56 protein-coding genes, 4 tRNA genes and 2 pseudogenes (1 of these 62 cut by a window edge) are annotated in these 55948 nt (G+C 66.4%); 27 read left to right on the top strand and 35 right to left on the bottom strand.

All coding sequences use genetic code 11. The features are described from left to right. Window positions 1-1207, top strand: the 3' portion of a protein-coding gene (locus ABZU75_RS19410) for an alpha/beta fold hydrolase (protein WP_355555760.1). 14 nt of this gene lie to the left of the window's left edge; only the last 1207 of its 1221 coding nucleotides appear in the window; the start codon falls outside the window, past its left edge; its stop codon occupies window positions 1205-1207. Next, on the top strand, window positions 1204-1884 hold the full coding sequence (locus tag ABZU75_RS19405; protein WP_355555758.1) for a VC0807 family protein: 681 nt from the start codon (window positions 1204-1206) through the stop codon (window positions 1882-1884). The genes ABZU75_RS19410 and ABZU75_RS19405 overlap by 4 nt, the downstream gene beginning before the upstream one ends. 654 nt (window positions 1885-2538) lie before the next feature. Here ABZU75_RS19405 and ABZU75_RS19400 read toward each other — a convergent pair. The 4 genes from ABZU75_RS19400 to ABZU75_RS19385 form a co-directional block, all read right to left on the bottom strand. Next, window positions 2539-2612, bottom strand: a tRNA-Phe gene (locus ABZU75_RS19400). A gap of 28 nt (window positions 2613-2640) precedes the next feature. Continuing rightward, a tRNA-Asp gene (locus tag ABZU75_RS19395) sits at window positions 2641-2715 on the bottom strand. 106 nt (window positions 2716-2821) lie between these two features. Next, window positions 2822-2894, bottom strand: a tRNA-Glu gene (locus tag ABZU75_RS19390). 92 nt (window positions 2895-2986) lie between these two features. After that, complete coding sequence (locus tag ABZU75_RS19385; RefSeq protein ID WP_355555756.1) at window positions 2987-4501, bottom strand: metallophosphoesterase; 1515 nt, start codon at window positions 4499-4501, stop codon at window positions 2987-2989. Window positions 4502-4536: 35 nt separating this feature from the next. On the opposite strand from ABZU75_RS19385, the gene ABZU75_RS19380 reads away from it, so the two are divergent. Both ABZU75_RS19380 and ABZU75_RS19375 read left to right on the top strand, forming a co-directional pair. Next, entirely contained in the window at window positions 4537-4887 is a 351-nt protein-coding gene (locus tag ABZU75_RS19380; RefSeq protein WP_355555754.1) for a metallopeptidase family protein, read from the top strand. 168 nt (window positions 4888-5055) lie between these two features. Further along, complete coding sequence (locus ABZU75_RS19375; RefSeq protein ID WP_355555752.1) at window positions 5056-6351, top strand: MFS transporter; 1296 nt, start codon at window positions 5056-5058, stop codon at window positions 6349-6351. 1 nt (window position 6352) lies between these two features. Here the strand turns inward: ABZU75_RS19375 and ABZU75_RS19370 are convergent, their stop codons facing one another. Beyond that, window positions 6353-6781: a PspC domain-containing protein gene (locus ABZU75_RS19370; RefSeq protein WP_350927700.1), complete on the bottom strand. Its 429-nt coding sequence runs from the start codon at window positions 6779-6781 to the stop codon at window positions 6353-6355. 119 nt (window positions 6782-6900) lie between these two features. On the opposite strand from ABZU75_RS19370, the gene ABZU75_RS19365 reads away from it, so the two are divergent. Next, window positions 6901-8058, top strand: coding sequence for an acyl-CoA dehydrogenase family protein (locus tag ABZU75_RS19365; protein ID WP_350927698.1), 1158 nt, complete (start codon window positions 6901-6903; stop codon window positions 8056-8058). Between the two features lie 70 nt (window positions 8059-8128). On the opposite strand, the gene ABZU75_RS19360 is transcribed toward ABZU75_RS19365, so the two are convergent. Beyond that, window positions 8129-8752 (bottom strand): 3'-5' exonuclease, encoded by a 624-nt coding sequence (locus ABZU75_RS19360; RefSeq protein WP_355555748.1) that lies wholly within the window; start codon window positions 8750-8752, stop codon window positions 8129-8131. A gap of 116 nt (window positions 8753-8868) precedes the next feature. Here ABZU75_RS19360 and ABZU75_RS19355 point away from each other — a divergent pair. Continuing rightward, a tRNA-Lys gene (locus tag ABZU75_RS19355) sits at window positions 8869-8941 on the top strand. Window positions 8942-9032: 91 nt separating this feature from the next. Here ABZU75_RS19355 and ABZU75_RS19350 read toward each other — a convergent pair. The 10 genes from ABZU75_RS19350 to ABZU75_RS19305 all read right to left on the bottom strand — a co-directional run bounded on the left by ABZU75_RS19350 (window position 9033) and on the right by ABZU75_RS19305 (window position 16442). Continuing rightward, window positions 9033-10391: a site-specific integrase gene (locus ABZU75_RS19350; protein ID WP_355555746.1), complete on the bottom strand. Its 1359-nt coding sequence runs from the start codon at window positions 10389-10391 to the stop codon at window positions 9033-9035. Beyond that, window positions 10388-10588, bottom strand: a complete 201-nt coding sequence (locus ABZU75_RS19345) for a helix-turn-helix domain-containing protein (RefSeq protein ID WP_355555744.1) — start codon at window positions 10586-10588, stop codon at window positions 10388-10390. The genes ABZU75_RS19350 and ABZU75_RS19345 overlap by 4 nt, the downstream gene beginning before the upstream one ends. Window position 10589: 1 nt before the next feature. Beyond that, window positions 10590-12326: a replication initiator gene (locus tag ABZU75_RS19340; protein ID WP_355555742.1), complete on the bottom strand. Its 1737-nt coding sequence runs from the start codon at window positions 12324-12326 to the stop codon at window positions 10590-10592. Continuing rightward, window positions 12323-12517: a hypothetical protein gene (locus ABZU75_RS19335; RefSeq protein WP_355555740.1), complete on the bottom strand. Its 195-nt coding sequence runs from the start codon at window positions 12515-12517 to the stop codon at window positions 12323-12325. The genes ABZU75_RS19340 and ABZU75_RS19335 overlap by 4 nt, the downstream gene beginning before the upstream one ends. Next, entirely contained in the window at window positions 12517-13962 is a 1446-nt protein-coding gene (locus tag ABZU75_RS19330; RefSeq protein WP_355555738.1) for an FtsK/SpoIIIE domain-containing protein, read from the bottom strand. The genes ABZU75_RS19335 and ABZU75_RS19330 overlap by 1 nt, the downstream gene beginning before the upstream one ends. An 83-nt stretch (window positions 13963-14045) precedes the next feature. Then, complete coding sequence (locus ABZU75_RS19325) at window positions 14046-14363, bottom strand: hypothetical protein (RefSeq protein WP_355555736.1); 318 nt, start codon at window positions 14361-14363, stop codon at window positions 14046-14048. Beyond that, window positions 14360-14785 (bottom strand): plasmid replication, integration and excision activator, encoded by a 426-nt coding sequence (locus ABZU75_RS19320; RefSeq protein ID WP_355555734.1) that lies wholly within the window; start codon window positions 14783-14785, stop codon window positions 14360-14362. The genes ABZU75_RS19325 and ABZU75_RS19320 overlap by 4 nt, the downstream gene beginning before the upstream one ends. Window positions 14786-14899: 114 nt before the next feature. Then, the gene (locus tag ABZU75_RS19315; protein ID WP_355555732.1) at window positions 14900-15703 is read right to left on the bottom strand and encodes a GntR family transcriptional regulator; all 804 of its coding nucleotides are present in this window, start codon (window positions 15701-15703) and stop codon (window positions 14900-14902) included. Window positions 15704-15814: 111 nt separating this feature from the next. Beyond that, complete coding sequence (locus ABZU75_RS19310) at window positions 15815-16093, bottom strand: hypothetical protein (protein ID WP_355555730.1); 279 nt, start codon at window positions 16091-16093, stop codon at window positions 15815-15817. A gap of 4 nt (window positions 16094-16097) precedes the next feature. Beyond that, entirely contained in the window at window positions 16098-16442 is a 345-nt protein-coding gene (locus ABZU75_RS19305) for a hypothetical protein (protein WP_355555728.1), read from the bottom strand. 263 nt (window positions 16443-16705) lie between these two features. On the opposite strand from ABZU75_RS19305, the gene ABZU75_RS19300 reads away from it, so the two are divergent. Continuing rightward, window positions 16706-18031: a helix-turn-helix transcriptional regulator gene (locus ABZU75_RS19300; protein WP_355555726.1), complete on the top strand. Its 1326-nt coding sequence runs from the start codon at window positions 16706-16708 to the stop codon at window positions 18029-18031. Window positions 18032-18072: 41 nt separating this feature from the next. Continuing rightward, the gene (locus tag ABZU75_RS19295; RefSeq protein WP_355555724.1) at window positions 18073-18546 is read left to right on the top strand and encodes an NUDIX hydrolase; all 474 of its coding nucleotides are present in this window, start codon (window positions 18073-18075) and stop codon (window positions 18544-18546) included. A gap of 281 nt (window positions 18547-18827) precedes the next feature. Here ABZU75_RS19295 and ABZU75_RS19290 read toward each other — a convergent pair whose 3' ends face one another. Next, a complete protein-coding gene (locus tag ABZU75_RS19290; RefSeq protein WP_355555722.1) occupies window positions 18828-20906 on the bottom strand; it encodes a PQQ-binding-like beta-propeller repeat protein in 2079 nt (692 codons plus the stop codon). 811 nt (window positions 20907-21717) lie between these two features. Here ABZU75_RS19290 and ABZU75_RS19285 point away from each other — a divergent pair. Next, window positions 21718-22074, top strand: a complete 357-nt coding sequence (locus ABZU75_RS19285; protein ID WP_355555720.1) for a hypothetical protein — start codon at window positions 21718-21720, stop codon at window positions 22072-22074. A gap of 42 nt (window positions 22075-22116) precedes the next feature. On the opposite strand, the gene ABZU75_RS19280 is transcribed toward ABZU75_RS19285, so the two are convergent. Next, window positions 22117-22719 carry a hypothetical protein gene (locus tag ABZU75_RS19280; protein ID WP_355555718.1) on the bottom strand — a complete coding sequence of 201 codons (603 nt, stop codon included), beginning with the start codon at window positions 22717-22719 and terminating at the stop codon, window positions 22117-22119. Window positions 22720-22945: 226 nt separating this feature from the next. On the opposite strand from ABZU75_RS19280, the gene ABZU75_RS19275 reads away from it, so the two are divergent. Together ABZU75_RS19275 and ABZU75_RS19270 are read left to right on the top strand one after the other, a co-directional pair. Further along, on the top strand, window positions 22946-24538 hold the full coding sequence (locus ABZU75_RS19275) for a hypothetical protein (protein WP_355555716.1): 1593 nt from the start codon (window positions 22946-22948) through the stop codon (window positions 24536-24538). 45 nt (window positions 24539-24583) lie between these two features. Beyond that, window positions 24584-25348, top strand: a complete 765-nt coding sequence (locus ABZU75_RS19270) for an abortive infection system antitoxin AbiGi family protein (RefSeq protein ID WP_355555714.1) — start codon at window positions 24584-24586, stop codon at window positions 25346-25348. Between the two features lie 152 nt (window positions 25349-25500). Here the strand turns inward: ABZU75_RS19270 and ABZU75_RS19265 are convergent, their stop codons facing one another. Continuing rightward, window positions 25501-25977 carry a hypothetical protein gene (locus ABZU75_RS19265; RefSeq protein WP_355555712.1) on the bottom strand — a complete coding sequence of 159 codons (477 nt, stop codon included), beginning with the start codon at window positions 25975-25977 and terminating at the stop codon, window positions 25501-25503. Window positions 25978-25996: 19 nt separating this feature from the next. Here ABZU75_RS19265 and ABZU75_RS19260 point away from each other — a divergent pair, with 19 nt between their 5' ends. The 3 genes from ABZU75_RS19260 (at window position 25997) to ABZU75_RS19250 (ending at window position 30473) form a co-directional block, all read left to right on the top strand. Continuing rightward, the gene (locus tag ABZU75_RS19260) at window positions 25997-26383 is read left to right on the top strand and encodes an abortive infection family protein (RefSeq protein ID WP_355555710.1); all 387 of its coding nucleotides are present in this window, start codon (window positions 25997-25999) and stop codon (window positions 26381-26383) included. Between the two features lie 809 nt (window positions 26384-27192). Continuing rightward, on the top strand, window positions 27193-27681 hold the full coding sequence (locus ABZU75_RS19255; protein ID WP_355555708.1) for a hypothetical protein: 489 nt from the start codon (window positions 27193-27195) through the stop codon (window positions 27679-27681). Beyond that, window positions 27681-30473 (top strand): tetratricopeptide repeat protein, encoded by a 2793-nt coding sequence (locus tag ABZU75_RS19250; protein WP_355555706.1) that lies wholly within the window; start codon window positions 27681-27683, stop codon window positions 30471-30473. The genes ABZU75_RS19255 and ABZU75_RS19250 overlap by 1 nt, the downstream gene beginning before the upstream one ends. Window positions 30474-30534: 61 nt before the next feature. Here the strand turns inward: ABZU75_RS19250 and ABZU75_RS19245 are convergent, their stop codons facing one another. Further along, window positions 30535-30807, bottom strand: a complete 273-nt coding sequence (locus ABZU75_RS19245) for a hypothetical protein (protein ID WP_355555704.1) — start codon at window positions 30805-30807, stop codon at window positions 30535-30537. A gap of 5 nt (window positions 30808-30812) precedes the next feature. Then, window positions 30813-31070: a hypothetical protein gene (locus ABZU75_RS19240; RefSeq protein ID WP_355555773.1), complete on the bottom strand. Its 258-nt coding sequence runs from the start codon at window positions 31068-31070 to the stop codon at window positions 30813-30815. A gap of 173 nt (window positions 31071-31243) precedes the next feature. On the opposite strand from ABZU75_RS19240, the gene ABZU75_RS19235 reads away from it, so the two are divergent. Both ABZU75_RS19235 and ABZU75_RS19230 read left to right on the top strand, forming a co-directional pair. Further along, complete coding sequence (locus ABZU75_RS19235) at window positions 31244-31630, top strand: hypothetical protein (RefSeq protein WP_355555702.1); 387 nt, start codon at window positions 31244-31246, stop codon at window positions 31628-31630. A 378-nt stretch (window positions 31631-32008) separates the two neighbouring features. Further along, on the top strand, window positions 32009-32293 hold the full coding sequence (locus ABZU75_RS19230) for a hypothetical protein (protein WP_355555700.1): 285 nt from the start codon (window positions 32009-32011) through the stop codon (window positions 32291-32293). A gap of 81 nt (window positions 32294-32374) precedes the next feature. Here ABZU75_RS19230 and ABZU75_RS19225 read toward each other — a convergent pair. From ABZU75_RS19225 to ABZU75_RS19205, 5 genes and pseudogenes are all read right to left on the bottom strand, one after another. After that, a pseudogene (locus ABZU75_RS19225) lies at window positions 32375-33416 on the bottom strand (LLM class F420-dependent oxidoreductase). Window positions 33417-33435: 19 nt separating this feature from the next. Then, window positions 33436-34839: an MFS transporter gene (locus ABZU75_RS19220; RefSeq protein ID WP_355555698.1), complete on the bottom strand. Its 1404-nt coding sequence runs from the start codon at window positions 34837-34839 to the stop codon at window positions 33436-33438. Between the two features lie 262 nt (window positions 34840-35101). Then, entirely contained in the window at window positions 35102-35986 is an 885-nt protein-coding gene (locus tag ABZU75_RS19215; RefSeq protein ID WP_355555771.1) for an SDR family oxidoreductase, read from the bottom strand. A 606-nt stretch (window positions 35987-36592) separates the two neighbouring features. After that, window positions 36593-37579 carry an integrase core domain-containing protein gene (locus tag ABZU75_RS19210; protein ID WP_355555769.1) on the bottom strand — a complete coding sequence of 329 codons (987 nt, stop codon included), beginning with the start codon at window positions 37577-37579 and terminating at the stop codon, window positions 36593-36595. A gap of 286 nt (window positions 37580-37865) precedes the next feature. Then, on the bottom strand, window positions 37866-38429 hold the full coding sequence (locus ABZU75_RS19205; protein WP_355555696.1) for a helix-turn-helix domain-containing protein: 564 nt from the start codon (window positions 38427-38429) through the stop codon (window positions 37866-37868). A 93-nt stretch (window positions 38430-38522) separates the two neighbouring features. Between ABZU75_RS19205 and ABZU75_RS19200 the strand changes: the two genes are divergently transcribed. Beyond that, window positions 38523-39467, top strand: coding sequence for an SDR family NAD(P)-dependent oxidoreductase (locus ABZU75_RS19200; protein ID WP_355555694.1), 945 nt, complete (start codon window positions 38523-38525; stop codon window positions 39465-39467). 146 nt (window positions 39468-39613) lie between these two features. After that, window positions 39614-39880: pseudogene (locus ABZU75_RS19195) on the top strand (LysE family transporter); the annotation flags it as partial. A 7-nt stretch (window positions 39881-39887) separates the two neighbouring features. Here ABZU75_RS19195 and ABZU75_RS19190 read toward each other — a convergent pair. Continuing rightward, a complete protein-coding gene (locus ABZU75_RS19190) occupies window positions 39888-40520 on the bottom strand; it encodes a 3-keto-5-aminohexanoate cleavage protein (RefSeq protein ID WP_355555692.1) in 633 nt (210 codons plus the stop codon). Here ABZU75_RS19190 and ABZU75_RS19185 point away from each other — a divergent pair. After that, window positions 40494-41339: a hypothetical protein gene (locus ABZU75_RS19185; RefSeq protein ID WP_355555690.1), complete on the top strand. Its 846-nt coding sequence runs from the start codon at window positions 40494-40496 to the stop codon at window positions 41337-41339. The two genes, ABZU75_RS19190 and ABZU75_RS19185, sit on opposite strands and share 27 nt — an antisense overlap. Then, window positions 41339-41662, top strand: a complete 324-nt coding sequence (locus ABZU75_RS19180; protein ID WP_355555688.1) for a DeoR family transcriptional regulator — start codon at window positions 41339-41341, stop codon at window positions 41660-41662. Before ABZU75_RS19185 ends, ABZU75_RS19180 begins: the two co-directional genes overlap by 1 nt. Before the next feature lie 124 nt (window positions 41663-41786). Here the strand turns inward: ABZU75_RS19180 and ABZU75_RS19175 are convergent, their stop codons facing one another. From ABZU75_RS19175 to ABZU75_RS19145, 7 genes are all read right to left on the bottom strand, one after another. Continuing rightward, entirely contained in the window at window positions 41787-42197 is a 411-nt protein-coding gene (locus ABZU75_RS19175) for a hypothetical protein (protein WP_355555686.1), read from the bottom strand. Beyond that, on the bottom strand, window positions 42149-42562 hold the full coding sequence (locus ABZU75_RS19170; protein ID WP_355555684.1) for a hypothetical protein: 414 nt from the start codon (window positions 42560-42562) through the stop codon (window positions 42149-42151). The genes ABZU75_RS19175 and ABZU75_RS19170 overlap by 49 nt, the downstream gene beginning before the upstream one ends. A 129-nt stretch (window positions 42563-42691) precedes the next feature. Then, window positions 42692-43843 (bottom strand): bifunctional 2-methylcitrate synthase/citrate synthase, encoded by a 1152-nt coding sequence (locus ABZU75_RS19165; RefSeq protein ID WP_355555682.1) that lies wholly within the window; start codon window positions 43841-43843, stop codon window positions 42692-42694. Next, window positions 43843-44766, bottom strand: a complete 924-nt coding sequence (gene prpB / locus ABZU75_RS19160) for a methylisocitrate lyase (protein ID WP_355555680.1) — start codon at window positions 44764-44766, stop codon at window positions 43843-43845. Before prpB ends, ABZU75_RS19165 begins: the two co-directional genes overlap by 1 nt. Continuing rightward, window positions 44766-46250: an MmgE/PrpD family protein gene (locus ABZU75_RS19155; RefSeq protein ID WP_355555678.1), complete on the bottom strand. Its 1485-nt coding sequence runs from the start codon at window positions 46248-46250 to the stop codon at window positions 44766-44768. Before ABZU75_RS19155 ends, prpB begins: the two co-directional genes overlap by 1 nt. A gap of 210 nt (window positions 46251-46460) precedes the next feature. Beyond that, on the bottom strand, window positions 46461-47618 hold the full coding sequence (locus ABZU75_RS19150) for a thiolase (RefSeq protein WP_355555676.1): 1158 nt from the start codon (window positions 47616-47618) through the stop codon (window positions 46461-46463). Continuing rightward, window positions 47618-47962, bottom strand: coding sequence for an OB-fold domain-containing protein (locus ABZU75_RS19145; RefSeq protein WP_355555674.1), 345 nt, complete (start codon window positions 47960-47962; stop codon window positions 47618-47620). Before ABZU75_RS19145 ends, ABZU75_RS19150 begins: the two co-directional genes overlap by 1 nt. A 263-nt stretch (window positions 47963-48225) precedes the next feature. Between ABZU75_RS19145 and ABZU75_RS19140 the strand changes: the two genes are divergently transcribed. The 7 genes from ABZU75_RS19140 (at window position 48226) to ABZU75_RS19110 (ending at window position 55877) form a co-directional block, all read left to right on the top strand. Continuing rightward, a complete protein-coding gene (locus ABZU75_RS19140) occupies window positions 48226-49149 on the top strand; it encodes an SDR family NAD(P)-dependent oxidoreductase (protein WP_355555672.1) in 924 nt (307 codons plus the stop codon). A 3-nt stretch (window positions 49150-49152) separates the two neighbouring features. Continuing rightward, a complete protein-coding gene (locus ABZU75_RS19135) occupies window positions 49153-49347 on the top strand; it encodes a ferredoxin (RefSeq protein WP_355555670.1) in 195 nt (64 codons plus the stop codon). Continuing rightward, window positions 49340-49858 (top strand): HtaA domain-containing protein, encoded by a 519-nt coding sequence (locus tag ABZU75_RS19130; protein ID WP_355555668.1) that lies wholly within the window; start codon window positions 49340-49342, stop codon window positions 49856-49858. Before ABZU75_RS19135 ends, ABZU75_RS19130 begins: the two co-directional genes overlap by 8 nt. A 14-nt stretch (window positions 49859-49872) precedes the next feature. Beyond that, on the top strand, window positions 49873-50733 hold the full coding sequence (locus ABZU75_RS19125; RefSeq protein ID WP_355555666.1) for a MaoC/PaaZ C-terminal domain-containing protein: 861 nt from the start codon (window positions 49873-49875) through the stop codon (window positions 50731-50733). Continuing rightward, complete coding sequence (locus tag ABZU75_RS19120; RefSeq protein WP_355555664.1) at window positions 50730-53024, top strand: CoA transferase; 2295 nt, start codon at window positions 50730-50732, stop codon at window positions 53022-53024. The genes ABZU75_RS19125 and ABZU75_RS19120 overlap by 4 nt, the downstream gene beginning before the upstream one ends. Before the next feature lie 164 nt (window positions 53025-53188). After that, window positions 53189-54421, top strand: a complete 1233-nt coding sequence (locus ABZU75_RS19115; RefSeq protein WP_355555662.1) for an FAD-dependent oxidoreductase — start codon at window positions 53189-53191, stop codon at window positions 54419-54421. Window positions 54422-54872: 451 nt separating this feature from the next. Beyond that, complete coding sequence (locus tag ABZU75_RS19110; RefSeq protein ID WP_355555660.1) at window positions 54873-55877, top strand: MFS transporter; 1005 nt, start codon at window positions 54873-54875, stop codon at window positions 55875-55877. Here ABZU75_RS19110 and ABZU75_RS19105 read toward each other — a convergent pair. Beyond that, window positions 55833-55928, bottom strand: coding sequence for a LacI family DNA-binding transcriptional regulator (locus tag ABZU75_RS19105; RefSeq protein WP_355555767.1), 96 nt, complete (start codon window positions 55926-55928; stop codon window positions 55833-55835). The genes ABZU75_RS19110 and ABZU75_RS19105 overlap by 45 nt on opposite strands. Window positions 55929-55948: the final 20 nt, after the last annotated feature.

Genomic DNA, 55948 nt, shown 5'->3' with positions numbered 1-55948 from the left:
CTTTGAGAAGGACGTCACGTTCTGGTACGAGACGCTGCGCTTGCTCGGCCACATCGCCTACGGCGGCGCGGACTTCGGTGAAGTGATCACCACCGCACAGCGGATCACCGAGAGTGACTACGACAGCTGGCACAAGGAGTGGCGGGCGACGGCCGACCGCGTCGCCGGCGAAGCTCGGCGGAGCCTGGCGGCCGGCCACGAGGTCAGCGCGCGTGACGGGTTGCTGCGGGCGTCCACCTACTACCGCTCTGCCGAGTTCTTCCTGCACGGCGACCCGTCCGACCCGCGCGTCGACCAGTCCTACGCGCTCGGCGTGGAGTCGTTTCGCGCGGCGGCCCGGCTGTCGGACATCAGGATCGAACCGGTGCTGATCCCGTACGCGCACACCGCTCTCACCGGCTACCTCTACCGGGCGGGCGACAGCCGTACACCCCGGCCCGCCATCGTGATGCACAACGGCTTCGACGGCAGCGCAGAGGAAATGCACTTCTTCGGCGCGGCGGCGTTCGCCGAGCGCGGCTACCACGTCCTCACCTTCGACGGCCCCGGGCAGCCTGGGCCGATGCACCGCGAAGGGTTGGTGTTCCGGCCAGACTGGGAGAAGGTGGTCGGCCCGGTGCTCGACTACCTGCTCGCGCTGCCCGAGGTCGATCCTGAGCGGGTCGCGCTGCTGGGCGCCAGCATGGGAGGACTGCTGGCGCCACGCGCCGCCGCCTTCGAACCGCGGATCAACGCGCTCATCGCCTTCGACGGCGTCTACGACATGGGGGCGATCGTCGCGGGCCACTTCGGCGAGGACCGCGATCAGGCGCGGGCCGTGCTGGGCGCCGAGTCCGCGCCCGAGGTCGACGAGATCATTCAAGGCCTCATGGCGAACGACCCCGTCATGCGGTGGGCCTTCACCCACGGCATGTGGGTCACCGGCGCCCGGTCACCGCGCGGGTACGCGGCCAAGATGCTCGACTATCACCTTCGTGACGGCATCGCCGAGCGGATCAGGTGCCCCACCCTGGTCTGCTCGGCCCCCGGCGACTTCGCCTTCCAAGGCCAGCCCGAGGCGCTCCACGATCACCTGACCTGCCCGAGAACCTTCCTCGAGTTCACCGCCGAGGAGGGTGCCGACGCCCATTGCCAATCAGGCGCCCAGCGACTGGCCATGGCCCGCATCAGTGACTGGCTCGACGAGACCTTCAGGAGTGAGAAATGAGCCGTTCGGGTAACAACCAGATCGTTTCGGTCGTGCTGTGGGACGTGGTGCCGGTGATCGGCACCTACTATGTGTGCCGCGCGCTGAGCGTGAGCGAGTACGCCGCCATGCTGACGGCGGCGAGCGTCGGATTCCTGCGGGTCGCCTACGTCGCCGTCCGGCAGCGTCGCTTCGATGGATTCGCCGCCTTCATGGGCGTCGTCTTCGGCGTGGGAATGATCCTCTCCTTGCTGACGGGAGACGCGAAGTTCCTCCTGGCCATCAAGTCCGTCACCACCGCGGTCGCGGGCCTGATCTTCCTGGGTTCCTGCGTCGCAGGCCGTCCCGCGGCCTTCGCCGTGGCGAAGCGCTTCGGCGCCGAAGACGCGGACACCGCGCGGCGCTGGGACGTCCTGTACGCGGCGGAGCCGATGTTCCGCCGGACCTACCTGGTGATGACCCTCGTCTGGGGAATCGCGCTTCTGGTCGAGTCGGCCGTCCGCCTCCCCCTGGTCTACTGGCTGCCGACCGATGTCATGGCCGGGCTGTCGTCGATCCTCCTGGTGGCGACCATCGGCCTGCTCGGAGCATGGAGCGCCTGGTACGGCAAGCGCGGCGAAGAAGGCCTCCAGTTCGGAGGCCGGCTCCCGGGACCCGGTTCCCGCCAGGACACTGTCCGACGACTGAGCCGCGAATGATGACGGGGCCTGGGAGGACACGGCGGACGCGGGGCCACCGCCGAGGCAAACGGTGGGGCAGATGTGCTGGCGTCTGGGGACGTTGCTGTGTTGGGTCGGACCGGGGCGCCCTGCCCGCCCCCACATAACCGGCCCACTGATTGACCCGGTCGGGCCTGGCCGTACGCCAACGCTCCCAGACATGCCGTGCACGAGAGGAGGGAGTGTCCTCCCCCCAGCGGGCGACCAGGTCCACCCGTTCACGACTGAGCGGCGAGGGCCGCCAGTCGATGATCTCGCCCATCCAGAAATCCGCGAGCGGATTCCCTGCCGCATCAAGCATCCGGAGTGCCTCCAGCCCCAGCGGATTCCTCTGGCGGTAGCGCTTGGATCCGCTGAGGTGGTCGCGCATCCGCTGGGAGGGAAGGCAACCCAGGATTTCGACGGTCACAAGTTCGTCGTCCTCCAGTGCCTCGGCGAAGACACCTTCGGCATCAAGGCAGGAGCCACAGATTTGCTCATCTTTGTCAATAAGCAGGAATTTCGGCTGGACATCATCCACGTGTCTCACGCTCACCGGTAATCGGATGACGTTGCTGTCAGGGGTGCTGTCACTGGAGATCGAAAAAGCCCCGAACGGTATTCGTTCGGGGCGTTTGTGCTGCTCAGCTGCTGTGGTCAGGGGCGGGGTCGAACCGCCGACCTTCCGCTTTTCAGGCGGACGCTCGTACCGACTGAGCTACCTGACCTTGGTGGTGGATCGAACACCTACCTGAGCGGTCCTGACGGGACTTGAACCCGCGACCTCCACCTTGACAGGGTGGCGAGCACTCCAAACTGCTCTACAGGACCTTGCTTGGCTGGGGCTTTTGTCCCCGGCCTTTCTGGCTTTGCCAGCCTACCAGTTCTTCGGAGGTCTTCGACCTGCCGTTTCCCTGGCGAGCCTTGGCTCTGCCGGTGCCCCCAACGGGATTCGAACCCGTGTCGCCGCCTTGAAAGGGCGGTGTCCTAGGCCACTAGACGATGGGGGCTCGGGACTCGCGTCCCGTTCCTTCGCCGTGCTCCGCTGGAGACCTCTGAAGCATAGGGGACTTTTGCCCCGTTGCCAAAGCGGCTTTCCGGCCTACGGCGTCGGTGTGACGGTGATGGGCCCCGTTGGAGACGGGGTAATCGTCGGCACAGGAGAAATTGTACGGCCAGGCTCGGTCTCAACGTGACGCTGGATCTGAACCGACTGCTCACCGAGCCCTCCCAGGGTGATGTCGTCCCAGGCCCTCAGGCGGTGCGTGTCGGCGTCGAAGTACAGAACCGAGGCCGCGACAGGGGTGGGTTCGTCGTGTTCGAGGGCTCGCAGCCCGGCGCCGCCGGTGGACCCCTGGACCAGGAGGCGGCTGCCGGAGGGCAGCAGTTCGGTGGATCGCTCGTGCGAGTGGCCGGTGAGGATCATCGGAGCCGCGCCGGAGAAACCCTTGGCGATCGTCGGGTCGTGGACGGCGATCAGGTCGACCTGCTTGGGGAGCCGGGCCAGCTTTGCGGCGTGGGAGCGGCCCAGCGCGTCGAGGGATTCGAGGTTGGAGTCGACGGAGACGGACTTGTCGGGGGTGAACCGGGGGTCGCCCAGGCCGTAGACGCGCAGCCCCGCCACGGTCTTGGCCGAGTCGTCGAGGACGACCGCGCCCTTCTGCCTGCTTACGGCCCGCTGGGTGGTCATGGAGTCGTGGTTGCCCCTGACGAAGACGTACGGGACGCCGAAAGTGCCGATCTCCTCGACGAACTTGTCCTCGGGGCCGGTGCCGTGGTCGGTCAGGTCGCCGGTGTCGATGATTGCATCGATCTTGAACTGGGTGGTGACCGAGCGGATGAGGTTCCAGGCGATGGGGCTGAGGTGGATGTCGGAGACGTGCAGTATCCGGATCGAGGTGGGGTCGGCGTCATAGACCGGCAGCGCGGAGACGACGTCGTAGAGCTGGGAGACGTTGTTGACGAGCTTGGCGAGCTGGACCCGGTAGGACTCGAACCTGGTCACGATCGACTCGGCGTCGCCGACCAGCGTCGGAGCGCCTGCCAGCAGGCCGGTGTACTTGGGTTCCACCACGGAGTCCGGCCGGAAGGTCAGGGCGACGGCGGCGCCCGTACCGGCGATCGCGACGGCGACGCCCAGCGTGCCCGCGAGGGCAGGTCCTGGGCGGCGGAAGACGATCAGGGACGTGACCAGGGCGCCCGCCAGGCCACAGAAGGCGGCACGCACGATCAGCGTCCTGACTCCGTTGCCCAGTTCCTCCTCCAGGAGCGCGGGGAGCCGGTCAGCCGAGAACCTGGGGTCGTCCAGGAACCCGCGTGCCCGGTCGGGGTTGATGTTCTCCAGGGTCACCCGGAGGCCGATCGGGGCGTTGTGCGTGTCGAACAGAAGTGTGCCGAAAGGGTGAGCATCCAACACGGTCTCCCCGGTCCACGAGGGCTCGGCGGACAGGCCGAGCTCCACCGGACCGACATTGGACCGTACCGCCCCGCCGAGCATGATGCCGAGCCACGCACCCGCCAGTGCGACGGCGGCGACGGCCGTGGTGCGGGCGATCCGCCTGCCCGCGCGACCGGTGGCGAGCCGACGGGTCCTCTGGGTCCAATCAGCGAATTTCATGGGCCTCCACCTCGCCCCGGGAACACCGGGGCAGAATGACAGGTGTGATCGAGATCTCGCGGGAGAAGTTTGAGGAGCTTGTGGCCGAGGCTCTGGACACCATTCCCCCCGAGCTGACGAAAGTGATGGACAACGTGGTGATCGTCGTCGTCGACGACCCGCCCGAACCAGATCTTCTGGGCCTTTACACCGGCATTCCCCTGACCGAACGTGGCGACTGGTACGCAGGAGTGCTACCCGACCGGATCGAGATCTACCGCAGGCCGATCTGCTCGATCTGCGAGACCGAGGAGCAGGTCATCGAAGAAGTGCAGATAACGGTCGTCCACGAAATCGCCCACCATTTCGGCATCGACGATGACCGGCTGCACGAGCTGGGCTGGTAACTAGCCCCGCACAACACATCAAAACCCCCGTTCCTGAAATATCACAGCTTATCATTACGGTTTGCATGCGCTTGATTGCTTTCGGTTGCGCGTCGGCCTTATAGCAGGCACCGTAGGTTACACAGTGAACACCCACAGTCAGTGTGCCTGCGAGCTCAGCGGAGTCCTATGGCGGCGACCAAGTCCGGCCGACTACCCGGGCGGCACCGCCGTCCGGCGGAACGCCAAGCGACCTACGGCGAGGTCATCGCCATCGGCGAGTTCCGCGCGCTCTGGATCGGCCAGGGGCTCTCCCTCCTCGGCGACCAGCTCTCCCGGGTGGCGCTGTCCGTCCTGGTCTTCGAGCGGACGGACTCGCCCCTGGCCACGGCGTCGGTCTATGCCCTGACCTACCTGCCACCGATCATCGGCGGGCCGCTCCTCGCGGGACTCGCCGATCGCCACGCCCGCCGGCGCATCATGCTCGTCTGTGACGTGCTCAGGGCCCTCCTGGTCGCGCTCATGGCGATCCCCGGCACCTCGTTCGCCATGCTGTGCGCGCTGGTCTTCTGCGTGGTGCTGCTCAGCGCGCCGTTCTCGGCGGCGCGGGCGGCGCTCCTGCCGGAGCTGCTCACGGGCGACCGCTACGTCGCGGGCTCCGCCCTGCAGAACATGACCAATCAGGGCGCGCAGATGCTCGGCTTCGCCGCCGGCGGCTTCCTGATCATGGGAATGGGGCCGTACCGCGCGCTGGCCCTGGACGCGGCGACCTACCTGGCCTCCGCGCTCATCATCGTCTCGGGCGTACGGCGGCGTCCCGCCCCCATCTCCGCCGACGAGAGCCGGCCCTCGATGTGGACGATGACCCGCGCCGGCGCCAGGCTGGTCTTCGGCGACCCCCGGCTACGGACGCTGGTGCTCTTCGCCTGGCTCTGCGGTTTCTACGTGCTCCCCGAGGGGATCGCGGCCCCGTACGCCGGTGAGCTGACCGGAAATCCCCGGCAGCTCTCCCTGGTCACCGGTCTGCTGATGGGGGCCATGCCCACCGGTACCGTCGTCGGCGCGTTCCTGTTCAGCCGCTACGTCAGCCCGTCGAACCGGCTGCGGTCGATGGGCTGGATGGCGATGCTGACCTGCGCACCGCTGATCCTGTGCGCGGCGCGGCCGCCGCTGCCCGTGGTGCTGCTGCTCTGGTTCGTCTCAGGGCTGGGCGGGGCCTACCAACTCGCGGCCAACGCCGCGTTCGTACAGTGCGTCCCCGCCGAGCGGCGGGGACAGGCATTCGGGCTGGTCCAGTCGGGCCTGCTGGCCTCCCAGGGCGTCGGGATCCTGGTAGGCGGGGCCGCGGCCGACCACCTCGGCCCCGAGATGGTGGTGGCACTGGCCGGCGCGACCGGACTCGCCGTGGCGGCCGCGCTGGCCGTGCTCTGGAGGGCATCCCGCAGGGAGATCATCGAGAGGGTTCGCGCCGAGGCGAACTCCTGACTCACCCCTGGGTGCGGGGGTCGTCGCTACGCGGCGGCACCGTGCCGTACGGGGCCGAAGGGGGCTGGGGAGCCTGGTAGGGGGGATACTCGGGGGCCTGCTGGTGCGGAGCGCGGTGCTGGCTGGTGGCCTTGGCCCAGCCCTGCTCGGCCTTGGTCTTGGCGTCCACCCAGATCGGGTTGTCCTTGTTCTTGTCGATCAGGTCCTGGAGGACCGACCTGTCCTTGTTCTCCTCGGGCAGGAGCACCCAGCCGATCGCGTAGACCGCCACCCCGAGACCACCGAAGAAGGTGGCGACGGCGAGGGCCGCGCGGATGATGTTGGGGTCCACCCCGATGTAGCGTCCGAGGCCGGAGGCCACACCGGCGATGATGCGCCCGTCCCTGGTCCTGCGGAGCTGCTTGACGCCGGAAAAGTCGTTTTCGTTCATGTATTAAGACTGCCCCGTGGCGGGTCCTCATCACATCGGGACTTCCCCTGGCGCAACCCTGACATCCACCCTGTTCGGCCCGGCAATACCCTGACAGGGCCGAACAGAGAGGAAAACCCATGGACGACCTCCTGCGTATCGACGACACGCTCTCCGAGGAGCAGCGACTCATCCGCGACACCGTGCGGGACTTCGTCGCGGACCGGGTGCTCCCTCATATCGGCGACTGGTTCGAGGAGGCCACCTTCCCCGCCCGCGAGCTCGCCCCGGCACTCGGCTCGCTCGGCGTGCTGGGCATGCACCTTCAGGGGTACGGCTGCGCGGGCCTCGACGCCGTCTCGTACGGGGTGGCCTGCCGCGAGCTGGAGGCGGGAGACTCCGGACTGCGGTCGTTCGTCTCCGTGCAGGGCTCGCTCGCGATGTTCCCGATCTGGAAGTACGGCTCCGCCGAGCAGAAGGACGAGTGGCTGCCCCGGATGGCCGCGGGCGAGGCGATCGGCTGCTTCGGCCTGACCGAGCCCGACCACGGCTCCGACCCGGCCGGCATGCGCACCCACGCCAAGCTGGACCCCTCGGGCGACTGGATACTCAACGGCGCCAAGATGTGGATCACCAACGGCTCGATCGCCGACGTCGCGGTGGTCTGGGCGCAGACCGAGGACGGCGTCCGCGGCTTCGTGGTGCCCGCGGACACCCCTGGCTTCACCGCCCCGGAGATCCACCGGAAGATGTCCCTGCGGGCCTCGGTGACCTCGTCGCTCTACTTCGACGACGTCCGCCTGCCCGCCTCAGCCGTGCTGCCCGGGGTGCGCGGCCTGAAGGGCCCGCTGTCCTGCCTGTCCGAGGCGCGCTTCGGCATCCTGTGGGGCGTGGTGGGGGCCGCCCGCGCCTGCCTGGAGTCCGCGGTCGACTACTCCACCTCCCGTATCCAGTTCGGCAGGCCCATCGGCGGCTTCCAGCTGACCCAGGAGAAGCTCGCCTGGATGTACGTCGGGGTGGGACAGTCACAGCTCACCGCGCTCCATCTGGGCCGCCTCAAGGACGCGGGGACCCTCACCCCCCGCCAGGTCAGCTTCGGCAAGCTCGCCAACGTCCGCGCCGCCCTGGACATCGCCCGCCAGGCACGCTCCATCCTGGGCGGCAACGGCATCACGCTGGAGTATCCGGTGATCCGGCACATGAACAACCTGGAGAGCGTGCTGACCTACGAGGGCACCCAGGAGATCCACACGCTCGTGCTCGGTGAGGCGCTGACCGGCATCCCCGCCTACCGCTGACGCTTCCGCATGCGTCCGAAGGTCCCGCAGGGCCCTGACACGCGCTCTGCCCGTGTCCGGCGCGCTCGGGCTACCTTCGGCGGGGGTGACGCTGGGGCAGGCCGCAGGAGCGCCACTCGGGGGCCTGGGCCGCCCGCTCCAGCTTCTCCGCCCAGGAGACTCCCGTGCGCAGGTAGAACCGGAGCAGCTCGGCGGTGGCGCGGGCGTCGGCCAGCGCGGCGTGGGCCCCGAGGAGCGGGATACCCGCGCGCTCGCAGCAGGCGGCGAGCGTCCACCTGCCGTCGGGGATGAAGCCCGGTGCCAGCCGCTGCGTGCACAGGGTCTCGGTCACCCACTCGCTGCCGGGCAGGTGCCGCAGGAAGCGCAGGTCGAAGGAGGCGTTGTGGGCCACCAGGACCCGGCCGGCGATCCGCTGCCAGACCTCGTCCAGCAACTCCTCGATCACCGGCGCGCCCGCGACCATCGCGCCGGTGATGCCGTGGACGTGCACGGCCCCGGTGCCCCGCCTCGGATTGACCAGCGAGTGCCACTCGTCGACGGTCTCGCCCTGGGCGTTCAGCGAGATGAGCGCTATCTCGCAGATCCGGTCGCCCCTGGAGGGCGAGAAACCCGTGGTCTCCACGTCGACCACGACATACCCTTGCCGCGTGGAGACATGTGCACTGCGGGCGGGCTCAAGCCCCGAGCTCGTCATGCCCGCCACTCTAGGAGCCGCTCTCGCCCTCCACCTGCCGTTCCGCAAACAGGTGACCGCGAATGGGCCTGGCGACGGACGTTAGTGGACACTATCCTCGGTACGCTGTCACCTGCGGGGCGTTAGCTCAATGGTTAGAGCTGCGGACTTTTAATCCGTAGGTTCTGGGTTCGAGTCCCAGGCGCCCTACCCCAATGACCTGGGCAGACTTCCCATTTCCTACTCGGGAAGTCTGCCCAGGGTTGCAATCAGGGTTGCAACGGTCGCCGTCAGGTTGCGGTCAGCCGTCCCACAGCGCCCGTCCCATCCGGCCCGCCGCCTCGATCGCGAGCGTCTCCGTGATGTGGGTGTATCGCTTGGTCGTGGTGAGCTGGGAATGGCCCAGGACCGCCTGAATCACTCGGATGTCCACCCCCTGTTCGAGCAGGAGCGTTGCGGCGGTGTGGCGCGCGTCGTGAACGCGGGCGTCCTTGTCGATCTCGGCGAGTCGCAGGAGTTCCTTCCAGTCGTCCCAGTCGTCCCCGGCGTCGATCGGGTTTCCGTCCGGCGTGCACCACACGAGATCCCAGTCCTGCCACCTGTCCCCCGCCGCCTCCCGTTCGAGCCTCTGAGACTCCTTGTGGAGCTTGAGAAGGACGATCAGGGGAGGAGGTAGGGCAATGGAGCGTTTGCCCTTGCCCTTCGGCTTGGTGAACGTCCAGCCCCCGACACGATCCGGGCAGGCAAGAGCGTGCTTGGCACAGTCGGCGGCGCAGAACTTCGGACACGCGCCCCCGTGCTTGGTGCAGTTCTTGCGGCACGCGGTGAGGCAGACGTGCCGACGTCCAGAGGTGCGCTTGGCCTTGGGGCAGTCCTTCGGGCAGGGGTAACGGTGGAGCCGGGCGGCGCAGGCGTGTGGGTCCTTACAGCCGTGCTGGTAGCGCAGTCGTTTGATCTGCCAGAACACCCGGATCACGCCCTTGTCCAGGTCCACGTACTTCCACCGCAGACCTAGCGATTCCGATTGCCGAAGTCCCAACGCGAGCGCCACCGACCAGCGCGTACCGTTCCGGCGATCCTTGACCACGGTCAGAATGTCTTGCGCCTCTTCCCTGAGCAGTGGCTCAATCTCGGTGTCCTCACCGGTCGGCGCGTCGATCATGCCGCAGACGTTGCGCCCGATCAGCTCACGCCGTACCGCCAGCTTGAGAGCGCGTGACAGGATCCGGTGAATCTGCAAGATCGTATTCGGCGACAGCCCTTCCTTGACCAGCCCGGCATAAAAGGCGTCCAGGTGATCGGGGCGAAGCCGATCCAGCCGATGCGCGCCGAGCCGGGGAATGATCCACCATTCCGCCTTGGGTCGGTAAGTGCTGTCCAGCGTGAGCTGGCTAACCCGCATGGGCGCGATCTCGTCGAGGTAGGTCCGTATCCACTGGGCGACCGTGGGAATCTTCGTTCCCGCCTTGTCGATCTTCCCCGAGTCGCGCTGTTTCTCCAGCTGTTGAACCCTGGCCGTGACGATCGCTTCCGTCTTGCCTTTGCGGTGCCGACGGTCGGGTGTGCCGTCATCCTTGACGCCCATGGTCACCCAGCCGTGCCACAGGCCGTCACCGCCGAGATAGATCGAGGATCGGCCGTTGGGCTTCTTCGCCATCATGCCGCCTCTTCCTGCGTGAACCCTGCCTTGGCTTCCAACGCACGAGCGAACTCATGAAGCGCCCAGCGGGGAACGAGCCGGTATCCCTCGTCCTTGATCGACTTGAGTTCGCCGGTCTTGATCAGCCGGAACACCCTCGTACGGCTGATACCGAGAACCACGGCGGCATCCTTGGGCCGGTAGAACAGTGGTTCCATATCAGGCCGCCTCTCCGATTGCCGAAAGATCTGGAACAGGGATGCCGTCCGCTCTGGCTTGAAGTTCGGCCAGGCGTGCTTTGGTGCGGTGGCGGTCGGCGACCCCGCGCAGCAGCCGTTTGGCCAGCGGGGTCCGGTTGGGGTCGCTGGTCGAGACCGGCCGCCAGACGTAGCGGTGCGAGTCGGTCACGGTGTCATCAGGCAGGCCGAGCATGTCGAGGACCCAGGCCCGGCGATCGGCCTTGTGCTCGCGGAGGGTCTTGTTGGACCACTTGCGCGAGACCAGGACGCGACGGCCCGCATAGCCGAGGTGTTCGGCCTTGTGCGCCTTGCCCTTGCACCGGCCTGGCAGCATGCCCGCTTTGGCGCCCTTGGGCTGGATGCCGTAGCGCAGCCAGTTCGCGCAGGTCGGCGAGCAGGGTTCGTAGCGCAGCGCTTCGACCATCCGAACGGCGTGGTCACGGCGGGCAGGGTTGTCGGTGGTGGGGTCGTCGGGGTCGAGGGGATCGCCGAGGTTCTTGGTCAGGTACTTGGTGAGGTAGCCGATGCGCTTGTGCGCGTCCGGTGATCCGGCGACGAGGCCCTGAACATCGACCTGAGGACCGAAGCGGACCACGTGCAGCGGTTCGGCCTCGTCGTCCTGGTCGAGCTGATCGAGCGCTTCGTCCCAGGTGGGCAGGAGTTCGCCGGTGGCGGGGTCGAGGTAGTCGCCGCTCTGTCCGTCCGGGTAGGTGGCGCCGTCGCCCAGGTCGGCCCGTTCCGCCCACACTGGCAGGTGGTCACCGTCGAAGCGGACCTCATCGACCGATGGCCACCACACCTGGTGGTAGGTCGCGGCGGCGATCGCCTTGATCTCCGCGCGGGGCATGGTCCCGCGGATTGCCATGTGCAGATGCGGCGCGAGCCGTTTCTGTGGTTCGACGGTGGCGAAGTACTGCACGTCGTAGCCGGCCACCCGGCGCAGGTTCTGCACGAAGCGGTCGACGAGCTTGGAGAAGTGCAGGGCGTCGCGGGCCGCGCGAGCGTAGTCGTAGGTGCTGGGATCGACCGGCACGCCCAGGCCGGAGCGGATCTTGCCGTAGGAGGGCAGGGTGAGGGTGACGAACAGCGACGGCCGGTAGACCCTGCCATCGGGGGCGATGAAGGTCCGGCCGAGGGTGGTGTCCTGCTTGGCTCGCTTGGGCAGGTCCGGAGCATCCTGGCGCCGCCTCGTCGAACGTGACCGCTTCGGGGTCGCTCGGCCGCCCAGGACGTTGCCACGCATCCCCGCGGCGTTGATCTCCGCATCGATCCCGGCTATCGCCTCGTCCCAGTCGGTGACCTCTTCCCCGTCGCGTTCGGCCTCGTCGCGCTTGGCCTGGATATCGGCCCGGAACTCGATCAACCATTTCTGATCATCGGTGGAGGGATGGGGTTCGGCGATCGGCTCGTGGTCGAGGTGCCAGCCTTCCCGGCACTGCGCCCGGCGCAGCTGCTGATTGCGCTTGGCGCACGGCGGACACTTGGCTTCCTGCGTGGTGCCACAGGGGATGTCGAACGGCTCAACCGTGCCGGTGTGGGTGTCCAGGCGCCGCATCTCGATCGGGCGGATGCAGACCCCGTTGAGCTTGGCGACCTCGATGGCCACGTCCAGGGCGACGGGCAGAGTGTCACGGACGAGCCGGGGCAGAGTGCGGTCTGAGCCGTTCGGCGGGGTGTCGGTCGCGGGGGTGGACGGGTGGACGGGGGTGTCGGTCACATGGCCCCCTGGGGGTCGATGAGGTCGGCGCAGATCCGGTAGGCGTCGCGGTAGGGGTGTTTGCGCAGCCGGGCGGAGTCGAGGTCAACGATCACCGTCACTTCGGCCAGCTCGGAGCCGTCGAAGGTGCGCAGCCGCCGGAAGGGCAAGCCCTCGATCTCGGCAGGAGTGCCGTGCAGGATGATTCGCATCAGGCCGCCCCCTCCAGCTCGATCGGCAGGGTGTCGCTCGTGATCAGGGCCGCCATGTCTCTGATGTCGGCATCACAGACGTAGGCCGCGCGCACCCGGATCGGATCGGGTGAGGTCTCCAGTCGCACATAGGCGACGCCCGCACCCCGCTCCGGGATCGGGGAGATGTGATCGGCCAGTGCACCGCGATCCCGAGCGCCGTCGCCGAGGACCATGTCCACCTGCTCGGACTCATCGAGCCGGAGCGCGATCTTGTCGGGGAACAGGTTGCGGATGTTCATGACCTCCTTACGCGGGTCCTGCAACGCGGCCATGACCCCGAAGCCGACCGCGCGGCCCTGCGTGGTCAGCGTCGCCAGGGCAGCGGAGATCCGCAGTTTCAGCCCCTTGTCGGACTGGTAGGCGGTCAGGAAAGCCACCTCGTCGACGACCACCAGGACGAACGGGTCATCAACGGTGGGGGTATGGGAGCGTTGGAGTCCGGCGTAGCGGTCGGCCCGTTCCTGCATGATCTGTACGGCGGCTTCCAGGAGATCGGCGCAGTCGGCCGGGTTCGCGGCGTACCGATCTCCGAAGATCTCGCGTCCGTAGGACAGTTCCATCCGTTTGGGGTCCAGCGCCCACACCTCAGCGAGGCCCGCCCGGACCGCCGGGAGGAGACCACGGATGGCCGACCACAGGAACGAGCCCTTACCCGCACCCGTCGCGCCCGCGATCAGCACATGCGTTCCATGCACCTTGAGCCGGTACGGGTGACCGTCCTCGCACTTGCCGATCTCGACCGGCCCCACCGACGCCACGACGGGGAGGGGAACCGCCGGCAGGGGGACGGCCAGCGGGTCACGGCGGGGAAAGGTCAGTTGGAGACGACCGGCCCGCACCACGGCCACCCGGCAGGAGGAGGCACCGAACCCGTGGGCGAGGTGGTCGATGCGGTCGGACCAGTCTTTGACCGCTTGGCCGCTGATCATCTTCACTGTGACCACATCGGCCCACGAGGTACAGGAGACGCCGACGAGGCGGGGCAGGTAGTCACGGCCCTGGAGGTGACGGCCGAGCCCGGAGACGATCATTACCGGTTGCCAGTGCCGCCGGTAGATCCACACCCGGCGCCAGAAGGCCAGCAGTCGCCAGCCGATCCAGCGATCGAACGAGGCCCGATCGAAGAACGGCCACGGGGCGAGGAGTGAGAGGGGAACGGTGACGACGAGCAGGGCGACGCGCCAGCCGTACAGGACACCGAGCACGGGAGGAACGGCGAACAGTGCCACGGCGATCGGGTGACGCCAGATGAGCCGGACCACTCTGGCCAGCAGTCGCCACAGGAAGATCGTGATGGTGAAGATGGCCGGGGTGTGAACCACGGCCGGGCGGAACACTACGGCGGTGTCGGGGGTGGTGGAGACGAGGGTTCGTGTCTCGTCACCGGGCAGTTTTTTGAACATTAAGCTTGAGCCCTCTCTTGATTCGCTGTCTGGGGAGAACCGAGGGGCCGCCGGAATGCCAGTTCCAGCGGCCCCGCTTCGTGTCAGGCCGCCTTGTCCTGCTCGGCCTGATTGGAGTTGGTGGACTGTTCGGTGTGCAGGCGTTCGCAGTCGGCCAGGTAGCGCGCGGAAGCGGTGAAGATCTCCCGCGCGAGGTTCACGTCCCGCTCGGTGACCGGCCCGCCGCCCGTGGTGGTGACTGTCATCTGTGCCTCAGTGCTGGACAAGGTCAGGAACGGCCGCTCACCGTCGCCCCCGAATGCCTTGGCCGACACGTCCGAGGTGCAGAAGGAGACATCGAATCGAGTGACGCCCTCACGGATCGACGCGGTGACGTAGGTGTAGGGCTTGTGCTCACTCACGCGGCCACGTCCTTACCGGCCGGAGCCTTGGCCGGAGCCGCCGCGGTGCGGGGAGCCCGCATCGTCGTGGCCCGGATGGACCAGGCCAGTCGTCCGGTGTTCTGGGCGACGTAGGCGGTGGCGGTCATGCCGTCGAACTCCACCGGCACGAACGGCAGACCCGGCAGCGCAGCCGGAACGACCGGCTGAACCGGGGACAGGATCTTGACCGAGACCGTCTTCTGCCCGGCTTTGACGGTCGGATCGGCGTCCATGACGGCGACCTGCCACACCAGCTCTCCGGTGTTCTTGTCCTTGGCGTAGACCGTGCGGCCCTTGGACGAGGCGTCGAAGTCCTTGACCTGCTCGACCTCACCGACGATGAAGCAGCCGTGCGGGAAGACCTGGTGGAAGCTGACGGGGATGGGTCCCTGAAGGGCCATTTCATTGTCCTAACGTGACAGGGTCCATTTGAATCTCAACCTGACCTATCAGGTTGCTCCATAAAGATAGGTTCGCCAACCTGTCACGTCAAGTTGGATTATGAAGAAGACCAGTCAGGTCAGGGGGTACGCGTCGCGCAGCTCATGGCGATCCCCTGGAAGGACCGCGTCAACGAGTTGGAGCGCCTTGCCGTCAGCGTCATGTCCAGTCACCACGAGGTTCAGCACCGGCGCACCGGCCGACATCTTCAGAGCGTGCGCCTCATCCGCTGTTGCCGATCGCGCGAGCGTGCGTTCCATGGCGTAGTCCAGCCGGAGTCGCTTGCGACCGTACAAATGACGCCGGATCCCCTCGTCCATCGGTTCGGGCGAGGTCAGCTTGGTCCCGGTCACCAGGTCGATGGGAAACCACGCCGAAACCAGTTCCACTGGGCCGTCCTCATCACTGAGGACATATTGCCGCAGGAAAGCCTTAGACCCAGTGGGCAGCTCAAGCAGGGCGGTGACCCGAGTGGGGGCGACGATGATCCCGGCTTGCAGCAGCTCGGCCGAGGACTCCGACTCGGCGAGGTCGAGAAGACGCTGACCGGGGTAGGCGCGCTCCAGATTCAGCAGGGGCACCTTCCCACGCACGAACGAACCACGCCCGGTCTGAGATTCGATCAGTCCTTCTTGGCGGAGCAACCGCAACGCCTCGATCACTGTCGGCCGTGACACATCGAACTCGGCGACAAGCTGGCTTTGGGAAGGCAGCATCATCCCCGATGGATAGGTTCCATCCGCGATGCGCGACCTCAAGGCGTTCAGTACCCGCTCGTACTTGAGGCCGTCCCCAGGTGGAGCTGCCATTACAACCGCCTTACCAGCTTTAACGTGTTCTATCAGGTTGAGGGTAGCATCGGCGTTCTGATCTTCCACCCCCTATGAATGTGGAAGGCCCGGCAAGCCTGGGTGTGGGAAGGGCAGGCTTGCCGGGCCACAGCGCGGCGGCGAAGGACACGCTCAGTGCTGATCGCACACCAGTAGCGGTCAATCTCGCCGTCGCGCCTGCTTTGGTGGACTACTGGCAGCCGAACCGGGACCTTCATCCAGAACACCGGCCGTCCACCACTGCTCTTCGATTCGCTTCTCGGCCGCCAGACAGCCGGCCAACTCCTCCAAGGTCTGGCCACACCGCACATGGGACAGGCCACGCTGGAGGCTCTTGAGAGAAAGGTCATCTCGGCGCACCGCGTACCACCCGCCCCCCAGGGATGCCGAGATGCTCCAGCGCCTGCCGTAAGCGGCCTTCAACTCGTTGAGGGTCATGGGATCACTCCGGACAGGCAGGCGGGGCGGAACGCCTCCCGCGCAGGTCGACCGGTCGACGATCATCCGGGAGAACACATTGGACCTCTTCAACCAGCCTCGACAAGGGGTGGCCACCGCGCAGCTCCGCATACCGGACGGCGATCCGGCGAGCAGCGGTCACCGGATCATTCACCGGGTTGTACGCATAAAGCCAGTGTCCACGTGCCGACACGGTTCCCGACCACCAGTGGTACGAGATCCCGTTGGTCCAGACGGCCAGGTCAATCCACACCGAAACCAGCGCGATACCGAAACCTCGATGAATATCGGCGGGCATTCCCAGATTTCGCAGCTCCTCGGCGAGCACCGCAGCAGCATAGGAAGGATCATCGCTTCCGGATTCAACCGGACATCGCCAAACAAGTGTGTCTGTCATGTTCCCTGCCATCCGGTTCCGGAGCAGTCGAAGCAATCGCTCCGCGTTCTCTGGCTGCGTCGGCCATCGATGGCCTGCACGCTGTAGTTCGCGCTCACCTGGACATATCGCCACCCCTTGCCCCGGCAGGATGAGCAATCCTCCCCGCCGGTCCCGCGTGATCCCGTCGTACCCACTCCTTTTCCTCCGTCGCGATGGACGTTTTCTCGGTCAGTCGAGACACTAGGAAGAACAGGCCGCTCCGCCCCGGAAAAGAATTCCGGGGTCTCCGAGATATCCGTGCGAGGCTGACCGGTATGCGAGGCATGACGGATCACCTGACCATCGGGGAACGCGTAGCGTGGTATCGCCGACGACGCGGAGTGTCACAAGAAGTCCTGGCCGGTCTTGTCGGCCGCACGGTCGATTGGCTGAGCAAAGTCGAAAACGACCGCATCGACCTTGACCGCTTGTCGGTCATCAAGTCCCTGGCGGGCGCTCTGGACGTCGCCCTCGGTGACCTTCTCGCCGAGCCGTCCCTACTCGACTGGAGCTCCGACAGCGGAGATCGCACCATCCCGGCCCTACGGGCGGCGATCACCGACTACCGCCAGCTCACCCCGCTTGCCAACCTCGCCCAGGCCCACGAACCACCCAGCCTCACCGAGCTGCGCAGCGAGATCGCCGACGTATGGCACGCCTACCAGGCATCCCGGTATGGACTCGTGGTCCGCCGCCTGCCGGCGCTTCTCGCCGAGGCCCACCACGCCGTCGGCGCCTACCACGCCGACCAGCGCATCCAAGCCCTCAGCCTGCTCGGCCAGACCTACCACGCCGCAGCCACCATCCTCGTCAAGGTCGGAGAGACCGATCTCGCCTGGATCGCCGCCGAACGCGGCCTGACCTACGCCCAAAGCTCCGGCGATCAGATCGTGATGGCCTCACTCCTGCGATCCGTCACCCACGCCCTGCTTTCCAACGGCCGCTACGACGCCGCCTCCCAACTGACAAGCGATGCCGCCGGGCTTCTCCAAGAAGACCTGTCCCAGGCGAGCCCCGAACTCCTGTCGGTGCACGGCACGCTCTTTCTCGCCGGATCGATGGCCGCCGCCTGTGCCGACGACCGCGCCACCACCCGAGCTTTCCTGACCGAAGCCGCGGAGTCCGCGCGCCGTTTGGGAGGCGACGCCAACCACGTGTGGACCGCATTCGGCCCCACCAACGTGGCCATCCACCAGGTAGCCACCGCCATCGAGCTGGGAGACATCCAAGTCGCCATCGACATCGGCCCCGGACTGGACACCAGCGCTCTGCCGATCGAGCGCCGCGCCCGCCACGGCATCGCCGTCGCCCAGGCGTTCAGTCAGTGGAACCGCACCGACGAGGCATTGAATACCCTCCTTCAGGCCGAGCACCTGGCCCCCGAGCAGATCCGCCACCACTACCTCAGCCGCCAACTCGTCCTGAGCTGGATCCGCCGCCAGAAGGGCAAGCCCAGCCACCGGCTCACCGATCTGGCCCGCCGGCTGCGCGTCACCTGAGGAACCTTCACACGGGGCGGACTTCCCGTACCGTAGGGATCATGACCGGACAAGAGACCCCGCCAATGGCCACCCCCCGCGCCGCAGCCGGGGCACTCTTCTTCGACGAACACGGCCGCCTGCTTCTGGTCCGCCCCCACTACAAGGACTACCTGGAGATTCCCGGCGGCTACATCGAACCCGGCGAGACCCCGTTCCAGGCATGCGTTCGCGAAGTCTACGAGGAACTCGGCATCCAACCGCCGATCGGCGACCTGCTCGTGGTCGACTGGGCACCTCACCCCCAAGAAGGCGACAAGGTCCTGTTCCTCTTCGACGGCGGAACCCTCACCCCGAGCATGCGCGACAGCATCCGCCTCGGCGCCGACGAGCTGACCGGCTACGACTTCCACCCCGTCGAAGAACTACCCAGCCTCCTGATCGAACGACTGGCCAACCGCGTAACAGCCGCTGTTACCGCTCGCAGCATCGGCCGCCCGTTGTATCTAGAGCACGGCCAACAGTTGCCGAATTAATCTCATAGGTATCAAGGCGGCGCCGCGGCGCGCCGCCGCACGGCCCTCCACCCGCCCGCCGCCCGAGCGTGCGGCGTGGGCGCCGGTCTCGGCCGGCGGCGGGACCACGGGCCGCCCGCCGCACCGCCCACGCGCCGCACCAGTCCATCGGCCGCCGCATCGGGGCCACGCCACCGCCCTGGCAGTTGTTCATCACAACCAGCCGATCCACTCCAGCGCGCCTCCTCTGCCCCTGTGCAACCGTCAGCAAAGCCTGTCAACGTCTAAACGCTTGATCGACCTCACCCTGTCCTCGCATCCAGTGCATATACCTTGTCGTCGTTGCTTCCGACGTACACAACGCCATCCACCACTGCCGGACTCGAATAGACCCAGTTGCCGGTTTTGTGGGTCCAGCGCACAGCACCGGTCAGCGCATCCAGTGCATATACCTTGTGGTCGTTGCTTCCGACGTACACGACACCATCCACCACTGCCGGACTCGAACGGACCCAGTTGCCGGTTTTGTGGGTCCAGCGCACAGCACCGGTCAGCGCATCCAACGCATACACCTTGTGGTCGTCGCTTCCGACGTACACGACACCATCCACCACTGCCGGACTCGAACCGACCCAGTTCCCGATTTTGTGGGTCCAGCGCACAGCACCGGTCAGCGCATCCAACGCATACACCTTGCCCTTATAGCTGTTGTCGTCGTCACCGTCGCCGTTTCCGACGTACACGACACCATCCACCACTGCCGGACTCGAACGGACCCAGTTGCCGGTTTTGTGGGTCCAGCGCACAGCACCGGTCAGCGCATCCAACGCATACACCTTGTGGTCGTCGCTTCCGACGTACACGACACCATCCACCACTGCCGGACTCGAACCGACATCGTCGCCGGTTTTGTGGGTCCAGCGCACAGCACCGGTCAGCGCATCCAACGCATACACCTTGCCGTCACCGCTTCCGACGTAAACAACGCCATCCACCACTGCCGGACTCGAATAGACCCAGTCGCCGGTTTTGTGGGTCCAGCGCACAGCACCGGTCAGCGCATCCAACGCATACACCTTGCCGTCACCGCTTCCGACGTACACGACACCATCCACCACTGCCGGACTCGAATAGACCCGGCCGCCGATTTTGTGGGTCCAGCGCACAGCACCGGTCAGCGCATCCAACGCATACACCTTGCCGTCACCGCTTCCGACGTACACGACACCATCCACCACTGCCGGACTCGAATAGACCCAGTCGCCGGTTCTGTAGGTCCAGGAGATTGTCCAGGCTGGCTGTGGAGTAGGTTTTTGAGCTGGCTTTGGAGTAGCAGATGATGATTGATAGGTGGTGATGGCCTGCGGGTTATGCCCCTTGGAAGGGGTGAGAAGCGGTCCAGCTAGATAGATCGCTACGAGAGTAAGACCGGCGGTCAGTGAGCCTATACCGGCAAACACCTTCCAGCCTCGCCGCTTCGGTAAACGGAGCGTCGAGTGCCGGTCGTCCGAGGCGTCAACTCTGCCCGCTCCGTCAGGGCCGGTGAGTCGATGTGTGGCGGTAGCGGTTACAGCGAGATCGTTTTGAACCTGGTCGAGGGTGACAGCCTCCTGGTGGAAGACGTCGTCGACATAGCGGAAGATCTCTTCGACCGCCTGTTGGTCGTTGTCCCCCATCAGTTGTGTGTCGGCGATGACCGGTAGCGCCCGACTCGCAAGGGAAGCGCTCTCCAGCACGGGGCGGGCGTCGATGTCGGCGAGGTGACGCCGCGCCTCAGTTGCCTGGGCGTGAGCCTCACGCAGGAGTCGTTCACCTTGGGCGCGTTGCCGTTCGGATTCCTCCAGCCGCCGTTGAGCCTCTCCGCGCAGTCGTTCCGCCACCGCCAATCGCTGCTGCGTATCCTGAAGGTCCCGGCGAAGGCGGGCAACCTCTGCTTCCAGCCGTTCACGCTCCGCCTCGCTGACCTCAGCGGTGGCGCTTATGCCGGATTGGCTGGCCAGGAGTCGGTCATGAAGTTTCTGCCGCTCGATCGTCAGTTGGGTCGTGGCCTGGGTCAGCCGATCCCGCGTCTTCAGCAGTCCTTCGCCGATGTTGTTCTGCTGGGTTATCGACTGTTCGATTCGGTCGGTCTTTTCCTCGATCGTCCGTACCAGCTCATCCAGGGCCTCCAGCGCGTCCGATGAAGTGCTGGCCGCCTCGCCTCTGGTGCGTGCCCAGCCGATCATTCCGATCGCTATCGGAAGCAGCGACAGTAATTGCGCGATGTTGGCCGCCGCCCCCAGATCCCAAGCACGCAGCGCGAACCCTAGGAGAACGACCGAGGCGCCGATCGCCAGTCCGGCGACCGCCCACCGCCATCCGCGCCAGCCCATGCCTTTCATACTGGTATCGAACGTTCCGAGTGTGATGCGCTGTGATCAGATCGCTACGAAACCGGGGTGGCGCATCCCATATAACACCATAAGCTCTATAGTCATCCGCTGCCTCACGAAACTGCCTGTTGCGTGTCCAGTATCCGATTGGGCTAGTAGGCACACCAAGGGTTGAAGTTGTGATGACTTATCCCTGGAACTACTAAATGCCTAAGCGCCATGAAGTGAACGTTTCAAACTGTCGTCACATCATCGGACTCATGCCACCCTTACGATCGCCATGCGATGGCTGATCTCAGCTCATGGCCGGGGGCGATCGACGGTCCGGGGCTTCGTGCCTCAGCCCCGGCCCACCGAGCGCCGGGGTTGCACTTCGGGTTGCAATACAGGGGCGTTCAGAGCCGTTCAAGGTGGACCACTCATGCCCTCTGGCCTGCATTGAACCGTCCGGAACGGCCCGAGAGCGATCTTTTAATCCGTAGGTTCAGGGTTCGAATCCCTGGCGCCCCACCACTTATGACCCGATTTGACCAGGGGGTTTGTCCCGGTTTGAGGCCTCGGCGGCGAGGCGAGATCGGCCGTGGTTGCTCGGCGGTTGCTCATTGGTGCGTCCACGTGCCGGGCGAAGATCGCTAAGCGGGCCGACGTCGCGTCGGATCCATTTGACGGCCACAGAACATCCCCTGAAAGCGGGCCCACGAGTCCCACTTCTCCTAGATCAGGTCGAGCCAGGGTCAAGCCTCGGTCAACACGCAGAGGCCCGGGGGAACGTCGTTCAGGATGACAGCCGTTTTGACGGCCTCTCCTGGAACGGATCGTTGTGCTTGTTCGTGCGTTCATCCTCTCGGCTGTCCTCGCCGCGACGGTCGCCGCGTCCGCAGCGCCCGCTGATCCCGGCCCAGGGTGGAGCCACTCAACCGCAGCTGGGAGCATTCGCGTCTCCGAGGATCGTCGGCGCATCCTGGTGTGCGACAACAAGGCCGACAACCTGTACGTCGAGGCCGAGTACGCCACTCCGATCCTCGGCATCCACACCGTGGCCGACGCCAACGGAGCGGAGTGGGGCTGCAGCGAGGAAGGTACCTTCTTGAGCCATATCGACGTGATCAAGTTGTGCACCGGCATCAGAGGCGTCACACGGCGCTGCGAGCAGCCGGTCTGGATCACCAATCGGTAGGGGTTTCGCTCTATACCCCCGCCAGGGCTCACAAAGCTGGACCTACCAGATCGTCTCAGTTGGGTCGGTGTATTCCAGCGGTACGCGCCAGCGCCAATGCCCTTCTTTGTCCAGATGGGGGCGGTCGCACGGACAAGCCCAGACCTCTACGCCGTCTGCGTCCAGAGGTGCCCAGAACTCGAACTCGATTTCCTTCGTCTGTGGTCTGGTGCGTTCGTCGGGCCAGTGCTCTATGCAGAAGCGATGGACCTGGTTGGCTCTAATCAGGAGCGGAAGGCTGATCGGCGTATGCGTCGCGCCATTCCAGGCTCGGGCGAGGACGCGGTAGTCGCGGGGCACCACAAAGGTACCGAACAGAGCTTGGTGCGGATGGTCTCCTTGGACCACACCCTCGATCTCCGGTGGCGGTGATGGTCGCAGAGCACTGTGCTCCCGTTCTTGTTCGATCCGAGAAACCCGCGCGGCTTCCTCGGCAGCGGCGGTCGCGGCCGTGGCTGCGGTGTAGGCGGCATCAGCCGAGCGCACGGCTGCGGCGGCCGATGTCCTCCCGCTCTTCGCTGATGATCGGGTGTAGACCAGAGCCCAGGCCGACATGATCAACGCCCCAAGCACTCCAGCCAGGGTGATCCAATCGTTGATCTCCATAGCGGCACGGTAGCGAGGCGACTCCTACACTGCAGTCGAATGCCCGCTCGCGTTGGTTCAAGAGGCCGCCCGAACTGGGCTGTTAGCGAAGGAAGGGAAACGTGTTGGTGATGGCATCCAACGCTGCTTAGGATTTTCGCCCGGCGAGGGGCACGCCATCCGAGCAGGCCAACCACCTGTCCCAACAAAACCATCCAAAGTCGACGTTGATGCCCAGACAGGAGTGGTGACCTCAAACGTGGCGCATCCTCCACGCATCTCGCCCACGGCCATCGAAGGCCTCCTCGACCTGCGCGTCATCTTGGAAACCGCCCTGGTCTCGGCAAAGCTCCCCAGCAACGCCGATAAACACTTCGCGACCATCGCCTTGGATGGTGCATGCGAAAAGGTCACCGGTCTGGCGGCCAAGGAACTTGGCCTGAGCGTTGCCCTGGACCTAGAGAAAAACGTCAACAAGGTCGTCGAGCACCTGCGCAAACAGAGCTGGAATTTCCAGGGGGTGGGAAGCATCCTCGACCTTCACCGAGCGCGCAACAATGCGCAGCATCACGGAATTCGCGTAAATCCCACGCAGTTGACTTCCTGGTGCACCGTTGCAGAGCGTTTCGTGCGATCCGTAGTAAATGAAGTCTTCGGCGCCAATCTGTTTACCATCTGGCGAGCAAACGCCATCGCCAACATCGACATCTCGAATACGTTCCAGCTAGCGGAACAGTCGTTCAATAATGGCGACTATCAGTCTGCCGTCGCCCATGCGTCATCAGCCCTTGACGTAGCCGTTGAAGAGTGGCGGGTCCAGAGACGAAACATCGGGCAGGGGCCGGTTCACGTACCGACTCAGCAGTCACCCAATCCACAGTGGCAAGCGGTTAATGCGCGCTTCGATTCCCTGGACGAACTACTACTGACTCCCTTCAGTGCGGACGCCGGAGAAGCGCTGTGGGTTCAGTGGATAACCGGCGAGAAGGACGTCCCCTATACACACGCCGAATGTGAGAGAGTTCTGGATTTCACATTTTGGTGGATCGTGCGCTGGGAAAGCTTTTCGGCGACGCTCACAGTGGACCGCGAGCAACAGTGGCTCATCTCCCGGAGGTCCATCCGCAGCGACCCCTCGCATCCTGCAAATATTGCCTCCGCCGAAATTGAACATGTCTGGCAGGGAAGATGGGGGGCAGAGTTCATTTTGAGCAACCTGCCACCAGAGGAATCTTTCGACGGTTGGCGTGCGCACGTCTACCAACTACTTCGGGAGATAGCCCACACGGCAGCGAATTACTGGCAGATCACCGAATATGGATCCATCAAGTTTGAATGGGATCCAAAAGAGTGTGATGCGGACACCCTGGTACGCCTCGTTAACAACGCCCTCAAGGAGGCAGAAACTTCGATTCAGCATGCCGAGGCTGCACAGAAAAAAGCGGAATCAGAACGAGTTCGAGCCGAGACGAACCTACGCGACGCGATTCGCGGCGTAGTCCCGTCATGGGTGGAAGACGTCAGTCTGGGAACTCGCTATGCGACAGGAATTGGGCTGTCTTGCGAGCTCAAACTTAACATAGACCACCATGCGAGTAGCCGGCTGAGGGATCTACTCCGCACGCATTCAGATGTCAATGAATGCTTCTGGTCCCTAGAAGGTAATCTTGTCATCTTTCCAGCCCCGCCCCCGGCGCGGTTGATCGAGATGATTCATGATTCACGCGAGGAAGTAGAGTCAATTCTCGCCACAAGCTCAAAAACGAGAAATTCCTACAACGAGGATCGCCAGCAAATGATCGACCAATTGCAGCAGGCCGTGAGCAAGACCAAGGCCTAACGCTGGCCCTACTGCCGCACGTTAAGCTACACCCTCTGGAGAGCCGTGAACTACCCCCCGCCGCGCCAGCCTGTCGACGTCGAAAGTCTTCTCCATCGCCGGAGTGACCTCTCCACCTTCCTCGTCCACCTCACGCGAAATTCAGCCGAGGCCGATGCCCGTGAGGCGCTTTTCACCATCCTGACTAACCAGCGGGTGCGTGCTGTGAATGCTTTCGGCATGGCGGCCGAACTAGTCAAAGGCACGCGCTTCGAAGACAGCCAACGAGCTGTCTGCTTCACGGAAACACCGCTAGAACACGCATGGATGATGTGCCAGCCGATCGCAGATCGAAGCGTTCAGCTATCCAATTATGGAGTCGTATTCGCCAAGGACTGGGCACGACGCCGAGGTGCGAATCCCATCTGGTACATCGACATCACCCCCGGGCACGCTTGGTTGACGCATCCCATTAATCGCCTAGTTGAGCAAGCTATGGCCGCCCTCACTCAACCAGTCACCCAGCCTAACGGCGGGGTTCCGGACGTACTTCAGCTCACACCCTTCATTGAACAGATGGGAACTGGGATCCGGTCAAACGATGGGGTGATCTATCGCAAGGAATTCTCCTGGGAGCGCGAGTGGCGTCATCGAGGTGATCTCGACTTCGCACGTGGCGACGTAATCATGATCTTTGCCCCAGAATCCGATCACACATCGTTCTCCCAAGAATTGAGCGCCAGAGGATACGACTCAGAGAGGATCCCGCCAATTCTCGACCCGAACTGGAGTCTCGAGCGAATGATCATCACGCTGGCGCAGTCTGCATAAACCGCGTCGTGGTCCTTCGCGTGGGCGGGCATCGCTCGACCGGCAACCGTCGACTCAGGAAGAATCTGTTCTCGCACTGACCTAGATGTTCATAGGTTGATGGGTGACCATATCGCGGTCGCCCGTCGACCAATTCCCGGATTAGCAGGTGATCAGCAGTGGGTGATCTGGTGGGCCGCACCACACGCGGCCTCTTCCGGGATCTCATGACGGGTTCTGCCGTCGGCGCGATTCACGCCGCCTTCCAAGACGAACTCTTCGCCCCGAACGCCGACTGCATCTACGAGGATTCCAGCGTTCGCCGCACCCTCACCCAGCAGTACCTGGAGGGCGTTAACTGGTCCGACCAGACCCACGTTGATCGGGTACTGCGCGTTTTCGAGCGGCTGGCCGGCCCCCACGGCTCGTACGCCGAAGACTTCTACAACGCGCTGCGCCGTGACGGCTACCAGGTCGACCCGACAACCGGCCACGTCACTTCCGCCGGTCCGACATTCGCCCTGGGCTCCCTGGCCAACGTCGCCGACGCATCTGCGATCAGGCAACACCTGAACCGCATCCAGCGGGCGATCATCGACGACCCAGCGCTGGCCATTGGCAGCGCGAAAGAACTCATCGAAAGAACTCATCGAAAGCACTGCGAAAGTCGTGCTGATCGAGCGCGGACTGAGCCCAAGCGACAAGGCCGACCTTCCTCAACTGGTGCGAGACTCGCAAGCAGCCATCGGGCTCCACCCGTCGTCGGTGCCGACCGGCCCAGATGGGAGCGATGCCGTGAAGCGCATCCTCGGAGGCATCACCAGCATCGCCCTCGGCCTGGGCGAGCTCCGCAACCGTGGCTACGGAACCGGCCATGGCCCGGCCAGCGCCCCCGTAGGGCTTGGTCCGCGCCACGCCCATCTCGCAGTCAACGCGGCACTGACGTGGTGCCACGTCATGCTCGACACCCTCGACGACCCCAACGCCCCCTGGCGGAGCGGCAAGGGTAGCGGTGGCCAACCGAATCCCCGGCCATCCATAGGCTCCAAGCCTTAAGGCGGGACATGGGCCCTGGAAGGGCTGGATTCCGCCTGGTTCACCAACGGGTAGCCGGCCGAGCCATCCTGGGATAGGAGCGCAGGGCCGGTCTCAAGTCGAAGCGGGCCCCCAGCCCCTGACCCGTTCTGTTATTCACGGCGGCGAGGCTGGTCGAACAACCAGTCGATCACGACATCGTTCTCGAAGGTCTGTGCCCAGGCAGGCGTTAGCGTGGGCCACGAGGACCTCCGGGGCGGTGATGACGGCAATCTCCACTGCATCCCGTAGGTCTTCCATTTGATCAAGCATCAGCAACGGCGAGACACCAACCTGATGGCCGAGTACACCTGGCCGATCAACCCGATTCGTGGTTCTGGGCGGCCTCCCCGCACATCCGCACAGGGCGGCGAGATACCAGCCGCCCTGCGTGAGTCCGGGTCTACCCAAACCAGTCGGCCTGACGGCCAGGGAGCGGCATGGGTTGAGGCACGGAAGGCTGGTTTCGGCTCCCCTGCTCTCCCGCTTGATGCGCTGGAGGGAGATCCAGACTGCGCCGCTGGTGCCCGCCACGCCGCTCGTCACGCCGCCTGCCAGTGTGTCCACCATGCTCTGATCTCCTTGGCTGGTGTACGCGTCCCGCCCTTGCCGTCTCCCCTTTCATCTCTGCGGTCCACGCGTTATTGCTGGTGGAGATGGGTGCCGTGGTTGTGGCATTCGCCAAGGCCTGGCGTTCGGGAGATGCCGATCTGATGAGCATTCCTCCCGGCGTGGCTACCGGAGATGACCCGGCGCCGTGTCCTTTCTGGAGGTCGGCTTAAGGTCTCGGCGTGGTAGAGGTGAACGGTTGCGGGATTGAGATCGGGCTGTGGGCGGTTCCAGTGAACGAGGCGCGGGTTTGTGGCGATGATGGCGCCATGGCGCGAATGGGTTCCGGTGCGTTCCGGGTGTTGTTGCCAGCGGGTGCGGCGGTATTGCCGGTCGCGGTCGGTGTGGCGGTCAACCAGATCCTGAACGACGGCCAGTGGGCGTGGTGGTGGATCCTGGTCGCGGTGGCGTTCTCAGCCGTCCTGACGTGGGTGACACACCTGCTCACCCGCTCCGCCCCGGCCGCCACCTCTGCCGCCTCGGCTACCTCGGCCGCCGGCGAGAGTGAGGATCAAGGCCAGGGCCCGGGTGAGCGATCGGTGGTCATCAGCGGGGATAACAGCGGGATCGTCTCCACCGGGGACAACGCGCGGAACGTGCGGATGAGCGCGGAGGCGTCCGGGTCGGGACGGGTGTATCAGGCCGGCGGCAACCAGACCATCAACGAGTGATGAGCGCGTCGGCGTCGGCAGGGAACAACGAGGCGGGCCAGGGTCCCGGCGAGTCGATCCGGATGGAGGCTAAGGCCTCCGGGGGCGGCCGGGTGTATCAGGCCGGTCGTGATCAGTTCATCTTCAACCTGCCCCCGCTGCCTGCCGCGCCGATCAGGCAGATCGTCGAGGGTGACGTCCCGCAACGGCCGCGCGCCTTCCAAGAACGCGCCGACCTGCTGGCACGGTTGCATGAGCGGGTGGACGGGCACGGCGCGGCAGTGATCGACGCGGTCACCGGCACCCCGGGGGTGGGAAAGAGCCTGCTGGCCGCCTCTTACGCCTGGGCCTGCCAGCGGGCCGGGTGGCCGGTCATCGCCTGGATCACCGCCGAGAGCGAGGATCACATCGTCACTGGCCTGGCAGCTCTGGCCCGCCGGCTGGAGGTCGCCGTCCCCGAGGAGGACGCCTTCGCTTCCGCGGTCAGGGCACGGGATTGGCTGGCGGCCGCCGATCATCCGGTCTTGCTGGTGTTCGACAACGCCACGGCGGTGGAGCAGGTGCGGCGCTGGTGTCCGGCCACCGGTGCCGCCCACGTCCTGATCACCACTCGCAACCGCGCTTTCCACAGCTTGTATGACGAGATCGGCGTTGGCGTCTTCACCCCCGATCAAGCGGTGTCCTTCCTGCACCAGCGCACCCGCCTCACCGGCCCGGGCGCCGAAGAGGTGGCCGACGAGCTGGGGTGTCTTCCGCTGGCGGTCGGGCAGGCCGGCGCCTACATCGACCGGCGGCGCATGGACTATCCCGCCTACGTGCGGCTGCTGCGCGGCTATCCCCTAGACCGGTACCTGCCGTCGCAGGCTCATGATGAGTACCCGCACGGGACCGCGGCGGCGATCCTGTTGTCCGTCGACCAGGTCGAACAGGCCGTCCCCGCCGCGCGGGACATGCTGGAACTGCTGGCGGTGCTGTCGGAGGCCGGTATCCCGCGGACGGTCCTGTATGGCACCACCGAACCCGACCCCGCCGCCACCGAGGGCATCGACCAGTTGCTGGCCGATCTGGCCGACACCTCGCTGATCAGCTTCAGCGAGGACGGCGCCACGGTACTCATGCACCGTCTGACCAGCCGGGTGCTGCGCGAACGCGCCCAGCATCACGCCGGCGTCTCCGGCGGGGAGGCCGGGAGTCACCTGGCGAAGGTGCTGGGGGGCGCCGTGGATCTGCTGCACCGCTTCAACAGCCATATCCCTGATGGTGCCGCGACCTGGGTGGCGCGTGCCGCTGTCGACATGCTGGTCGAGCAGACCTCCGCCCTGTACGCCGTAACGTGCGGCTTGGGTGACCCTTCGGAGGAGCTGCTCTCTTTACGCGCTTGGTGCGGGACCTATCTTGAGAACCTCGCCGATCCGGGACGCGCGATCCCGCTGCACGAGCAGACCCTCGCCGACCGGGAGAGGTTGCTGGGCGGTGACCATCTTCACACTCTGGCCTCCCGTGACAACCTCGCCAACGTCTGCCGGGCCGCGGGAGATCTGACGCGCGCCGTATCGCTGCATGAGCGGAATCTGGACGCCTTTCAGCGGGTGCTGGGCGGCGACCACCCCAACACACTGGGCTGTCGTAACAACCTCGCCTACGCGTATCAGGCTGCGGGGGATCTGGGCAGGGCGATCCAGCTGTTCGAACAGAACCTGGCCGATCGGCAGCGGGTGTTACGCGCTGGCCATCCCGACATCCTGACCTCTCGCAACAACCTCGCCCTCGCCTACGCCGACGCCGGAGACCTGGATCGGGCGATCCCGCTGTATGAGCGGGCCTTGGCCAATCAGGAGCGGGTGCTGGGCGGCGACCACCCTGACACGTTGACCTCCCGCAGCAACCTCGCCCTCGCCTACGCCGACGCGGGAGACCTGGATCAGGCGATCACATTGTTCGAGCAGGCCCTCCCTATCTATCAACGGACGCTGGGCGAGGACCACCCAGACACCTTGAACTGCCGAAACAACCTCGCCCTCACGTACCACGCGGCCGGGGACCTGGACCGGGTCATCCCGCTGCTGGAGCGGACACTGGCCGATCGAGAACGAGTGCTGGGCGACGACCACCCCGACACCCTGCAATCGCGCGGCAACCTGGCCGGCGCCTACCGGGATATGGAGAAGGACTTTGGCCGGGCCATCCCGCTGATGGAGCGGACACTGGCCGATCGAGAACGAGTGCTGGGCGACGATCACCCCCACACCTCGTCCTCCCGGGTCAACCTCGCCACCGCCTATCGTGCGGCGGGGGACGTGGGCAGGGCCATCCCGCTGATGGAGCAAGCCTTGGCCGCTGAGGGTCGGATGCTGGACGAAGACCACCCCGACCTTCTGACTACCCGTAACAACCTCGCTTACATGTATCTGGAGGTGGGGGATCCGGCCCGGGCCATCCCGCTGTATGAGCAGGTTCTGGCCGACTTCGAGCGGACACTGGGCGTCGACCATCCCCAGGCCTTGACCTGCCGCAACAACCTCGCCGGCGCCTACCAGACGGCTGGAGATCCGGCCCGGGCCATCCCGCTGTTCGACCAGGCCCGGACGGGTCGCGAGCGGGTGCTGGGCAGCGACCATCCCTCTACCCTGAACACCTGTAACAACCTGGCCAACGCCTACCGGGCCGCCGGGGATATGGGCCGGGCCCTCGCGCTGTATGAGGAGACTCTCGCCGTGTGTGAACGTGTCCTGGGAGTCGACCACCCGCTGGCCAAGATCGTGTGGGACAACGCGTTGGCCACCCGTGAACAGGCCAATGCCGACCCTCCTTAGCGATGGGAGGGTCGGCAGCATCCTGTGATTCATTTGCCGTCTCTCATGGGTGGCCGCCTGCCTAACAGGCAGCATGCAATGGCATCTCCGGAACGGAAATGGTTACGAAGTACAAATCATCGAGCAGCTCGGGTTCCGGTGGGCCGGCTGGGTCGGTCCGGTCCGTCTCACGTACGGGAAGATCGCGGAACACGCGGAATTCGCGAAGTGGTTCCACGAGGAAAGCGTCCGTCTGAGCGTGCAGCTCGGCAACCTGTTGATCGCCGGGCAACGCAAGGATGACGCCTGGAGGATACTCCATTTCGGCTGTGCGCCTGCCGAAAACTACATCCATGCAGTTCAAGCTGCAGGTGAGTACTCGTGGAGGACGCCTCCAAGTCGGTCGCGTCGACGTATGTTCAGGTCAACGATTCGCTCTGGATCGATGATCGGATCCGGGACGGCACGCAGTGGAGCCGCTTGGGCCAGGGCTTGATGGGCTCGGTGCTGGTTGTAAAACTGTTCGTACTCGCGCAGGGCGTGACGCAGGCGACGTTCGTTCCACAGCAGGCATCGGTCGAGAAGCTCGCGGCGGCACGACTGCACCCACCTCTCCATGATCGAGTTCATCCGCGGCATCCGGATCCCGGTGAGGACGATCTCGACTCCGGCCTCGGCGAGAATCTCGTCCATGAGTACCGGGAACTTCCCATCCATCCCGATCTCGGATCAGATAGCGCGCCCGGCAGCCCGCATCGTCCAGGTCCATCACGAGATTCCTCATCGCCTGCATGACCCAGCTCGCGGTCGGGTGCGCGGTGGTGCCCAGCACGCGCACGCGCCTGGTGGCGTGCTCGATGACCGCCAGGATGTACTGGCGCTGGCCATTGAGGGTGACGGTCTCGATGAAGTCGCAGGCCAGGAGCGCGTCTGCTTGCGAGCGCAGGAAGTCGGCCCACGTGCTGGACGCACGCTCGGGAGCCGGATCAACACCCTCCTGCTTGAGGATCTCCCAGACCGTGGACGGAGCCACCTTGATACCGAGCGTGACCAGCTCGCCGTGCACCCGCCGATATCCCCAAGCCGGATTCTCCCGAACCAGGCGCAGGATGAGAGCGCGGATGGAGCGGATCGTGGGCGGGCGCCCAGGTCGCCTCGACCGGCAGGTCCGGGCGTGACGCCGTTTCATCAGATCGCGGTGCCAGCGCAGAACGGTATCCGGGCGGGCGAGGAGCCGTAGCCGACACAGGACCTCGCGGGGCAGCGATGTCAGAAGGGCGGCGAGAAAGGCTCGGTCCTCGGGGGCGAATCTCACCCTGGTGTCGGAGCCGAGTTGCCGTTCCAGGACGGTGATCTGGTGGCGCAGGGCGAGAATCTCCGCGTCCTTGTCCCGATCGCCCATCGGCAACAACCGCAGCGCGGCGAAGGCGTTCGTGACCGCAAGGTAGGCCAGGCGAAGGAGCACGGCGGCTCATCATGCCGCACTCGGCCCCTCCATGGTGGCCGAAGGTCGCGCCACGCCACGCGAAGCCCTGTAGGGCTAATGAACTGGACGGATGGCATTATCGGCAGGCGCACAGGCGCTGGAGCGTCACCAGCGCGAGAGCATGAGGATCGGCCGCTCGATCGTGGTGAGCGGCATCGACAGCGGAGAACTGCCCCAGGGGACGTCCCCGGCGCTCGTCCTGGACGCGGTCGCGGGGATCCTCACCAACCACGTCCTGTCGACACCGGTCAGCCAGATGCCCGCCCTGATGGAGCGCAGAGACAAGTACGTCGAGGAGACCGTCGACTTCGTGCTGTCCGCCGTCGGCTACCGGCCCGCAGATCAGAACGCCTGACCGCTTCACTCGTTCACCCGCTGACCGTGCGGTGCGGCGGCACGCGTGGGGGCGGGCCACCGCACCGCACGGATGAGGAGGTCAGGAGGCGAGTTCCCGGACCCGCTCGATCAGCCGCACCCGTTCCTCATGGGTACGGCCCAGCGGGTTCACGCTGACAGTGGTGACGCCGGAGGCCTTCATCGCGGCCAGACGGTCGCGGACAAAGCCCTCGGAGCCGATCAGCGACATGTTCTCCAGCAGCTCGCGCGGCACAAGGGCGGCGGCCTCGTCCTTCTTGCCGGACAGGTACAGCTCCTGGATCTGCTCGGCCTCCTTTTCATAGCCGTAGCGCCGGGTCAGGTCGTTGTAGTAGTTCCTGCTCTTGGCGCCCATGCCGCCGATGTAGAGGGCGGTCATCGGGCGGCCGAGATCCAGCGCGTCCGCCACGTCGTCGCCGATGGCGAGGCTCGCCTGGGCGGCGACGTCCAGCTCGCCGAGCGCCGGGTCGCGCTTGGCCGAGCCGGCGGTGAGCGCTCCGCCCCACACGTCGGCGGCTTTCTCCGGCATGTAGAAGACCGGCAACCAGCCCTCGGCGACCTCGGTGGTGAGCTCGACGTTCTTGGGACCGATGGCGGCGATCAGGATCGGGATGCGCTCGCGGACGGGGTGGTTGATCAGCTTGAGCGGTTTGCCGAGGCCGGTGCCCTGCCCTTCGGGGAGCGGGAGGGTGTAGTGCCTGCCGTCGTGGATCACGGGCTCCCGCTTCCACACCTTGCGGCAGATCTCGACAACCTCACGGGTACGGGCCCAGGGGGGCGGTGTACGGCACGCCGTGGAAGCCCTCGATGACCTGCGGGCCGGAGGTGCCGAGGCCGAGGGTGAAGTGGCCGTCGGAGACGTGGTCCAGGCCGGCCGCGGTCATCGCGAGCAGGGCAGGCGTGCGGGAGTAGATCGGCAGGACGCCCGAGGCTATCCGCACCCGTGTGGTCATCGCCGCGATGTAGCCCATCTGGCTGACCGCGTCGAAGCCGTACGGCTCGCCCACGAACACGCTGTCGAGGCCGGCTTTCTCGTAGTCGGCCAACTCGGCCACGGTGTCCTTGAAGCCACCCGTGTAGTTCAAGCTCATGCCGATCCGCATCGCGGTTTCCTCCTTCGACTCACGCGGCCTGCGCGGCCGCGCGTGCGAGGCGGGCCGCCTCCACCTTCGCGGCGTCGCGTTCCGGATTCACCAGCAGCGCGAACAGCGCTCCCCCCACGATGGCGATGCCGCCCATCAGCATGAACACGCTGGTGTAGCCCTGGGCGAGCGTGCCCGCCGACCGGGCGTCGTCGAGGATGAATCCTGTGATCCACGGCCCGGCGGCGGCGAGGAAATGGTTGGCGGCGAGGCCGATCAACAAGACGCTCGTCCGCTGTGCGACCGGGGTTATCTGCGCGAGAGCCGGATTCGCCACGGCGTAGATGCTTATGGCCAGCCCGTAGCCCATCATCAGCAGGGCGATCGGGAGCACCACTCCGGAGGCGAGGGGCAACACGACGAGGAAGACGCCGCCGAGTGCGAGCAGCACCCCGCCCCACAGCCCTCGGGCCTTGCGGGTGGGTGTGCCCCGCCTGATCATCCGGTCGCCCAACCCGCCGTTCAGGTACAGGAACAGCATCGCGGCGATGCTCGGCACGCCGAACAGCGATCCCGCCGTCACCGCGGAGAATCCCAGCCCTACCTGGAAGTAGGACGGGAGCCAGGTGAGGACGACGACCCCGAGCATCTGCGCCGCGGTGGACGCGGCCACGTACCCGATGAAGGTGCCGGTCGCCAGGATGGACCGTACCGGCGCACGCGATCCCGCTCCCTGCTCGGTCGTTCCCTGCTCGGTCGTTCCCTGCTCGCCCGGTCCCTGTGTTGTCGCCGTTTCGGTCTCGGCCTTGCCGTACGGCCCCACTCGGCCGATGAACAGCCAGGCCAGCCCCCAGACGAAGCCCAGGATCGCCACTGCGAGGAAGCCCGCCTGCCAACTGTAGGCGGCGATGATGAAGGCCAGTGGCGGAGCGAAGATCAGTTTGCCGAACGAGGCTCCCGTGGTCAGCACCGCCGCGGGCAGTCCGCGCCGGTCGTTCGGCCACCACGAGTAGGCGACCGCGTGCGATATCGGCAGGGCAGGGGCATCCATCGCGCCGAGCATGAGCCGCGTCGCCAGGAGCAGCCCGCCTGACGCGACGAAGAAGATGGGTAGCTGGAACAGCGACCACACCACGACGAGGGTGAAGAGCGTGCCTTTGAGGGGCAGCCGATCGGCCACAAAGGCGAACAGCAGCGCCGCGACCGGGCCGAGCAGCCCTCCGGCGCTGGCGATGGCGCCGAATTCGGCGGCGGTCAGCCCGAGGTCCGCCATCGCCGGCTGCGCGACGAGCCCGAGAATCGCCTTGTCCAGATATGAGATCAGAGTGCATCCGAGCAGCATGAAAGTTACGGTCCAGGCCATGACCGGACGGTGCTTCGTCGCGCTCGCTTTGGTGTCCGTCGTGTCCGGTTCGCGCTGCGGCTGAATACGCTCGCTCACCATGATGGCTCCTTCTAAAGAAGATGTCGCAAACCACGCGTGCGGCTCGAAGGCCAACAGCGCGTGTGTGAAATGGGGGGAGAATGCGGCCAGGCGTCGGCCTCTGATGGCGATGCGGCCTGGAACGCCGGATTCGAGTGGGGGGGTGTGCTCGCTCAGCAACGATGAGCAGGTGCCGGCTCTATCGGGCCCTGTCCACAATGGTGCTCATGCGCGACAACTTGTGATTTCCCGGATCGTCGATCGCGGTCTCGGGAGAGAAGGGTCAGGAGTTGAGCTGGGGGGCGAAGACGCTTGGGGGAAGTCCGTCGGCGACCGGGCGGAAGCTGCGTTCCACGAGGTCGGCGAACTGGTCGAACTGCCACGGGCCGGTGCTGGTGATCTGGCGGATGATCTCGGGGTTGTTGTAGAGGCCGACCTCGTAGCCGATGGCGGCGACGGTGCGGCCGCTGAGCCAGCCAGAGCGTTCGCCGGCCAGATACAACGCGATGGGCGCGATGTTGTCCGGGACCATCGGGCTTTCGGCCGGCTCCTCGGCGGCCGGGTCGTTGAGGCGCCTGTCGTCGGGGATGGTGGCGGTCAGGCGGGTGGCCGCGCCGGGGGCGATGGCGTTGGCGGTGACGCCGTAGCGGGCCATGGCCTGGGCCAGGGAGTAGGTCAGGCCCACGATGCCCATTTTGGCCGCGGCGTAGTTGGGCTGGCCGGGCGAGCCGTCCAAGCCGGAGAGGGAGGTGAAATTGATGATCCGGTAGTTGCCGGCGGGGTTGCGCTGCTGGCGCCAGTAGGCCGTGGCGGGGCGGATGGTGCTGTAGTGGCCTCTGAGGTGGACGCGGATGACGGTGTCCCAGTCCTCCTCCGTCAGGTTGAAGATCATGCGGTCGCGGAGGATGCCGGCCACGTTGACCAGCACGTCGAGCTTGCCGTACCGGTCGAGGGCGGTGTCGACCAGTCGCTGGCCGGTGGCGGTGTCGGCGACGTCGCCGTCGTCGGCCACGGCCCGGCCGCCGGAGGCGTTGATCTCCTCGGCGATCTCGTGCACCGGCCCCTTGTCACCGCCTTTGCCGTCGGGGGTGGATCCCAGGTCATTGATGACCAGGGACGCGCCCTCCCGCGCGATCGCGGCGCCGATGCCGCGGCCACCGCCGGTGATGATGGCGACCCTGCCGTTCAGAACGCGTCGGAACTGAGGTCTTCGTCGGTTGTGACGGGGTGCTCGCGCGTGTAGGGACGTATGCCGTCAGGCGTGGTGTTGGTCACTGTCGTGCTCCGGTCGATGGATGTGGCAACGGAGCGCGCCCCACTCCGTCATGATGACCTAGAAGCGAAATGTATACATCATGCTTCTGTAACTTAGGATATACAGCGTGGCCACCATGTCAAGATCCCCTGCGAGATTGGCGACTGCTGCTGCACTAGGTGGCCATCCTTGGTGATTATCCCAGGTGAGAGGCATTTCGAGAGCTATACAGGAACCCGGGCGGGGCCCGCTGCGTTCCTCTCGGAGCATCGTGCGTTCACGGCAATCCGAAATCCTCAGGTATACATAGCGAGCAAGGCTCATCGAATACGGCGGGTGACCAGCCATGCGTAGATGGCCTGCCCCAGGCCAACGAGGAGTATGGCGATCGCACCCTGAAGGGTGTCAATATTCAGCCGATGCTGTTGACCTGCGGTTCCGCTGCTGATGCGGGTCGGTGTTCAAGCTGTGGGGCTCAATAATTGGATTCGATGCTTGACCTGCCGGTTCGCGACGGTGTCAGCTGGCGACCTGGTACTCGTTGATAAGGCCTCCGAGGATCGCTCTGCGATGGACTCGGTGGTTGGCCAAGTCGGTGGGGTTTGGCGGTCCTGTTTCGGCTTGTGATGGGGGCAGTTGTCCGATGCTGCGGTGAGGTCGGGCCGTGTTGTGGTGCTGTAGGTAGCGGGTGAGTGTCCGGCGTAGATGTTTCTGGTTGAGGATGAGCATGCGGTCGAGGACTTCGCGGCGTAGGGTGCCGATGATCCTTTCGCAGTGTGCGTTCGCTTTCGGGGCCTGCGGTGGGCTTGTGAGGACCCGGAGGCCGGCGTCGGCGAACGCCGCGTCGAAGGAACCGGTGACCTGGCCCGCACGATCACGGATCAGGAACTTCAGCTTCGTGGAGTCGATGTCGGAGTCCATAAGGAAGTTGCGGGCGGCTTGGGCGGCCCATTGGCCTGTGGGGTTTGGGGTGACGCCGAGCAGATGAGTACGGCGGCTGCCGTGTTCGAGCATGACCAGGGCGTGGAGGCGTTTGAGGGTGACGGTGTCCACGTGCAGGAAGTCGACCGCGACGATGTGCTCGGCCTGGGCGGTCAAGAACTGCTTCCACGTCGGGCCGTCGCGGCGCGGGGCGGGATCGATCCCGGCCCGGTTCAGGACGTTCCAGACGGTAGAAGCGGCGATCTTATGGCCGAGGCGGGTCAGCTCACCATGAATGCGCCGGTGACCCCATCCCGGGTTGTCCGCGGCCATGCGCAGGATGAGGACCTTGACCGCAGCCGCGGTGGGCGGGCGGCCGGGACGGCGATGTCTGCTGTAGTCCCACTTCCTCGTCACGAGTTTGCGGTGCCAGGCCAACAGGGTGGCCGGCGTGATCGGGAAGATCTTCTCCCATTGGCGGCGGGGTATCAGGTGCGAGAGCGCCGCGAACCACAGGCGGTCGGCTGGTTCATACCGCACGCGTGGGACCTGACGGCGCAGGACCGCGTTCTGATGCCGAAGCACCAGCAACTCCGCCTCCTTGGATGCCTCGCTCCGTAACAGCAGTGCGGGCAAAGACAGCAGGCGCCGGGCAACGGCGTACACAAGATCACAGAGGATGATCCCAGACGACCCGAACCAGCCGCTCGGCAACTCTCAACCCGTCCACCCCACCGGATGGATGGCCCGCGCTGGAAGTAAATCGAGTTCTTGAGCCCTACAAGGTTATTGGGAGGCTGCGGCCGGTATCAGGCCGTGCGTGGACAGCCGGGTTCAGGTGACTGCGCTTCGTGGAGGGTTCACAAAACCATCAAGCAGGCCGGTAGCGCAGGCCGTCCATCAGTAGGTCGAGCATGCGGGCGGCCTGCTGTCGTTGGCGGGGCTCGCCGGCCGTGAGGGTGACGCCGCACACGGTGGCCAGGACGTCGGCGGGTTCGACGTCGCCGCGGAGCGCGCCGGACTCGGCGCCTGCGTTGAGCAGGACTGTCATGGAGTCGACGAGTTGGTCGCGGCTGTGTGCGAACGGGTTACCGCCGGAGGCGATCACCGCGTGGAGCGCGTCCGCCATGCCGCGTTTTGTCGTTATGTAATCGACGAAGCGGTCCATCCAGGCGCGGGTCGCCTCGGCCGGGGGAAGTTCGCCGACGAGTTCGTCGGCGGCCTCGCGGAGGCGGGAGAGCTCGTTGCGGTAGGCGGCTTCGATGAGCGACTCGCGGGTGGGGAAATGGCGATAAAGCGTGCCGATGCCGACACCGGCCTCTTTGGCGATCGCGTCGAGCGTGACGTCCGGGCCGTCCTGCGAGAACGCGCGCACGGCGACTTCCAGTAACCGGTCGCGGTTGCGTTGCGCGTCGGCGCGCAGCGGGCGGGACACGGTGACCTCCTTGGTTGCTAATCGGAGGACCCTCCGTTTACATTGAAGGCGTAGCGGAGGCTTCTCCGTTTGATCGTACCGGACGGGAGAATCATGACCACACGTATCACCACGCCGTTCTCGGCCGCCTCGACCGCGGCCGAGGTGGTGGACGGCCTCGATCTCAGCGGGCGGCGGGCCATTGTCACCGGCGGCGCGTCCGGCATCGGCATCGAGACGGCCAGGGCGCTGGCTTCCGCCGGCGCCGAGGTGACCTTGGCGGTCCGCCAGCTCGACGCGGGCGAGCGCACCGCTGAGGACATCATTGAGACCACTGGCAACAAGCAGGTCCTGGTCGCGCGGCTTGACCTCACGGACCAGGCGTCGGTCGCGGCGTTCGCCGAGGGGTGGGACGGGCCGCTCCACATCCTGGTCAACAACGCCGGCGTGATGGCCACGCCCGAAATGCGTACGCCGGAGGGCTGGGAGATGCAGTTCGCCACCAACCACCTCGGCCATTTCGCGCTCGCCACCGGGCTGCGTCACGCGCTCGCGGCGGCCGGGGGCGCGCGGGTCGCGTCCGTCAGCTCCTCGGTACACCTGCGGTCGCCGGTCGTGTTCGACGACATCCACTTCCGCGAGCGGGCGTACGAGCCTTGGTCGGCGTACGCGCAGTCGAAAACCGCCAATGTGCTGTTCGCGGTCGAGGCGAGCCGCCGGTGGGCGGACGACGGCATCACCGTCAACGCGTTGATGCCCGGCGTAATCCATACCAACCTGCTGCGCCATATCAGCGAGGAGGAGCAGGAGCGGCTGCGCGCGGCGGTGGCGGTCGGCGACGCGGGTCTGCCGGTGAAGACGGTTGAGCAAGGGGCGGCCACATCGGTGCTGGTGGCCACCTCGCCGCTGCTCGCCGGGGTCGGCGGGCGGTATTTCGAGGACTGCAACGAGGCGGAGCCGAACCAGCCGGGAAACAGCCGCCAGGGCATCGCGGCGTACGCGCTGGACCCGGAGGCCGCGGAGCGGCTGTGGCAGGTGTCACTCGACACGCTGGCCTAGGCGTGCTCCCGGCCCACTGCGGAGGGTGCTGTGGGTGCCGGCCCTGATGCTCACCGCCCACGCCGGCGGGTCGTTCGCCGCGAAGGCTCAGTTCGACGCGCGGTCGGCGTTAAACGCGTGGAACGGGCAATAAGCGCACAGCCAAGATGAGCCTCGTGGAACTCATCTCTTCTCTCCCTGCCTTCGTCCTTGCCGTAGTGCTGATCTCCGCGTCGCCGGGCCCGGCGATGGCGCTGATCCTGCGCCGCGCCGCACTGCGCGGCTTCTCCGGTGCGGTGCCCACGGTGCTGGGCCTGGAAGCGGGCCTGTACTTATGGGCGTTGCTCGCTGCCGCCGGGCTCGCTTCCCTGGTCGCCGCCTCAGAGGTGGCCTTCCTGGTCCTGCGCGTGGTGGGCGCGGCATTGCTGCTGTACCTCGGGATCAAGGCCTGGCGCTCGGCCTGGCGCAGCCGGGGCGCTGACCCAGCCGCCGGGGCGATGGAGGAGGTCGCCGAACCGGAGCCCGGTTCCTCGCTGTCCTGGTGGAAGGCGTCAGGAAGACGCGGGCGGTCTGCGGGTCCATCGGCGGGCGCTGGGCCAGGGTCGCGGCCGCCCTGGTGACGAGTTCGGCGTTGTCCCGGACCGGCCGGCCCTTGGCGTAGGTGAGGGTGTCCTCCATGCCGACCCGCAGGTGCCCGCCCGCCGACAACGCCGCCAGCAGCACAGGCACGGACGTGCGCCCGATTCCGGTGGCCGACCAGGTGGCGCCTTCCGGGAGCGCCTGCACGGCCGCGGCCACTGTGCGCAGGTCGCCGTCGAATCCGCCTGGTACGCCCATGACCAGATCGCAGTGAATCCGGCCGCCGTGCGGCAGCCCGTACGCCGACAGCAGGCGTTGCAGGGTGGAGATGTGGCCCAGGTCGAAGAGTTCGAATTCGGGGACGATGCCCTTCTCCTGGGTGGCCTGGTAGAGGTCGGTCATGAAGCCCCAGGGGTTCATGAAGACGTCGTCGCCGAAGTTCACTGTGCCGCAGGTGAGGGAGCACGCATGGCGACGCTGTGCTGGGCCGTGCACGCGGGCACGCCGCTGCGCCGCGTCGCCGCGCTGTGCCACTCGGTCCGCGACACCCACGCGCTGCTGGCCGACCTCGTCGGCCGCGAACTGGAGGAGATCACCTTCCGCACGGCCGGGGTGAACCACCAGGCGTTCGTGCTGCGCTGCGAAAGCGAAGGCCGCTCGCTGTACGCCGATCTCGACCTGCTGATGGAGGAGGACCAGGAGCTGCGCGGCCACGTCCGCAGCGAGATCTACCGCCGCTTCGGCTACTTCCCGACCGAGTCGAGCGAGCACGCCGCCGAGTACGTGCCGTGGTTCCTCCCGCACGACAAGGAGGTCGAACGGCTCAGCCTGCCGATCGACGAGTCCCTGCGGCGCCGGGCCAGGAAACTCGACGCGTACGAGCGGCTCCGGGGCTCGCTGGCCGCCGGCGAGCCGGTCCTGGCCAAATGGAAACACTTCGAGATGGCGTCCGAGGTGATCCACTCGATGCTCACCGGCACCCCGCGCGAGGTGTACCTCACGCTGCCCAACGCCGGTCTGATCGACAACCTCCCCGAGCAGGCGTGCGTGGAGGTGCCGGCCGGGGCGTTGCCCGTGCAGCTGGCCGCGCTGAACCGTACCTTCCTCAATGTGGTGGAGCTGACCGTGACCGCGGCCCTGGAGGAACGACGATCGGCGGTGTACCAGGCGGCCATGCTCGACCCCAACACGTCGGCCACGCTGCCGCTGGCGGCCATAGAGGAACTGTGCGACGAACTCGTCGACGCGCACGAGGCGGCCCTGCCGCCGGGAATCGTGCGCGGCAGGCCCATCGCGTCCGGCAGGGCGGGCTGATGGGAGAGGCGACCGCGACACCGGACATCGCCGCCGACGTCCGGCGCGAACGGATCGTCTCCATGGTCCTGGAGCACGAGTTCGTCCGCGTCACCGATCTGGCCGAGATATTCGGGGTCACCAGCGTCACGATCCGCACCGATCTGGAGCTCCTCGACAAGCAGGGGATCATCCGGCGCGTCCGGGGTGGCGCGATCCCCGTCAAGCCGTCCCGTACGGTCGAGCCGTCCTTCGAGGTCTCCCTCGGCAGCGCGGCGGTGGAGAAGACCCGCCTGGCCCGGCACGCGGCGGGGCTGGTGGCCAACGGGGCCCCCGCACACTGACTTCCGCACCGCTCGCGCTTCAGCAAGCCTCAGTCCGCCCCACTCAGAGGGCGTTGCGCGAGTTGATGTCCCGTTCGTCGTTTGGGCTGGGTAGGGCAGGCTGGTCAGAAGCGTCGCGGTCGAACTACGGACGGGGCTGAGCGAACAATCCGGGTTCGGTCTCGACGAGGATGCCCCGGCTGACCAGGCGTTTGAGTTTGGCGCGGATCTTCTCGGTGTTCTTCGGGACGATGGGCAGGTCCAGTACCTGGCACAGATCCCGTGCCCGTAGAGGGCGGCCGAGGTCGGCGAAGATGTCCAGGATCTGCCGGTAGGCGGGGTGGTCGGGGAGTACGGGAGCCGGCGGGGCGTTGTCGGCCTCGGGTTCGTCAGCGAGGGAGAGCAGGGTCTTGCGGGTGATCCGCAGGTGCTCGGCCGCTTCTTCGAGTTCGTGCAGCCGCGCGGCCAGGGCGTCGATCTCGGTCCAGGTCTGCTCGATCTGGCAGGTCAGGGCCAGAGTCGGCGGGCGTCGTCCATTCTTTGCAGCGGAGCCCACAGGTCCTGCAGGGCCGGAGCGCCGCCCATGTCGCCGCGTCCCTTGGGGCCGTAGAACTCGCTCCCCCGCGCCTCGGGACCGGAGCCGATCTTGAGGTCTCGGCGTAGTCGCCGGGTGCCTGCGGCGGGGATCAGGATCCTCGCGAGGGCGGCCAGCAGGGCGATGCCGGCCACGGTCGCGAAGCCGAGCGCGTAGCCCCGCTCGTCGGGGTAGCCGGACGGTCGGGAGTGAGCGGTGACGATGGTCGTCATCACGGCGGCACCGATGGAGCCGCCGATCGTGCGGATGTTGGCGTTCATGCCACTCGCCACACCGGTCTGCTTCGGCGGCACCGCCGCCACCGCCAGATTGGACAGGAAGCCCAAGCCGCAACCGCTCGCTTCGAGAGCCTCGTTGCGACAGCCACCTCCCTTCTGTCGCCAGAGCTGAGCGACCGCACGTACCTGCCGGCAGCCTGCCTTCGTCACGTACCGGCGCGGATGTCTCCCGTCTGGTCACCGGGCAAGGCGAGTAGCCGGCGCGGGGACGTGGCGTTGGGGATGCCCCGTGTACGCGCTGAGGGGACGGATGAGAGAGTTGGCGGCCTGCTGTTCGATGACGTGTGCGGTCCAGCCGGTGACGCGCGACATGACGAACAAGGGCGTGAACATCGGAATGTCGAATCCCATGAGGTAGTACGTGGGGCCGGCCGGGAAGTCGAGGTTGGGGTGAATCCCCTTCTCTGCCAGCATGGCGGTCTGCAGCGCGTGGTACATGTCGACCCACTGCTGACCGTCGGTGAGCTCGGCGACGCTGAGGAAGGCGTCCTTCATGGTGGGGACCCGAGAGTCGGCGTCCTTGTACACGCGATGGCCGAAGCCCATGACCTTCTGGCCGGCGGCGAGCCGCGCGCGCAGCCAGTCCCCGGCGCCGTCCGGGTCGCCGATCTCCAGCATCATCTGCATGACCGCTTCGTTGGCCCCGCCGTGCAGCGGCCCCTTCAGCGCGCCGATGGCGGCTGTGACGGCGGAGTAGATGTCGGAGAGCGTCGAGGTGACCACGCGCGCGGCGAAGGTCGAGGCGTTGAAGCTATGCTCGGCATAGAGGATCATCGAGGTGTCGAAACAGTCGACGACCTTCTGTGCCGGCCGATCGCCGAAGCACATGTGGAAGAAGTTGTCGGAGAACGCGAGCTCGCGATCGGGCGGGATGCGATCCAGGCCGCGACGCCGACGATAGTCGTGGGCGACGATGGTCGGGAGTTTGGCGAACATCGCCACCGCCTTGGCCAGGTTGGCCTTGGGGCTGCCGTCGGCTTCGGCGGGGTCTTCGGCACCAAGGCAGCTCACGGCGGTGCGGAGCATGTCCATCGGGTGGCAGGTGTCCGGGAGCCGGTCGATGATGGCGATGGTGGAGCGGGTGACCTCGCGCTGGCTGCGTTCACGCTCATGGAAGCGGCGCAGTTGGTCGGCATCGGGCAGCTCGCCATGCCAGAGGAGGTAGGCGACCTCCTCGAAGCTGCACGTGGCGGCCAGATCCTGCACCGCGTAGCCGCGGTAGGTGAGCGAGTTGGTCTCGGGGACGACCTGGGAGACGGCACTGGTGTCGGCGACGACTCCGGCCAGACCGCGGTGGATACGGGTGTTGTTCATGATGTCGGTGGTCATCAAGCCCCTCCAGGAACGTCGAAGTTCATCAGGTCGTGGTCGAATGTGCGATAGGCGTCGTAGTCGACGAGCTCGTACAGCCGGGCCCGTGTCTGCATCCGCTCGACCAACGCGGCTTGCGTGCCTTCGTCGCGGAGGGTGCGCAGGGTGTCCTCGACGGTGCCCATCGCCGCTCGTAGCGTGGTGACGGGCCAGATGACGAGGTTGTAGCCGAGGTTCTCCAGTGCGCGGACGTCGAGCAGCGGACTCTTGCCGAACTCGGTCATGTTCGCCAGCAAGGGCGCGTCGAAAGCGTCACGGAACGCGGCGAACTCCGCCTCGTCGCGCAGGGCCTCGGGGAAGATCATGTCCGCGCCGGCGTCGAGGTAGGCCCTGGCACGATCGATGGCCGCATCCAGGCCCTCGACAGCTCGGGCATCGGTCCGGGCGCAGATGACGAAGTTCGGGTCACGCCGCGCCAGCACCGCTGCGCGGATCCGGCGCACCATGTCCTCCCTCGGCACCACCGTCTTGTTGTCCAGGTGTCCGCACCGCTTGGGATTGACCTGGTCCTCGAGATGACAGCCGGCCAGCCCGGCCTCCTCGAGCACCGTGACCGACCGGCCGGCGTTGGCGGGCTCACCGAAGCCGGTGTCGGCGTCGATCAACGCGGGCAGATCAGTGACCCGGGCGATCTGCTGCCCGCGCGTGGCAACTTCGGTGAGCGTGGTGAGGCCGATGTCGGGCAGCGCCAGATCGGCGGCGACGACCGCGCCGGACACGTAGACGCCGTCGAACCCGTGATCCATGATCGTCCGGGCCACCAGCGGGGAGAACGCCCCCGGGAAGCGCAGCAGCCGACCCGATGCCAGGCCGGCGCGTAGGGCCGCACGACGCTCCGACGGCGTGGCGCGGGCCGTGCCGGGTGGACCCGCCGCCGGCATCAGAAGATTCCCTTCGGCTGGTTGGAGTCGGCGAGCCGCTCAGCCGGCACTGTCACGTTGAGTTGCCGCACCTCGTCGGCCGTCAGCTCCTCGACTCGGCAGGCCAGGTCGAGGAACCGGTCCTGTTCCGGCTCGGGGACGATCCCGTCGGCGAGAGTGCGGAATTTGGCGACGTAGTCGTCGCGGCCGAACGGCTGGGCGCCCATCGGGTGTGCATCCGCGACCGCGATCTCGTCGACGATCTGCCGTCCGTCGGCCAGAGTGACCACCACACGGCCGCCGAACGCCTTGTCCGCCGGATGCTCTGCGTGGTAGCGGCGGGTCCATTCCGGATCCTCGACTGTGCGGATCCGCTTCCACAGCTCGATCGTCGAGGGGCGATGGGACCGCTCCGATGCGTACGAGTGCTCGTGGTGCCAGGTACCGTCCTCCAAAGCGACCGCGACGATGTACATCAGCGAGTGGTCCAGCGTCTCGCGGCTGGCGTCGGGGTCCATCTTCTGCGGGTCGTTCGCCCCGGTCCCGATCACGTGATGCGTGTGGTGACTGGTGTGGACAACGATCTCGGCGATCTGGTCCAAGGCGCCGATCCGCATTCGCAGGCGAAACGCCAGGTCGATCAGTGCCTGAGCCTGATACTCCGCCGAATGTGCCTTCGTGAAGGTCTCCAGGATCGCCCGTTTGGGCTCACCCGGCTCCGGCAGCTGCACGACGTACTCCGCGTCGGGCCCGTCGAGCAGCCAGGCGATGAAGCCGTCCTCGCCTTCGTAGATCGGCGCCGGTGATGTCTCACCCCGCATCGCCCGGTCGACCGCCTCCACCGCCACCTTCCCGGCGAACGCCGGCGCGTAGGCCTTCCACGAGGAGATCTCGCCCTTGCGGCTCTGGCGTGTTGTCGTCGTGGTGTGCAGGGCCTGACCGATGGCTTGATAGATCACTTCCGGCGACAGGCGCAACAGGGTGCCGATGCCCGCCGCCGCCGCCGGTCCCAGATGAGCGATGTGATCGATCTTGTGCGCGTGCAGGCAGATTCCGCGAACCAGGTCGACCTGGACCTCGTATCCCGTCGCGATGCCTCTCACAAGGTCTCGCCCTGAACACCCGCGATGCTGGGCCACCGCCAGTATGGGCGGGATGTTGTCGCCGGGATGGGCATAGTCCGCGGCCAGGAACGTGTCGTGGTAGTCCAGCTCACGGACGGCGACGCCGTTCGCCCACGCCGCCCACTCAGGCGAGACGCCCCTCGTCCAGGGCAGACCGAACACCGCCGCCCCGGGGGGATGCGGATGTGCCGACGCTTGCGCCCTGGCATGCGCAACCGGCGCACGATTCAGCGCCGCGATCGCAACCGCGGCGTTGTCAATGACGCGGTTCCCGACCATCTCCGCAACCGCGGGCTCGACGGGCACCGGATCCGCGGCGGCCTCGGCCAGATGCCACGCCAGTTGCTTCTGGCGCGGCAGGGAATCTTCAGAGGTATGCATCCTGATCTTGTGATTCTTCATCGTGACACTCCAGGACTGTTCCTGCGGCGGCTCGGCGTCGTGACGTCTGCACAAGCGCAGACGTCGACAGTCCGTGTCCGCCTATGCGAAAAATGTCTGACGGCACGTACCACAGCCATGACGGCGGCCTCCCTCGCGCACGCGCGCACACGCGCACGCGTGCGCGCGTGCGCGCGTGCGCGCGTGCGATCATGGGCGGCGATTGCTCAGCACGAGGCTGCCGGCGGACCCGAAGCTGAATCCGATGCCCTGGACGAAGCTGATCTCCACGCCGTCCACCTGGCGGAACGCCTCGCCGCGCAACTGACGGACGGCCTCCTGCATCGCGAACATCCCGTATCTGCCGGTGTGGGTGTAGGACATCCCGCCACCGTTGGTGTTGATCGGAAGGTCGCCTCCAGGTCGGCTGTGGCCTTCGGCGAAGAACGCACCGGACTCGCCTCGGCCGACGAACCCCGTGTCCTCGAGCATGTACAGAGGAAGGTGTGCGAACGCGTCGTAGAACATGACGTGGTCGACATCGCGGTGCGTGATGCCCGCGGACTGGAAGGCATCGGTGCTCGCCGACCGGAACGCTCCGAAGCTGTCGAGCTGATCCATCTGCGACGGCAGGGCAGCCTCGGCCGCCTCTCCCGACCCCAGCAGATAGACGGCGCGGGAGTGAGAGGGAAGGTCCCTGGCCCGCTCGGCAGACATCACCACGAGCGCTCCGCCACCGTCGGTGACCACGCAGCACATGTCGCGCGTGAAGGGGTACGCGATCTCGGGCCCCGCGAGGACGTCCTCCACGGTCGTCGGCTCGTTGCGCGCGGCGCGCGGATTTCCCACGGCCCACTCGCGCTGCGCCGCGGTCACCACCGCGAGGTCCCGAGCGGACATGCCGCGCCCTTCGAGGAAGGCGAGCACCGGAGTGGTGAACGTCGAGTACGCGGCGATCCCGCCGAAGGGCACCTCGAACTGGCCGCGGAGCGACGCGGGTTCCGCCTGGTAGGGCTTCTGTCCGACGCTGGACCTGCCGGACTCCCCGTGCGTGACGAGCACGACATTGGCGGCGCCGGCAGCGATGGCGGCCGCGGCGTGCCGCACGAGGAGCATGGAGCTGCAGCCCCCGACCCACGTGCCGTCCACCCAGCGGGGCCGGATACCGAGGTAGTCAGAGATGTCGAAGGGCGGCAGGCTGTCGTTCGCGATCCCGTCCACCTCGGCGGGAGAGACCCCGGCGTCCGCGAGGGCGCGCACCGCGGCTTCAGTGTGGAGCTGCAGGGCGGACTGGTCGGGGATCTTTCCGAGGCGCGCGGTCTCGGCTGCGCCCACGATGGCGATGTCGCCGCCGTGCATGCTGACCATCAGGACTCCTTCGAGGTTGTTGCGGGGCGGAACACGGGAAGCACCTGGTCGCCCCGCTCTTGGTAGTCGAGCTCGAGTGCTGTGCCGAGCGTCAGCGCCGTGGGGTCGGGTTCGACATCCACGATGTTCGTCATCATGCGCACGCCCTCTTCCAGCGTCACGAGCGCGATGACCTGTACGTCGACCTCGAACATGGGAAGCGGACGCCGGTTGATGACGTAGGACGCGAGCGTCGCGCGCCCCGACACCGGACGCCACTCCAACTCCGAGGACAGGCATTTCGGGCAGTACGACCGCGGATAGAAGACGGCTGCCTCGCAGGTGAGGCAGTGCTGGATGCGCATGGCGCGCGCCTTTGTGCTCTCCCAGAACGGGAGGGTCTCCGGTGTGGGTTGGGGAACCGGCCCTGCGGTCATCTTCGAGCCCCTTCGCATCGTCGTCGAGTGTCGGTAGGTGGGTGGGGTGTGAACCGCCCATGAAGTTACTCATGTATACATGCAGTCGTAGCCATTGCGAAACAGGCAGGAAATACGGCAAGCTCCTGACGAGCAGGAGCGTTTCTGTATCCAACAGGCTCGATCGGTGAGCTTGATCGCTAAGGAGCGACATGGGAATTCTGGACGGCCGCGTGGCCATCATCACCGGTGCCGGCCGCGGCATCGGAGCGTCGATCGCACGGCTCTACGTGGGCTTGGGCGCCCGCGTCGTGGTGAACGATCTCGGCTCGGCCGGCGACGGTTCGGGCGCGGACGTCGGACCCGCTCAGGAGATCGCGAGCGAGTTGAACGACTCCGTCGGCGAGAAGGTTGCCGTCGCGGACGGTGGCGATGTCGCCGATGTCGAGACCGGCCGGCGTCTGCTGGATCTGGCACTCGAGAACTACGGCAAGCTCGACATCGTTGTGAACGTCGCGGGGATTCTCCGCGACCGCATGATCTTCAACCTTGAGGAGAAGGACTGGGACGCGGTGATCCGCGTGCACCTCAAGGGACACTACAGCACCATCCGCCCCGCCTCGGCCTACTGGCGTGAGCAGCGCAACCCCGACGGGCACTACCGCATCATCAACTTCACGTCGGCATCCGGCTTGCACGGTGCGCCCGGGCAGTCCAACTATGCGGCGGCGAAGATGGGCATCGTCGGTTTCACGCAGTCGCTCGCGAACGGTCTGGCCCGCTACGGGGTCACGGCCAACGCGATCTCTCCCGGCGCCGCGACCCGTCTGACCGCGACGGTTCCCGGCGAGAAGCGGACTTTCGACCAGGAGGACGACTACCTGTCACCGGACAACATCGCCCCGGTGGTCGCCTTCATCGGCTCGGAGCAGTCTGACTGGCTGTCCGGTCGGACCCTCTATTCCGCGGGGTACCACGTCGGGCTGTACAACACGCCGCAGGAAATCGCCACGTTCGACGGAGATGGCCCGTGGACCGCCGAAAGCCTCGCTCCCGAGTTCGAACGGGTGTTCCGGCCGCTCGCGGATGGCCTGCAGCCGGCTCCCGGGCTGACCACGTCTAATCCGAAGGCATGAGCCATGAAGATCGCGGTTGATCGGGGCCGTTGCACGGGCATCGGCATTTGCGAGTCGATCTCGCCGGCATATTTCGAAGTCGGTGACGACGGTGTCCTCATCCTCGTCCGGGAGACCGTCGGCGAGGCAGATCGCGCACAGGTCGAAGAGGCCGTCCGTTCCTGCCCGGCGGCCGCGCTCAGCATCGTCGATGACTGAGCGCGCCACCGTGGTCGCGATCGATATGGAGCTCATCCCGACCAGCCGGGCACAGGCGTCGATCCTCGCCTGGGGTGTGAAACCGTCCTTCCTGCGTTACGTCGCCGGGGTCGGCGGCGTCATCACCATCGAGGACGGTGCGATCGAGCTCGATGGTGGTTTCGGGTTCCCTCTGACCGGGGGACGCGAGGACGGCACCGTCGCTGCCCGGGGAACGGTGAGGATACGGGCCCATGCAGGGCTCCTCGACGTCGTGCTCCGAGACCCGGGCCTTCAGCCGCTGAGTGGCGGCGAGGTGCTCATCGCTTCTGGCGCCGACCGTACGCCTCGCGTTCTCGGTGTGGCATCGACACTGAACCTCGCCCTGCCCGAGACCGCCCCTCTCTTTCTGCACGCGGATGCCGTGCCCCTGTTCGGCGACACCTACCCGGCGGCGACGGAGTTCGACCCCGTCCGCTTCTTCCTGCGGCGCGGACGCGACGGGATCGCGTCCGCGCCACCCCAATCATGAAATGAGTGTGAGCCATGCCCATTGACCTCGACTTCGTCGACCGCTTCGTCGGCCGCGCCGGCGCGCCCGGCGAACGCACCTGGACGGTGAAGGACACCCTCCTCTACGCCGTGGCGGTGGGCGCCGGGCACGGCGACGCGGCGCGGGAACTGGAGTTCACGACCGAGAACTCCACGGTCCGCCACCGTGTCCTGCCGTCCTTCATCGCCGTCGCAGCGAGAGGAGATCTCCCGGAGGGCATCACTTTGGACCTGTCGAAGATCTTGCACGCGGACATGGGTTTCGAGCTGTTCGCCGACGTCCCCGCCGAGGGACGGGTCATGTCGACGACACGCGTCGACGGCATCTACGACAAGGGGTCCGGGGCACTCGTGTCGTCGTCGACAGATGTCGTGGACGTGGAGACAGGCCAGCCGATCGCCCGGCTCACCTCGGGCACATTCGTCCGTGGAGAAGGAGGGTTCGGCGGTGACCGCGGACCGAAAGACAGCTGGGAGCTCCCCGGCCGCGAACCGGACGCCATCGTCCGGTACGAAACCCTTGCCGAGCAGGGGCTGATCTATCGCCTCACCGGCGATAGCAATCCGCTCCACAGCGATCCTGAGTTCGCTCGCAAAGCCGGATACCCCGCGCCGATCCTCCACGGGATGTGCACGTACGGCTTCACCGCGCGCGGTCTGCTGCACGCGGTCGCAGACTCCGATCCGGCGGTGTTCGGCGGCATGTACGGTCGCTTCACGAAGCCGGTTCAGCTGGGCGAAACGCTCGAGATCCAGGTCTGGAAGACCGAAGGCGGTGGCGTCTTCCGCACGCTCGACTCCAAGGGCGACGTCGTCATCGATCGCGGTCGCGTGTCGCTTCGAGGCGCGTCGTGAGTGCGCTCGAAGGAGTCCGCGTCCTCGACCTGTCCACAGGGATCGCCGGACCTGTCGTCAGCATGCTCCTCGGGGACTTCGGCGCCGACGTGATCCGCATCGACGGCCCGGCGCCGGACCCCCAGTCGGACAATCCCGGGTACGCGGTCTGGCATCGGAACAAGAAGAGCGTGCGCGTCGATCCCGCCCGGCACAGCGACCTGGAGTGGCTCGCGGCCTCCGTGGCCGGTGCCGATGTCGTCGTGCTCGGCGACGGTGTCACGCTGTCGGACTGGGGGCACTCCGTCGAGGAGGCGGGCCGCGTGAACGCCGAACTGGTCACATTGCGGCTGCCCGCCTACGTGGACGGGCACTCCGCATGGGCCGGCGGGGAGTCGAACGACCTCCTGGCAGGTTTCGCGGGAATGGCGATGCGACAGTCCTCGATCTCCGGAGGCCCGGTGGCGAGCATGTCACCCTTCCTCTCCTACATCCACGCCCTATGGGCCGCGACATGCGCCGTGGCGGCCCTGATCGAGCGCACGGTCTCAGGTCTCGGCCAGGTCGTGACGGTGACCGGAATGCACAGCGTCCTCCAGGCGACTGTGAGTTCCCTCAACACGAGCCCGGCCGCGCCGGACCCGCCGACGGCGATCGGCGTCATGGGCCGGCACCCCAGCTACCGACAATTTCTCTGCGCGGATGGGAAGTGGCTGGCCCTAGGCGCGCTCGGACGTAAGTTCGAAGAGCGTCTGCTGCGCGCGCTGGGGTTGGAGCGCGTGCTGGAGGACGAGCGCATCGGCGGCGTGACCGCGCGCATGGCGCTGCCCGAGAACTTCGCCTGGGCCACGGAGATCATCGAGAGTGCCGTCGCGCTCCGAACCCGAGCCGAGATGCTCGAACTCGTCGAGAGCATCGGCATCCCTTGCGGACCGATGAACTCCCGCGAAGAGTGGTTCGACGGCGAGGTCGTCCGCTCGATCGGGATGCGGGCCACGGTCCAGGACCCTGCTCGGGGCGCGGTCGAGATGGTCGGGATCCCCATCGTCCTCACACGCACGCCCGGTGCCGTCCGGACGCCGGCTCCACCGCCTGGTGCGAACGACGGGATGCTGCCGTGGCCGGCGAAGGAGCCCAAGCCCGGCCTGCCGCCCCGCTACGTGCCCGGTCCGCTGAACGGCTTCCGGGTTCTCAATATGGGAACGTTCGTGGCCTCGCCGTACGCGGGCATGCTGCTCAGCGAGCTCGGCGCGGACGTCGTGAAGGTCGAGCCACTCACCGGTGACCCGAACCGTGTGATGTCCTATGCCGTGAACCGCGGGATGCGCAGCCTCGCGATCGACCTGTCGACCGAGGCGGGACAGAAGGTCTTCCACCGCTTGGCAGAGACGGCCGACATCGTCATGGACGCAATGCGACCTGGCGTGATGAAGAAGTTCAACATCGATTACGCGACTCTGTCGGCCCTCAACCCGCGGATCGTCACCCAGTCGATGTCCGCCTACGGCGAAGGCGGTGAGTATGCGCACCGTCCCGGCGTCGACATGGTGATCCAGGCCGAGAGCGGCATGATGTCGTCGTGGGGCGGTGACGACGTCCCCGTCGCGAACACCATCGCCATCAACGACGTGGCCACGTCGGCGATGAGCACCCTCCTCAGCCTGCTCGGTCTGTACGAACGTCAGCAATCGGGCGTCGGCCAGCGGACGTGGAACTCGCTCGCCGCCACGGCGACGTTCCTGCAGATGGAGCACATGGTGCGCTTCGAGGGGAGTCCCGTCCCGCCGGTGGGGCACCAGGATTATCGAGGCCACCATCCGCTGCGGAGATACTACGAGGCTGCCGACGGGTGGCTCGGCATCGACGTCCACACGTTCGACGATGAAACCGTCGAGTCGCGACTGCGCGAGTCCGGCTTGGTCGGCGACGGAGATCTGGCAACCGGACTGCGGGACTCCATCGCCTCGCTGCCTTTGGCGGACGCGCTCCAGCGCCTCGCGCGCGCAGGTGTTCCCTCGGCGAAGGTGCGTCCCGTCTCAGAGGTACTTCGCGATCCCGAACTGCTCGAATCGGAAGCCTTCCACATCCGACTGCAGGACGACGGTACAAGCTTCATGCAGACCGGGCGATACGCGGGCTTCAGCAGGACCCAGCGCCGTGGCCCGATGGTCCCGCCCGGCAACGGCGAGCACACGCGAGCGATCCTCCGAACTGCCGGGCTGTCCGACTCCGAAGTGGACAAGTCCATCGAGCAGCGCACCGTGTTCGCCGGAGGGCCCGTCGCTCACGCGCTTCCCATCTCCTACCGCTGACTATGGCTCCCGCCGAGGAGCCGAGGGTGCGAGAGCCACATGTTTGGAGTGTCAATGGAGACTGCTGCTGACCGAGGTCGATGCGGGGTTCTCGGGGAACCACTGCATCCTGACCCTTTGGCGATCGACCGCGACTCGCGGTCCGTCGCCGGAGAGGGTGCGTAGTGGCTGGCGGACTCGTCATCGTCGGTGCGTCCCTCGCCGGCCTGCGGGCCGCGCAGGCTGCTCGCCGCGAGGGATTCAGCGGCAGGATCACGCTGATCGGCGATGAGCCGCATCTACCCTATGACCGCCCGCCCTTGTCCAAGGCGTACCTTGCCGAGGCCGGCGAGCCCGACTACTTCGTCGCACCGGAGGAGCTCGACGAGCAGAACATCGCGATCCGGCTCTCCAGTCGCGCGACGGAGCTGGATCCGAACGCGCGGGAGGTCGTGCTCGCGGACGCGAGTCGCGTGCCGTTCGACAAGCTCATCGTCGCGACCGGGGCGAGCCCGCGGCGCCTGGCGATCGCTCCCGACATCGACGGAGTCGTCACTCTCCGGACCCTGGACGACGCGACGCGCATTCGGAGCAGATTGCGCGAAGGTCTCGACGTCGTCGTCATCGGGGCTGGGTTCATCGGATCCGAGATCGCGTCGTCGGCACATGTACAGGGTGCGAATGTGACGATCCTCGAGGCGGCGCCGGTACCGCTCGTCCGAGCCGTCGGCGAGGAGGTGGGCGCCGCGATCTCGGGTCTCCACTCGCGCAATGGCGTCCGGCTGGTATGCGGGGCGCGGATCGAGGCGATTCGAGGGGAGACCCATGTCACCGAGGTCGTGCTGGCTGATGGCGAGCGCATCCCCGCCGATCTCGTCGTCGTCGGGATCGGAGCTGCCCCGGCGACCGAATGGCTGGTGTCCTCGGGAATCGAGTTGAACCCCATCGACGGCGGGGTCGTCTGCGACGAGTACCTCGAGTCCTCCATCCCCGGTGTGTTCGCTGCGGGCGATGTCACGTACTGGCCGAACGGTGTGATGGACGTCACGATGCGCTCGGAGAACTGGACGAATGCCGCCGAACAGGGAGCCCGCGCGGGTGTTAACGCCGTCGTCGAGCATAAACGGGCCGCGTTCGAGACAGTCCCATACTTCTGGAGCGACTGGTACCGGAGCCGGATCCAGTTCGTCGGCACCGCGAGCGCGGACAGTGTGAGCTTCGCGTCCGGTGGCCCGCAGGAGGACAAGTTCGTCGCGCTGTATCGATCGGGCGACCGGCTGGTCGGTGCCGCGACCCTCAACGAGCAGCGCAAGATCATGAAGTTCCGGAGGCTCATCCAGCAGCGCGGCAGCTGGGACGAGGCGCTGGCGCTGCTCGAACAAACCCTCATCGAGCGTGCTGCGCATGCACGCGCCTGAAGGAAAGAGATCCCGATGACCATTTCCGCAGACGATCTGCTGACGATCCCCGCGACCAGCGGTGGTGGGGACCTGGCGACCTAAGCGACCACGCCCGTGCGCAACCCGTCCACCGGCCGGCCGTGCGGAGCACGCATCGCCGGCGACGGGTATTTCTATGCGCCCACCATCATCGACAGCGTCGACGATGGTGGGCGCATCGCGCACCTGCCCTTCGGATGCCGATCACCATCTGCAGCCTGCGGGAGAACCGTCAGCGACCTGATCAAACAGTGGTCACACCCACGTGGGCGCGCACGACATCCCAACAGCGATCAGCTCTCCCAGCCAACCGGCAAGGGCACGGTCTCTCATCAGGACTCAACGTCCAGGAGCCACGAGTGCTCACCTGCTGGCGGCTACCACCAGGAGTCTGCCGGATGGCTTACTCCCAGAACTGATGAGGAATCACGTGAAGCTGCCTCGCGCAGCCTGGGTCATCGCGCTGGCCAGTTTCCTCTCCGCGGTCGGCTTCGGGATCGTGGTGCCTTCGCTGCCGGCGCTGGGCGCGGCGTACGGTGTCGGCATAGCAGGGATGAGCGTCGCGATCAGCGGATTCGCCATGACACGGCTGGCCACGAACCTCGGACTGACTCCGATACTCCGGCGGCTGCCGCTCCAGCCTGTCATGGCGGCGGGTCTGGGATTCCAGGGCGTCGCGACCATCCTGGCCGGCTTCGCCGACGACTACACGACGTTCATCATCCTCAGATCCGTCAGCGGGGTGGGCAGCGCGGCCTTCACGATGGCCTCCACGGCCCTCATGGTGGCTGTCTCCCCACCCGGTCTGCGAGGTCGCGTGATGAGTCTGCAGGGGGGTCTTCTCGGCATCGGGACGGTGTCGGGACCGGCTCTGGGCGGAATCATAGTTCTGGACCCACACCTGCCGCTGATCGTGTACGGCGTGGCGATGTGTGTCGCAGCGGTGATGACCCTGGTGTTCCTCAACCAGATCCGGACCATGCGAACTCTGGACGAAGCGACCGACGAAGCGACCGACGAACTGGCCGACCCAGAGGCCGCCGTGCCGCAGGCGCGGCGTGGCACGCTCCGTCTGCTCTTCCTCGACCCCCTCTTCGTCACCGTCGTCGTCTGTCAGGCGGTCAACGGGGCTCTCTATTACGGTGTGCGGTTTGCGATCCTGCCGGCGTACCTCGAGGTGATCGGCCACATGGTGGGTTTCGTCGGAATCGTGCTGACGATCTCGGCCGTGTCCCAGGTCGTCGCGACGGCGACATCGGGCACGCTCTCCGACCGCGTGGGGCGTTTTCCGCTCCTAGTTGCCTCGTACGTGGTCGGCATCTGCAGTTTCGGATTGCTGTCCTTCGCCGAGGCGGCGGTCATTGCGATCCTGGCCTTCGTCGCGCTCGGCTCAGCGAGTGGACTTCAGTACTCGACGGACCCTGGAGACCGTTGATTTGGACACGCCGGCCCGGGTGGCGACAGCCTCCAGGGTGGGTCGTCTCATGTGCTTCTCCCCGCAGTCCG

It is taken from the genome of Streptosporangium sp. NPDC005286, from assembly GCF_040607515.1.
Taxonomy (GTDB): domain Bacteria; phylum Actinomycetota; class Actinomycetes; order Streptosporangiales; family Streptosporangiaceae; genus Streptosporangium.
The sequence above is the reverse complement of the archived record's forward strand: the minus strand, read 5'-3'. Positions and strand labels throughout refer to the sequence as shown.

Coding starts and splice junctions, on each gene's coding strand:
- ABZU75_RS19280 (WP_355555718.1), bottom strand. CDS start 22,719: ATGGAGATCAACGATTGGATCACCCTGGCTGGAGTGCTTGGGGCGTTG.
- ABZU75_RS19300 (WP_355555726.1), top strand. CDS start 16,706: ATGGACGTTTTCTCGGTCAGTCGAGACACTAGGAAGAACAGGCCGCTC.
- ABZU75_RS19350 (WP_355555746.1), bottom strand. CDS start 10,391: ATGATGGCGAAGAAGCCCAACGGCCGATCCTCGATCTATCTCGGCGGT.
- ABZU75_RS19375 (WP_355555752.1), top strand. CDS start 5,056: ATGGCGGCGACCAAGTCCGGCCGACTACCCGGGCGGCACCGCCGTCCG.
- ABZU75_RS19370 (WP_350927700.1), bottom strand. CDS start 6,781: ATGAACGAAAACGACTTTTCCGGCGTCAAGCAGCTCCGCAGGACCAGG.
- ABZU75_RS19145 (WP_355555674.1), bottom strand. CDS start 47,962: ATGCGCATCCAGCACTGCCTCACCTGCGAGGCAGCCGTCTTCTATCCG.
- ABZU75_RS19235 (WP_355555702.1), top strand. CDS start 31,244: ATGACCCAGCTCGCGGTCGGGTGCGCGGTGGTGCCCAGCACGCGCACG.
- ABZU75_RS19320 (WP_355555734.1), bottom strand. CDS start 14,785: ATGGCCCTTCAGGGACCCATCCCCGTCAGCTTCCACCAGGTCTTCCCG.
- ABZU75_RS19290 (WP_355555722.1), bottom strand. CDS start 20,906: ATGAAAGGCATGGGCTGGCGCGGATGGCGGTGGGCGGTCGCCGGACTG.
- ABZU75_RS19405 (WP_355555758.1), top strand. CDS start 1,204: ATGAGCCGTTCGGGTAACAACCAGATCGTTTCGGTCGTGCTGTGGGAC.
- ABZU75_RS19330 (WP_355555738.1), bottom strand. CDS start 13,962: ATGTTCAAAAAACTGCCCGGTGACGAGACACGAACCCTCGTCTCCACC.
- ABZU75_RS19125 (WP_355555666.1), top strand. CDS start 49,873: ATGCCCATTGACCTCGACTTCGTCGACCGCTTCGTCGGCCGCGCCGGC.
- ABZU75_RS19345 (WP_355555744.1), bottom strand. CDS start 10,588: ATGGAACCACTGTTCTACCGGCCCAAGGATGCCGCCGTGGTTCTCGGT.
- ABZU75_RS19245 (WP_355555704.1), bottom strand. CDS start 30,807: ATGGATGTAGTTTTCGGCAGGCGCACAGCCGAAATGGAGTATCCTCCA.
- ABZU75_RS19220 (WP_355555698.1), bottom strand. CDS start 34,839: ATGGTGAGCGAGCGTATTCAGCCGCAGCGCGAACCGGACACGACGGAC.
- ABZU75_RS19380 (WP_355555754.1), top strand. CDS start 4,537: ATGACAGGTGTGATCGAGATCTCGCGGGAGAAGTTTGAGGAGCTTGTG.
- ABZU75_RS19200 (WP_355555694.1), top strand. CDS start 38,523: ATGACCACACGTATCACCACGCCGTTCTCGGCCGCCTCGACCGCGGCC.
- ABZU75_RS19150 (WP_355555676.1), bottom strand. CDS start 47,618: ATGGTCAGCATGCACGGCGGCGACATCGCCATCGTGGGCGCAGCCGAG.
- ABZU75_RS19360 (WP_355555748.1), bottom strand. CDS start 8,752: ATGACGAGCTCGGGGCTTGAGCCCGCCCGCAGTGCACATGTCTCCACG.
- ABZU75_RS19105 (WP_355555767.1), bottom strand. CDS start 55,928: ATGAGACGACCCACCCTGGAGGCTGTCGCCACCCGGGCCGGCGTGTCC.
- ABZU75_RS19155 (WP_355555678.1), bottom strand. CDS start 46,250: ATGCATACCTCTGAAGATTCCCTGCCGCGCCAGAAGCAACTGGCGTGG.
- prpB (WP_355555680.1), bottom strand. CDS start 44,766: ATGCCGGCGGCGGGTCCACCCGGCACGGCCCGCGCCACGCCGTCGGAG.
- ABZU75_RS19230 (WP_355555700.1), top strand. CDS start 32,009: ATGGCATTATCGGCAGGCGCACAGGCGCTGGAGCGTCACCAGCGCGAG.
- ABZU75_RS19180 (WP_355555688.1), top strand. CDS start 41,339: ATGGGAGAGGCGACCGCGACACCGGACATCGCCGCCGACGTCCGGCGC.
- ABZU75_RS19250 (WP_355555706.1), top strand. CDS start 27,681: ATGAGCGCGTCGGCGTCGGCAGGGAACAACGAGGCGGGCCAGGGTCCC.
- ABZU75_RS19130 (WP_355555668.1), top strand. CDS start 49,340: ATGACTGAGCGCGCCACCGTGGTCGCGATCGATATGGAGCTCATCCCG.
- ABZU75_RS19310 (WP_355555730.1), bottom strand. CDS start 16,093: ATGACCCTCAACGAGTTGAAGGCCGCTTACGGCAGGCGCTGGAGCATC.
- ABZU75_RS19365 (WP_350927698.1), top strand. CDS start 6,901: ATGGACGACCTCCTGCGTATCGACGACACGCTCTCCGAGGAGCAGCGA.
- ABZU75_RS19185 (WP_355555690.1), top strand. CDS start 40,494: ATGGCGACGCTGTGCTGGGCCGTGCACGCGGGCACGCCGCTGCGCCGC.
- ABZU75_RS19165 (WP_355555682.1), bottom strand. CDS start 43,843: ATGACCACCGACATCATGAACAACACCCGTATCCACCGCGGTCTGGCC.
- ABZU75_RS19335 (WP_355555740.1), bottom strand. CDS start 12,517: ATGCGAATCATCCTGCACGGCACTCCTGCCGAGATCGAGGGCTTGCCC.
- ABZU75_RS19135 (WP_355555670.1), top strand. CDS start 49,153: ATGAAGATCGCGGTTGATCGGGGCCGTTGCACGGGCATCGGCATTTGC.
- ABZU75_RS19295 (WP_355555724.1), top strand. CDS start 18,073: ATGACCGGACAAGAGACCCCGCCAATGGCCACCCCCCGCGCCGCAGCC.
- ABZU75_RS19140 (WP_355555672.1), top strand. CDS start 48,226: ATGGGAATTCTGGACGGCCGCGTGGCCATCATCACCGGTGCCGGCCGC.
- ABZU75_RS19265 (WP_355555712.1), bottom strand. CDS start 25,977: ATGAGTTCTTTCGATGAGTTCTTTCGCGCTGCCAATGGCCAGCGCTGG.
- ABZU75_RS19385 (WP_355555756.1), bottom strand. CDS start 4,501: ATGAAATTCGCTGATTGGACCCAGAGGACCCGTCGGCTCGCCACCGGT.
- ABZU75_RS19240 (WP_355555773.1), bottom strand. CDS start 31,070: ATGGAGAGGTGGGTGCAGTCGTGCCGCCGCGAGCTTCTCGACCGATGC.